This window comes from Falsochrobactrum tianjinense (assembly GCF_019100495.1).
GTDB lineage: Bacteria > Pseudomonadota > Alphaproteobacteria > Rhizobiales > Rhizobiaceae > Brucella > Brucella tianjinense.
Window position 1 is genome coordinate 967,614 of the sequence record NZ_JAHRVA010000001.1, and the last position, 56,038, is coordinate 1,023,651.

The window sequence follows — 56,038 nt, forward strand, 5'->3', positions numbered from 1 at the left end:
TTCCGACGAAGGCAATGCAGTTGTCGAGCAGGCGGTAAAGGAAAAGGTCATCGCGCTGACTGGCCGTTTCCCGATGTATGGCTATCAGGGATAGGCCTGGTTGTGATTATGGACTTGGCCCCACTCAACCCTGTTGAGTGGGGCTTTTTCGTTATCGCCTTTATTAGGGCCGATCATGCAGATGCGCTATGATCTGCGAGAATCAGTTATCGCAGGTCTCGCTCTTGCGTTTCAGGGAGTTGCGACACCACATAAGGTTGCGCTGCAAATATTCGAGTTGAAAGAGTTCCATGCGTTGTCCCTATTGCCAGTCTGAAGATACGCAGGTGAAGGATTCCCGTCCGGCGGAAGATGGCGCGGTCATTCGCAGGCGCCGTGTCTGTTCGGTTTGCGGCGGTCGTTTCACCACTTTTGAGCGGGTGCAGCTTCGCGATATCATGGTCGTCAAGAAGAGCGGTCGGCGCGTGCCTTTCGACCGCGACAAGCTCACCCGATCCATTGATGTTGCGCTGCGCAAGCGCGATGCGGACGCTGAACGCGTCGAGCGCGCTATTTCGGGCATTGTGCGCCAGTTGGAGAGTTCGGGCGAACCAGAAGTGACGTCCGACGAAATCGGTCGTCTGGCCATGGATGCGCTCAAAGGCATTGATGACATCGCCTATATCCGCTTTGCTTCGGTCTATCGTAATTTCAGCAAAGCCCTTGATTTTCATAATGTCATTGATGAACTGACTGTGAGTGAGGTCGGGGACGACCTGGACGAGTGAGAATGAGCGGTTTGGAATTTCCGCAAATAGAACCAACATCGGATGACCGCCGCTATATGGAGGCGGTGATCCGTTATGCCCGCACGAATAAGGGCTTGACCGGAACCAATCCTTCCGTGGGGACAATTATCGTCAAGGACGGTATCATCGTCGGGCGCGGCGTCACCGCGATAGGCGGCAGACCGCATGCCGAGCCGCAGGCGCTGGTGGAGGCGGGTGACGCCGCGTTCGGAGCCACGGCCTATGTCTCGCTGGAACCTTGCGCGCATCATGGCCGCACACCGCCCTGTGCAGAAGCGCTGGTGCGGGCAGGGGTTGCGCGTGTATTCGTCGCCGCGACCGACCCTGATGAGCGGGTGAGCGGAAAAGGCTTCGTCATACTGCGCGAGGCGGGTATTGAGGTCATACCCGGCCTGCTTTCGGCGCTAGCTGCGGATGATCTTGCCGGTTATCTGAATCGATCTACGAAAAAACGCCCCGAAGTGATTCTAAAACTTGCACTTTCCGCCGATGGCATGATTGGCAAAAAGGGCGAGGGACAGGTTGCGATTACCGGCTCCATATCACGTTCGCAGTCGCATCTGCTGCGGGCGCAAAGCGACATTATCCTGATCGGCATCGAAACTGCGCTGGCCGATGACCCGCTGCTCGACTGCCGTCTGCCGGGGCTGGAACAACGCTCGCCGGTCCGTGTCGTTCTCGATAGCGCCCTACGGCTACCGCTTGCCTCAAAACTTGTGCAGACGGTGCAAGCAGCCCCGCTTTGGCTGGCCTGTCTGGAGGGGGCGGCGGAGGAACGGCGTGACGAAATGCAGGCGGCGGGTTGCCGGTTGCTTGCTGCGGAAAGCGATCATGGCAGGATTGCCCTGCCGGAACTGATGGATGATCTTGCTGCGCAGGGCATTTCGTCAGTGCTGGTCGAGGGTGGGGCTGGAGTTGCGAAGAGCTTCTTGAACGAAAAGCTGGTCGACCGTCTCGTTATTTTCCGCTCGCCAATGCGGATCGGAGAAACTGGGCTTGCTGTAGCCGGACTTGAAACCCATATCGCAGAAGAATTCGCATTGTTGCGTGAAGCGCATTACGGCGATGACGCCTGTTCCGAATATGTAAGGAAGACTTGATGTTTACAGGGATTGTTACCGACATTGGCAAGATCGACCGCATCAAGCCATTGAATGAAGGTGTACTGTTGCGCATCGAAACCACCTACGATCCTGAAACCATTGATCTAGGTGCCTCGATTGCCTGTTCCGGCGTCTGCCTTACAGTCGTTGCCCTGCCGGAGAAAGGCACGAATGCACGCTGGTTTGAGGTCGAGGCGTGGGAAGAAGCTTTACGTCTGACTACGATTTCCAACTGGCAGAACGGGACGCGGATCAATCTCGAACGTTCTCTCAAGCTGGGCGATGAAATGGGCGGCCATCTGGTTTCCGGCCATGTCGACGGACAGGCGGAGATCGTCGAACGCAAGGACGAGGGCGATGCCGTGCGGTTTACCTTGCGCGCGCCGCAGGAACTTGCACCATTCATTGCGCAGAAAGGTTCGGTCGCGCTGGATGGCACGTCATTGACTGTCAACGGCGTAAACGGCAATGAATTTGACGTTCTGCTTATCCGCCATTCGCTGGAGGTGACCACCTGGGGCGACCGTAAGGCGGGCGATAAAGTCAATATTGAGATCGATCAGCTGGCACGTTACGCGGCAAGGCTTGCGCAATACCGGAAATAGGCTTAGAGCCTACAGTCCCTAAGCGTATTTTCTATTTTAGCGTTGACCGCTATTTGCGGTCCGCGAAATCTGTCATGGAGTCTCTCATGTCGAAACACGAGCCGCATTTGCTCATTATTGAAGCGCGTTTTTACGACGGTTTGGCTGACGCACTTCTGGACGGCGCAAAGGCTGCTCTCGATGCTGCAGACGCGACCTATGATATCGTGACGGTTCCGGGCGCGCTGGAGGTTCCGGCGGTTATTTCATTCGCGCTGGATGGCGCTGAGAATGGTGGCACGGATTATGACGGTTTTGTCGCGCTTGGCACCGTTATTCGTGGTGAAACCTACCATTTCGACATTGTTTCCAATGAATCCTGCCGTGCGCTGACCGATCTTGCCGTCGAAGAAAGCCTCGCTATCGGCAATGGCATCCTCACCGTCGAAAATGAGGAACAGGCTTGGGTACGCGCTCGCCGCGAGGATAGCGACAAGGGCGGTTTTGCAGCTCGCGCAGCGCTGACCATGATTGATCTGCGCAAGAAATTCGGAGCCTGATAATATGAGTTCGTCTTCAGAAGGCCGCTCCACGCCCAATGCTCCTCGCACTGCAAACAAGCGTGGCGTTGCCCGTCTGGCCGCGGTGCAGGCGCTTTACCAGATGGACGTCGCGGGCACGGGCGTCATGGAAGTGGTGGCCGAGTATGAAGCTCATCGGCTTGGCAAGGAAGTGGATGGCACGCAATTTCTCGACGCTGATCCGCAATGGTTCCGCGCCATTGTCGCGGGCGTGGTGGATAGCCAGCTCACGCTCGACCCGATGATCCATCTGGCGCTGACCGAAGACTGGCCGCTGTCGCGCCTAGATTCGACACTGCGCGCCATCCTGCGTGCGGGTACGTGGGAATTGAAAACGCGTAAAGACGTGCCGACGGCGGTGATTGTTTCGGAATATGTTGATATCGCCAAGGCATTCTACACGGAAGAAGAGCCCAAACTGGTCAATGCCGTGCTGGATCGCCTTGCCTTTGAAATTCGTGGCGAAAGCCGTGGCGCCAAGCCGCGCAACAGGCATTGATTGCTCACATCATGAAATCCAAAGGGCTGCGAGAGATCGCGGCCCTTTTATTTTGCGGTTCTTTTATGCGGACCCCCTCTATTATGCTGGCAAAGAACAGCTTGACCTTTGTCAAAGCGTTCCGCATCTTGAGCGCGCGGCATAGAGAATGCTGAAATACAGGAAAACTCGCCAATGTCTTGATTTCCGGCGAATGTTTCCAGAACAAGAATAGACCGACGAAGCCCGGTCAAGGCGATTGGCTTCAGGCACTTCCATGCCGCTAATTCTGGTCCGGGGAGGGGTTTTCGGGCCTTTCAAGCGCTATGCGTGCTGGCAATCGCGTTGCGGTCTGCTGGTGGCTGGCGCAAGCTCAATGGGAGTTCGCCTTAATGAAAACTGGAATGGCAGTTCTTCTTCTCGTCATTGCCTGCGGTCTGCTTTCTGTCCTTTACGCCATCTGGGCGACCCGCTCGGTCCTCGCGGCCGATCAGGGGACGCAGCGTATGCAGGAAATCGCCAGCGCTATCCGTGAAGGCGCGTCAGCCTATCTCACACGACAATATTCCACGATCGCCATTGTCGGCATCGTCGTGTTTCTGGCAGTCTGGTATCTGCTGTCGATCACGGCTGCAATCGGGTTTCTGATCGGCGCAGTCCTATCCGGCCTGACAGGCTTTATCGGCATGCACGTCTCGGTGCGCGCCAATGTGCGCACAGCGCAGGCTGCGACACTCAGCCTGGCAGGAGGGCTTGAACTGGCCTTCAGGTCCGGTGCGATCACCGGCATGCTTGTGGCGGGTCTCGCTCTGCTTGGCGTATCCGTCTATTATCTGGTGCTCACTGTCTGGTTCGGCTACGCGCCGTCTGACCGCACGGTGATTGATGCGCTGGTTGCGCTCGGGTTTGGCGCTTCGCTCATTTCCATTTTTGCCCGGCTGGGTGGCGGCATTTTCACCAAAGGCGCGGATGTCGGCGGCGATCTGGTCGGCAAGGTCGAGGCAGGCATTCCGGAAGATGATCCGCGCAATCCGGCAACTATTGCCGATAATGTCGGTGACAATGTCGGCGACTGTGCGGGCATGGCGGCGGATCTGTTCGAGACTTATGCAGTCACTGTGGTCGCCACAATGGTTCTGGCTGCGATCTTCTTCAACGGATCGGATGTGCTTTCCAGCGTCATGCTCTATCCGCTGACCATTTGCGCAGCCTGCGTCATCACGTCGATTGCGGGCACGTTCTTCGTGAAGCTGGGCGTCAATGGCTCGATCATGGGCGCGCTTTACAAGGGACTGATTGCAACCGGTGTTCTGTCTATCGCGGGTCTTGCCATCGCCAATACACTGACCATTGGTTGGGGAGAGATCGGCACTGTCGCGGGAATGCTGATCACCGGGACCAATCTTTTCATCTGTGGAATAATCGGTCTGATCGTCACCGGATTGATCGTGGTGATTACCGAATATTACACCGGCACTAACAAGCGCCCGGTCAATTCCATCGCGCAGGCTTCGGTGACGGGACATGGCACCAATGTCATTCAGGGACTGGCGGTATCGCTCGAATCGACGGCTCTGCCTGCCATTGTCATCATTGGCGGTATCATTGGCACCTATCAGCTTGCGGGTCTGTTTGGCACGGCAATTGCTGTCACCGCCATGCTGGGCATCGCCGGCATGATTGTAGCGCTCGACGCCTTCGGTCCGGTTACGGACAATGCAGGCGGCATTGCCGAAATGGCCGGGCTCGATCCGGAAGTGCGCAAGGCGACCGATGCGCTGGATGCGGTGGGCAATACGACCAAGGCCGTTACCAAGGGCTATGCGATTGGTTCGGCGGGACTGGGCGCTCTGGTCCTGTTTGCGGCCTATTCCAACGATTTGGCCTATTTTGCAGCCAACGGCCAGACCTATCCCTATTTTGCTGATATGGGACCGGTTTCGTTTGAACTGTCCAATCCCTATGTGGTTGCGGGTCTGATTTTTGGCGGCCTGATCCCCTATCTTTTCGGCGGCATGGCTATGACCGCTGTGGGGCGCGCGGGCGGAGCCGTAGTGCAGGAAGTGCGGCGGCAGTTTCGCGAAAAGCCGGGCATAATGGCCGGAACGGAACGCCCCGATTACGCGCGTGCGGTCGATCTTCTGACCAAGGCGGCCATTCGCGAGATGATTATCCCCTCGCTTTTGCCGGTACTGGCGCCGCTTGTTGTCTATTTCGGCGTGCTACTGCTTTCCGGCTCAAAAGCTGCGGCTTTCGCAGCACTTGGCGCTTCGCTTCTTGGCGTCATCGTCAACGGGTTGTTCGTGGCCATTTCCATGACGTCGGGCGGCGGCGCATGGGATAATGCCAAGAAGAGTTTCGAGGACGGTTTTACTGACACTGACGGCGTGAAGCATTTGAAGGGATCGGACGCGCACAAGGCTTCCGTGACCGGCGATACCGTAGGCGATCCCTACAAGGATACTGCTGGTCCTGCTGTCAACCCGGCAATCAAGATCACAAATATCGTGGCCCTTCTGCTGCTGGCTGTGCTCGCACACATGGCTTGACACAAGTTCAGCCCGAAATAAAAAAGCCCGCCATTTTGGCGGGCTTTTGTCAAATATGTAGTTAGGCTCCCTGTTTGATCAGCCGCCTGTTCCCGGTAACGAGGTCGGGGTCTTGGAAGCACCCTGAATGACTTGGCCCAGGAAGGTCTGGTCCTTGCCGCCTGTCGGCGTGGTGCGCGATACGAAATCGAACAGCTTGCCGTCTTTCAGGCCGTAATTGGCGATATTCTCGACTTGACCGTCCTTGTTGAAATAAATGGCGAGGATATGCCGGTCGATAATCTTCGGTTTCATGAACTGCATGGCGCGGTAACGCTTCTGCGAAATGTAATAAAACACTTCATTATCGAAGGTTGCCGTGGTGGATGGTGTGCCGAGCGACAGAAGCACTTGCTCGCGGCTGGAGCCGACCGGTACCGAATCCAATGCTTCCTGATCGAGCACATAACCCTCTGTAATCGTTTCCGACGGATTTAGCGTGGATACGGTGTTGCATCCGGCAAGAGCCGCCAAAAAGAGAATTGCCGTGCCGGCGAGAAGAGCACGCTGCTTCGGCGCGCTTGGGAAAATTCGCTGCAACAAAGACCTCTCCATACATTCTATAATCAGCGCGGCACTTTCGCCGTCCGGAGAACTTCGGTAAACCACCTTGCTTCTGGATGCAACAATTACGGTCGTATGGGAATGATTCTTCAACTTTTTCGCCGCAAGTCAAAAACAAATGAGATTATCATACTTCGCGTTTACGAAACGATCGTGGCAGCGGCGCGGCAGAAGCGTTTTTATGCACAATTTCAAGTACCCGATACGCCGCTTGGCCGCTATGAAATGCTATCCGTGCATATTTTCCTCACATTGCATCGAATGAAGGGCAAAAATTCCGCCCTCATGATGCTGGCGCAGGAAGTGGCGGACGAATTCTTCAAGGATGTGGATCATTCGCTGCGAGAATTGGGAATCGGCGATCAAGGCGTGCCGAAGCGTATGAAGAAACTGGCCCGTATGTTCTACGGCCGTGTCAATTCCTACGGCGAAGCGCTTGATGCCGGTGATGTTGAAGCGCTTGCCGCCGCCCTGACACGAAATATTCGCCCGGATCTCGAAATATGGCCGCAGGCCCACTATCTGGGAGCATATATGTTTGCCTGCCGCGACCGACTGGCGCAACTCGGAGACGATGTTCTGGCGGCAGGCGGCATATCCTTTATCGATGCGGATGAAATATCTGGCGATAGTGTAAAAGAGGCAGACAGTCATGACGGATAAACCGGCGCTGACCTATCCCGTTCCGGTTCTCAACCTTCCCCAGAAGGGCCTGACGGTGAATATTGGAACCAGCGAGAAGGAAAGAGCGGCATTGGCGGCGGAGCACGGGCTGGAGGCCGTAAATTCGTTCGATGCCGAACTTCTTCTTACACGCTGGAAGAAGAATGGCATACGCCTGCGTGGCCATATCAACGCGCAAATCGTGCAGTCCTGCGTTGTGACGCTGGAGCCGGTCGGCAGCAAAATCGCAGAGGAAATCGACGCAGTTTTCGTGCCGGAAAATTCGCGGCTGGCTCGTATTCAGCTCGATGAAAGCGGCGAATTGCTGCTTGATGCCGAAGATGCGGACATTCCCGAAACTTTCACGGGGGATAAAATCGACCTAGGTGCGATCGTGGAAGAGTTTTTCGAACTGGCTATAGACCCTTATCCGCGCACGCTGGGGCTTGCCCCTGAAACGGAACCGATGGTTTACGGCGGCGGCGAGGAGGAGGAGAACAAGCCTGATTCGCCTTTTGCCAAGCTATCAGAATGGCGCAATAAGCCGTGATTTACCGGGGCTTGAGAGAATCTTGTTGTGCGCGTCCGGAAAAACACTATTTTCGCGCCAAACTCCTCTGTTTTCCAAGACGGGATCGGGGAACAAGAATCGCACAGGAATAATCAATAGTGATTAAAGTTTCGATTGACGCCATGGGCGGTGATTTTGGCCCTGAAGTGGTCATCCCCGGCGCGGCGAAGGCGCTTGAGCGCCATCCTGACATACGCTTTATTTTCTTCGGGTTGGTCGGCCAGGTCGAACCCGTCTTGGCGCGTTATCCCAAGCTTCAGGCGGCTTCCGAATTCCGCGCCAGCGAAATCGCCGTCGGCATGGACGACAAGCCCAGCCAGGCGCTGCGGGCCGGGCGCGGCAAATCATCCATGTGGCAGGCCATCGAGGCGGTCAAGACCGGCGATACGCATGTCTGCGTGTCAGCGGGCAATACTGGCGCACTGATGGCTATGTCCAAATTCTGCCTGCGCATGCTGCCCGATATCGAGCGCCCGGCGATTGCAGGTATCTGGCCTACATTGCGCGGGGACAGTATCGTACTCGACGTCGGCGCGACGATTGGCGCGGATGCGCGCCAACTGGTCGATTATGCGGTGATGGGTGCCGGAATGGCGCGTGCCCTGTTTGAAATTCGCCGTCCCACGGTCGGGCTGCTTAATGTCGGAACCGAAGAGGTCAAAGGCCTCGGCGAGATCAAGGAAGCCGGGCAGATTCTGCGCGACACGGAGCTCGCCGGCCTTGAATATGCTGGTTTCGTCGAAGGCAACGACATCGGCAAGGGTACGGTTGACGTGGTGGTGACGGAAGGCTTCACCGGCAATGTCGCACTCAAGACGGCGGAAGGCACTGCGAGTCAGATGGCCACTCTTTTGCGCGAGGCCATGAACCGTACATTGATGGCTCGGATCGGCTACGTCTTTGCTAAAGGCGCTTTCGACCGCCTGCGCGAAAAAATGGACCCCAACAAAGTCAATGGTGGTGTGTTTCTGGGCCTGAGCGGCATCGTCATCAAAAGCCATGGCAGCGCTACGGCGGAAGGTTTTTGCTCGGCGGTCGAAGTCGGCTATGACATGGTACGCAACCGGCTTCTGGAAAAGATTGAAGCCGACCTGGCGCATTTCCACCATAGTCATTCGCATGCTGCATTCGATGATGGCGGCGAGGCAGCCAAATAATAATTGACCCTGTATAATAGGGTATGAAGTTTGACGGTGGGGCATGCGCTTCGCGGCGGTCAGTTCAGGACAGGAATAAATGATGATAAGATCTGTCGTAAGAGGCATTGGTTCGGCGCTACCCAAGCGGATCATGAAGAATACCGATTTTGAAGGTGTCGTTGAAACCTCCGACGAGTGGATCGTTCAGCGCACCGGTATCCGTCAGCGCCATATCGCGGGCGAAGGCGAGACGACAGTCTCGCTGGGCGCGCAGGCCGCTCGTGCGGCGTTGGAAAATGCCGGTCTGCAAGCTTCCGATATCGACCTCATTCTCGTCGCGACCTCGACGCCGAATAATACGTTTCCCGCAAGCGCTGTCGAAATCCAGCATGAACTTGGCATAACGAGCGGCTTTGCCTTCGATATGCAGGCGGTTTGCAGTGGTTTCATCTATGGCGTGACGACTGCCGATCTTTATATTCGCGGCGGCATGGCCGAACGCGTTCTGGTCATCGGAGCGGAAACCTTCTCCCGTATTCTTGACTGGAACGACCGCACGACCTGCGTGCTGTTCGGCGATGGTGCGGGTGCTTTGATTCTCGAAGCCGCGGAAGGCAAGGGCCTGACCTCCGATCGTGGCGTTCTTGCTGCCAATCTTCGCTCGGACGGTAGCCATAAGCAAAAGCTCTATGTGGATGGCGGTCCGTCCACGACCCAGACTGTCGGGTACCTGCGCATGGAAGGCCGTGAAGTTTTCAAACATGCGGTGGGCATGATTACCGACGTGATTGAGGCGTCCTTCGCTGAGACTGGCCTGACCGCTGGCGATATCGACTGGTTTGTGCCGCATCAGGCCAATAAGCGCATTATTGACGCCTCGGCCAAGAAGCTCAATATCCCCGAAGATAAGGTCGTCATCACCGTCGACCGGCACGGCAATACTTCCGCTGCGTCAGTTCCCCTGGCCCTGGCGACAGCCGTAGCTGACGGGCGCATCAAAAAAGGCGACCTCGTTCTTCTGGAAGCCATGGGCGGCGGATTCACCTGGGGCGCGGTTTTGCTACGCTGGTAATCGGAAAATTTGATCTGCTGCGATGGAACTCGCAGCTTGACCGAACCGCGTTTATTTGTGTAACGTCCTGTCACGTAAGGATATTATCTGTTCAAACGCTAACCAGGCAGGTTCGGTTATGGGAGGTAAGACGGTCACACGCGCTGATCTGGCAGAGGCTGTTTACCGAAAGGTGGGCCTATCCAGAACGGAATCGGCGGCTTTGGTCGAGATGATTCTCGATGAAGTCTGTGACGCCATCGTCAACGGTGAAACAGTGAAGCTGTCGTCGTTTGCGACATTTCAGGTCCGAGACAAGAATGAGCGCATCGGCCGTAACCCCAAGACCGGCGAGGAGGTGCCAATCCTTCCACGCCGTGTCATGACCTTCAAGGCCTCTAACGTTCTGAAGCAGCGCATTCTGCAAGAGCATCAGAAACGCAAGGCCAAAGGCGGCCAATAAGGCTTTCGATTTCGCGCAGGAGGCGTCCCGGCCTCCAGTTTGATCGCACATTCCTGGTGCGCACGCGCATTCCTATCCGTCTTTTCAAAAACTTGTCAGCATCACTCTTCCTGTCATGCATGAAGGGGTGCTTATAAGGTGCTGATATTATATACTGAGCCGAAAAGTGAGTCGTAAGCGCTAATATATGCTTCCGCAAAGCTGGAGCTTTTTTGGCAAATATTTTGTGCTACATGCCTTTTGCCGAAATGATGCGCATTGCGGTTTCCAAAGAGGGACGGTCGTCGATTGAACGATCTGGGCTGGCGGAGCTGCGCTGCATGGCGAAACCGAACCACTGGAAAGGGCAGGCGGATGGAAAAAAGCCCTGATGCATTCAGGACGATTAGCGAGGTGGCAGAGGACCTCGATCTTCCGCAACATGTGTTGCGTTTCTGGGAAACCCGGTTTACCCAGATCAGGCCCATGAAGCGGGGCGGCGGGCGCCGCTATTACCGCCCGCTCGACGTGGAATTGCTCAAGGGTATCCGCCATCTGCTTTACGATCAGGGCTATACGATCAAGGGCGTACAGCGGCTGCTTCGTGAACATAATGCACAATTTATCATCGCGCTTGGCAACGGTGACGTGCAGGCTATTGAGGCCATTACGCGCCAGAAACAAGCGGTGGCGGAAAAGCAGGCTGCGGAAAGTGCGTCCGATTACGATATGGCACTGCCAAGCGGCATTAAGGCGCCGCAACCGGCGCGCAAGCTGTTCGGGCTGCTCAAGGGTGAAGAAGACGGCCCCATCGGGGCGGATGGAAAGCGTCCTTCCAAAGACAATCGTGCTTTATTGCAGGAAGCGCTTTTCGATCTTCTGGAATGCAAGCGCCTGCTGGATCAGGTACGTTAGTTAGATACTTCCGGCAGAAGCCGTGCCGCGCCTGCCGGAATGCTAGCCGATTTACGTCGATGAGATTTTCAGGCCGATGATGCCGGCTAGAATGAGTGCCACGCTGGCGACACGGAAAAATGTCGCGGCCTCACCGAGAATAAATATTCCGACAATAAAAGCACCGACGGCTCCGATGCCGGTCCAGATCGCGTAAGCAGTGCCAAGCGGCAGGCTGCGCATGGCCACCGAAAGCAGGATGAAGCTTCCCACCATCGTGATGAGAGTGATAATGCTGGGCGTCAGAACCGAGAAGCCTTCCGATTTTTTCATGTAGTAGGCCCAGATGACTTCAAGAATGCCCGCTACCCCAAGATAAATCCATGCCATTTTATGCTCCGTAGTCTTGGGTCGTCCCAGTCGGTGTGAACAAAGCGAAAGGCCGTCCTTTCGCGGTAGGGCTGTTTTTTGGAATGGAATTAATGAGCTGGATGCAACGCGTCGTTGAGATACATGCAGGTCAACATGGCGAAGACATAGGCCTGAATGACCCCCATCAATATCTCAAGCCCTGTCAGCGCTACCACCATTGCGAGAGGCAGGACGGCGGATACCAGCCCCAGCGTTCCCAAGCTTCCCAGTCCAATCACAAATCCGGCAAAAACTTTCAACGTGATATGGCCCGCAAGCATTACCGAGAACAAACGTACAGAGTGGCTGACGGGCCGTGAAAGAAAGGACATGATTTCGATGGGGACAATCAGCGGTGCGAGCGCTATTGGAACACCGGAAGGCATGAACAAGCGAAAGAATTTCAAACCGTGCTGTACGAGCCCATAAATAATAACCGTGAAAAAGACCAGCATTGCCAGCGCAAATGTCACAATGATCTGGCTCGTTATTGTAAAGGCATAAGGGAGCATGCCGATCAGATTTGCCGCGAGAATGAACATGAACAGCGAGAATACCAGCGGGAAGAACTTCATCCCCTGCTCGCCGGCATTGTCTCGCAATGTCTTGGACACGAATTCGTAAAGCATTTCGGCAGATGATTGCCATCGGTTAGGTACAAGCGCACCGCGCCGTGATGATAGCAAAAGAAAGCCAGCTGCGACGCAAATCGTCAGCAGCATGTACATCGCAGAGTTGGTGAAAACAATTTGCTGGCCAGCAATTTCGCCGAGCTCGACGATAGGCCTGATCTCAAATTGTTCTATAGGTCCAGCCATATAATAGCCCTTTTATGGGGCCGTCCCCTATGCGAACACAGACGCGAGTCGTCCCGCGCATATTCCAGATAATCGGATTTTTCCGCCGAAGCAAGAGTTGGGCGCGCATTACAGCAATGCGGATTCGTCGTCTTTTCTGGATTGAGCCGCATTTTGCGCTATTTTTGCCTCCATTCGAGAGTTCGGAAGCAAGTGTAGTCGTGCAGATGGCAGAAGTCGGGTAGATGGATTATCATCGCTTCCAGCTCGGCAGTTTTGAGAACACGACGCTTTCTGATGGGCGCACAGCACGCGTAACCCGCCACTGATTTCAACTGCTGGCGCGAGCGCGGATGGCGGCCAATCACGCCCCACCTTCACCAAGAATATTTGTATTGATTATAGAAAAAGCTGCAGTACGCGCTGCTTTCTCTAAGGTTTGATCTTTTTTATTTTTTAGGTAATTGTTTATTTTATTTGCTGCGCATAATAATGGATAAGGAGCAGGCATGGATAAGTTAGCGTGCGTAAGCTTCTACAATATCCATTTACCAGTATTATATCGTGTTTTCTCCGGTGTGGCTGGCTTGGCTCTTGTGTCTGCTGCAATGTACTGCAATCCCCTGTCAGCTGCGGCGCATAATGCGATTTGGAATGGCTCCCAGTCTGCAGACTGGGACCAGGATTCCAACTGGAATGGAAACACGGCGCCTCAAAACGGAGCGAACAACAACGTCACGATTAATGATTCTGCCTCGAACCCTGTCTTAGTAAACGGCATCGCTTTTACGGGTGGAACATTTAATATCGGCTCAAACGCTGGTGCGAGCGGATCATTAATCCTGTCCGGCAATTCAGCTTTTCAATTACGTGCTGCTAATATTGGTACTTCAGGATCGGGAACACTGACGATTACCGATTCCACTCTCACAACTACCAGTACTGTTAGCATCGGTTCTTCCCAACAGGGGCATTTGATAATTTCAGGCCAGCACGCCAAGCTGGCCGTGACCGGATCAAGCTCGCATCTTAATATCGGTAATAGCAACGGTGGTTATGGCCGTGTGGACATTTTGGACGGCGCAAAGATAGAGGCGCACAATGTTTCATTAGGTAATCTGAATGGTTCGGGAGACTTGGTTGTCAGCGGCGGGGGTTCTGCGTTGATAATCGAGGGTCGCGATCTCTCCGCTGGAGGCAGGTCCGGAAACGTCTCCATAGAAGTAAGCGGCGGCGGCCTTATCGCCATCAATGGCGATTTCGCCCGTCCACCAGATTCCTATGGCCTGCTCCAACTGGTCAGCAATCCAGGAACCTCAACCAAACTGCTGATCACTGGTTCAGGCTCGGAAATTTCTACCACTGGCGATGGGCTGATTGGAGAGTTTGGTACTGTCTCCGCTCGTGTCGAGAAGCACGGACTGCTCGATATCGGAAATAACCTTATCGTCGGTATCGGTGCTGGTAATTTGACATTAAGCGAAAACAGCATTGTCAAGACTCGGGGGGATACGGTCATTGGCATCGGACAGGGGCGGGGCACCGTAACCATAAGCGGCGGCAGCATGCTAAGCAGTGGCGGAGAAGTATATATTGCCATAGGCGACAATGCGAAAGGTGAACTGAACATCGGCTCGGCCGCTGACGGCGAAGCGGCCCCGGCTGGTCTTCTGAACGTTTCCAAGATCAATTTTGGCTTGGGTGATAGCAGGCTTGTCTTCAACCACACATCCGACGGTGAAACCGGTCCCTACGAGTTTGCTCAGCAGATCGAAGGGCCTGGAACGATTGAGCATTATGCAGGCTTAACGCGCTTTTCCGCCCTGGATAATACCGCCTTTACCGGAACGACTACAGTTTTTGGCGGAACGATGCGTGTTGACGGCACGCTTGGCGGCACAATCAACGTAGAAGCGAATAGCCGCCTGCAAGGCATCGGAACTGTCGGCTCCGTTATTAATCGGGGCATTATAGCACCGGGAAACTCCATCGGCATGCTTACAAGCGAAGGCATCAGGATCGTAGAAGTCGGCGGAAGTTCGGACGGCACCTTCAACCTGTTGAGCGATTATATCCATAATGGTGAAAAGGCCGTCGTTGCCGGTGCGCACGCCTATAAGCTCTATCAGGGTGCAACCAGTGCGCCAGCAGATGGGCATTGGTATCTGCGTTCGAGATTGCAGCCGGGAAGCCCGGTTGGCCCTACGGATCCGAGCGATCCTACTGATCCTGTTGTGCCCCGGCCAGAGTCGCAGCGAAAGCCTGCAGGGACGCCTTGGTATGACGCTCGATCACGAAAATTCATGGCAGAATGCCGACGGCATGCTAAACCGTGCGCACGTTTACGGTATTGCGAATCTTTACTATGAGTTCCTTGAGGGAATGAAGGTTGATGTTGCCGGTATAAGCTTTGCCCGCCGTAACGATCGTCTCTGGGGCGGGCTGGGTATTGGCGGTTCCTACAACTGGAACGACGACAAATATTCGATCTATGGCGAAGGCCTCGTCAACGCCAGCCTCAACAACTTCGGTGACAGCAATTCCATCAAGGGGCAGGCAGGATTCAAGGTAAAGTGGTGATCGCCATAGGTAGGCCTTGCCTGTTCTGGAAGAGATGCCTGTCAAGATTCTTTCGATGACATGGCGTTAGGAAAAGGACCGCCTGATAAGGCAAATTGTTATTGACGAAGGCTTGCCTCTCTGCCTCGCGTGGTTCATTTCGTGAACACCCTAGGCTTCCAGCTGCGCGCAAAGCCGAACGATATGGCAAGGTTTCCGTGGCGCTTTTGATGCTGAGACATGCCATAGCTTGCATATGTGTGCATTTTGTTCTTATTTCTTGTTTTTAGGCTTGCAGAAAAACTCTTTGCATTCTAAGGCTTTCCCCGGTTCGGAGCGTAGCGCAGCCCGGTAGCGCACTTGACTGGGGGTCAAGGGGTCGTGGGTTCGAATCCCGCCGCTCCGACCATTTTCAATTATTCAATCGCGATCAATACTGCCCCGGTTACGTACGCGGGGCGAAGAGGATGATGCATGTGCCGATAAAGGCGGTTGCGGCACCCATCATATCCCACCTGTCCGGACGCATACCTTCCATAGCCCAGATCCAGACAATTGATGCAATGATGTAAATACCACCATAGGCAGCATAGGTGCGCCCGGCAGCATCGCTTTCGATTAATGTGAGCAAATAGGCGAACAGCGCCAAGAATATCAGGCCGGGAATGAGCCACAATGGCGATTTATCGAGTTTGAGCCACGCCCAGAATGTGAAGCAACCGGCGATCTCGCAGAGCGCCGCCGCAGCATAGATCAACAACTGCAAGGTTGTTTCTCCTGTGGTTGTGTCTTGTCGTTTGGGGAACTCTGCGCCAGGTCAGCGACACTACGCTGGTATTTATATTCCAGTCCCGCACACCCCCAGATAATGCCGAAAAGCAGATAGAAATGCCGCCAGTGATCCGTATCGATCACATTGCCTATGAGTACATGGCCAAGGTAAGCAGTATAAGCACATAAAAGAAAAGGCTGCCATGTACGCCTGCGGAATAGCAGTCTTAAACCGATGGCGATTGTCAGGCAGGTCAGGATCATGAAGGCGGCAAAGCCTATCCAGCCATAATCGAGTGCGGCCTTGAGCCAGATGTTATGTGTGTCTTCACCGAAGAGAGGACCGAATTCGAGCGGCCCGATCCCTAGCGGATGTTCCATGGCGAGTAACATACCGAGCCAGTGGCGCGCAAACCGTCCCAGACGAGCGCTGTCATAGCTTTGCTCAAGGCGTGCACGCTCGAAAAAGAATTCCCGCATATCGGGGATTTGCAACAGCAACACGATAGCCAGAAGAATGGCCAGGATGGTCAATAGGCCCATTGTGATGAGGCGAAGGCGAAACCTGTTGCTTCCGCTTTGGAGAAACACAACTCCGGAAATGCAAAGAAAGGCAAGCGGCACCATGATCCATGCGGCACGGGAAAAGGAAACCAGAATGCCGAGCGCCAGCAGGCAGCACAAAGGCAAATGGACGAGTAGATCGCGCCCGCGGCCTGTCATGCTCTGATACAGACTCCACGTAAAAGGCAATATGAGAAATGGTCCATAGACATTCGGATCTTGGAAGCCGCCTTGCGCACGCCCATAGCGGGTAAAAATATCCGCACCGGGAAAAAGATTGAAATAGCCTGCTATCCCCAGAATGGCTGAAATCGCGCCGATGAGAAGATAGGCGTTGAATATTATTCCAAGGCGCCGGTAATCTGCTTCGATGATCGCGGCATAAAATACGGCAGTGAAAGCAAGAAACAGCGAAACGGCAATATAAAGCGGTGCATCTTTCGTATCGGCCATCTGCATGACGGAAATCATGCCGCCAAAGTTGAAGATGGCGAACAGCGCCAGCAAGACCGCGCTGGTCCGTGTCATGCGCAGCCCAAAAAGCAGGGCAAGAGCAATAAGCCCGGCCATGTACAGCTCATACGGGGCTGGTTCATTCATGACTAAACCCAGCAGGAAAACACCAAGACCAATGGCGAAATTTGCGATGATCTGGTTCAGGGCGCGTTTGCCTGCGGCATTTGCCGGAGGCAAGGCTCGCGCACAATCCGCCGCATCGGCCTTATGCGCAAAAGCGCTCAATAGGCATTTTCCGTATTGAGCAGCCGGATAGGTGTCAGGAACAGAATCTTGAGATCGAACCAGAGTGACCAGTTTTCGATGTAGTACAAGTCATATTCCGTGCGCATGCGTATCTTTTCCTTATTGTCGATTTCTCCGCGCCACCCATTGATCTGCGCCCAGCCGGTTACACCCGGCTTCACGCGGTGGCGGGCGAAATAGCCATCGACAACCTCATTATAGAGCACATTATGGGAGTGTGCCGCCACGGCATGCGGGCGTGGCCCAACAAGTGAGAGCGTACCCGCAAGGGAATTGAAAAATTGCGGCAGCTCGTCGATGGATGTCTTGCGGATAAAACGACCAACACGCGTGACACGCGGGTCGTTTTTAGTGACAGTCTTGCGCGCGGTCGGGTCGCACTGCTCAGCATACATCGAGCGGAATTTCCAGACATTGATGATTTCATTGTTGAAGCCGTGCCGCTTCTGCTTGAAGATGACAGGTCCCTTGCTGTCGAGCTTGATCGCGATGACCGCAGCCAGCATAATCGGCGAAAGCAGGATAATGCCCAATAGGCTGAAAACAATATCGAAAATCCGTTTCGCGACTGAGTCCCAATCATTGATGGGCTTGTCAAAAATATCGAGCATCGGCACCGCGCCGATATAGGAATAGGCGCGCGGACGAAACCGCAAATGATTATTGAGCGCTGACAGGCGAATATCGACGGGGAGAACCCAAAGCTTCTTGAGAAGCGAAAGCACCCGTGCTTCCGCGCTGATCGGCAAGGACACGATCAGCATGTCAATATGCGCGATGCGGGCGAACTCGATCAATTCGTCAATATTGCCGAGTTTCGGATAACCCGCGACGATTGGCGGCGAGCGGCGGTTGTCCCTGTCATCGAAAATGCCGCAGATGCGAATGTCATTATCGGCTTGCTGCTCAAGCGAGCGGATAAGGATTTCGGCATTCGTGCCACCGCCGACAATGACCGCCCTGCGTTCCATGGTGCCGTTTCGCGCCCAACGCAGGATTTTTCGTGAGACGAAAATGCGTGCCACTATAAGCAGGATGAATGCGCTTGCCGCCCAGATCAGGAACCAGCCGCGTGAGAAATCGGACGATGTTTTGAATAGAAAACCTGCCACCGCAAGCGTACCAAGCACTGCTGCCCAGCTGATTATCAGTCGCCTGAGATGACGAAGAGGGCCGCGCAGAATATTGATTTGATAGCCATCATTGAGCTCCATCATCAGCACGAACAGGGTGCCGCCCGCAGTGGTAATGAGTGGGTAATAAATGTCCAGATGGCCCCCGATCCCTACATAAAATGCGAAGCTGAGAATGCCGGTGAGGAAGATAAGGCCGAATTCGGCCAAGCGCATTACCCCGCTCAGCATGACCGGTGAAAAGGTGTCGCGCTTATATTGCGCGGCCATCTGGTACGCCATTTCATTGAGTTTCACAGGTTCTTTGGAACCCGAATTATTGCTGCCAGCTGCTTTCAAGGATTCATGATCAAATTGAGAAGCTGTATCTTTATCCTGCACGATTTTGCCCCTGCTGATCTAATTGCGGGATCATACCTAACGGCAAATCCTAAGGAAATGCTGTTCAGTGGATCGCCGCAGCCGCAAGTTTTTCAGGAAAGTGCTTCACGGTAAACTATTTCTATAGAATGCGCCATGGTTTGCAGATTGAAGCGCTCATGCAAGCGGGAACTATCGGGCATGGAAGAGCGGAAGGTGCCTTCATCGATTGCCACCGCAAGAAGTTTTTCAGCCAGCGCTCCGATATCCGGCTCCACCAGTGCAGGGGAATCGGAGCCGAAAATTTCCGCAATGCCGCCGATATTGCTGGCTATCACGCTTTTCCCGGCAGCAAGAGCCTCCAGCACGATATAGGGAAGCGCTTCCGCACGAGATGGAATGACCATGATCCGGCCAAGAGGTAACGCTTCCCGAGCAGCCATTCCCGGTAGGAAACGGATTTGTTTTGTAATGCCGAGTTCATTGGCTAGCGCCACGAACTCCGGTTTGTCCGCGCCATCGCCGACTATGGTCGCGGTGAGGGCTTGTCCCTGTTTGTTGCGAATATTGGCAATCGCGCGGATGAGCAAATCCGGGCCCTTCAATTCGCGCATTGCGCCGATAAAAAGAAAGTCGCTGGCGTCGGCGTTCGTCCCAGCCGGAGAAAACTCCTCGTCCGACAGACCATTATAGATGACCGCATGAAGGTCATAGGGCCGACCAACCTTTTCTTCATAGATGCGCTTCTCATGGTTGGAAACGAACAGAATGGCTTCGGTCAGCGGGGCCAACAACTTCTCGATCAAAAAGACCGCGCCGCCGTGCCGCGTCCTTGTGTCGAAATGCAGGCTGCCGCCATGCGGTGAATAGATACGGGCTACGCGAGACCTGAAAACCCGTAAAGCTGAGCCGGACAGGCGGCCATAGACGCCACCTTTGGCGCCATGGCCGTGCAATATGTCCGGCTGCAATTTCTTGATGGTGCGGTAGGCCATGAGCGCCGCGCCGAGATCACCGATCCCGATTTGCCGCCGCATGGCGATGCGATGAAGGCCAAGCGCAAGCGTTGGCCGTATTTGCTCCAGCTCCCCGTCTTCGCGCGCCCCGCCGGTCGTTGCATCGCAAATGATGGCCACCTGATGGCCGTTCGCGGCTTGCCTGCGGGCAAGATCGCACACATGACGAAACAGCCCGCCGGTCGGCTCGCGGAAACAATGGACGATTCGAAGCGGGGGAACATTCGTTTCATCGAACATTGATCGCCATCAGAACAGGCGTTCGCGCACATAAATCGTGTCGCCGGGCAAAATCGGATCCGAGATGAGAACCCGCCCTGTCATCACCTCTCCGTTGATCTGACGTGTAATGTCGACATTTTCCTGATTGGCGCGGGGGGTAAAGCCACCCGCCGCTGCGATAGCTTTTTGAACCGTCATGCCGGGTACATAGGAATATTGCCCCGCAGCGCCGACCTCGCCCATGATGAAAAGCGGACGGTAGCGGTCTACTTCGATGCTGACATCGGGATCGCGCAGATAGCCGCCGCGCAGTTTCGATGCGACGATGCCCTCAAGTTGCTTGACGGTCTTGCCGCTCGCCGGAACGCTGCCGATAAGGGGGAAGGCAATATAGCCAGACTGGTCGACGCTGTAATTGTTGGTGAGGCTTGCTTGTTCAAAAACGGTAATGCGAACCCGGTCACCGGAATTTAGCCGGTAAGGCTCGTTTAATGTGGCGTGAAAGGCGGGTGGGGCAGGGCGATAGCCCGAACATGCGGAAAGCATCATCGCCGTAAGGCCAAGCGCGGCAAGTACCACATGCCTTCTGCGCCTGTTATGAGTTTTCTGCATCGTCATTTCTGCCTCGGTCACTTCCGAAAACCATTCCCGCTCATGGTGCTTCGTTTCCTTGGCATCATCAAAATGCCGTGAAATCCGAATGCTGTTAACAAGCGTTATCGTTTGATTATGGTTAATGGCTGGTAAAGAACCGTGCCGCGAGCGGAAAATCTTTGTACCAACGATAGTTTATCGTCGCGATCCAACTTAACCCTCTAGTTACCTTGTTCGTTTACGTTTGATAACAAAATGGATCTGGTCCAGAAGCGGGAGCCGGTTTCGGGAGAGGCGAGGGTGGTTATATCAAGCCGCGCCTGCGGAGTATCATAATGTCGAGAACCGACGATTTGTCGAAAGACGCGGATATTGATATCGGTGCGCTTTTTGAAGGCTTGCGCCGCAGCTGGCTTTTGATCCTCGGCGGCGCGGCTCTTATGGCTGTGTTGGCGTGGGTATTCTGCCTGCTTCTGACCCCCGACTACCGCGCGGAAACCCGCATCCTTATCGAAGTGGGCGAATCTATCTATACCCGCCCTGATGGGGAAACAGCGGCGGAACGGCCCTTTCTCGATCCTGAAGGCGTGAAAAGCCAGGTGGAGGTGGTTGCGTCCGCTGATCTGCTCAAGCAGGTTTCAGACCGGCTCAGACTTACCGAGAAAGAAGGCTTTGTATCAGCAAATACAAAGCCTTGGGCCCACATCCTGATTCTTCTTGGCATGCGCACCAACCCCGCCGATCTGTCGGAAGAAGAACGGGTTCTCCAAAAGCTTCGCAAAAATCTGGAAGTCTTCAATATCGCCGGCTCGCGGGTGATCGTTATTCAATATATGTCGTCCGACGCGCGGGAAGCTGCCGATATCGCGAATACGGTTGCCGATGCTTATATCGCCCTTCAGCGCGCAGCAAAGCTTCAGTCGACAGATGATGCGACCGGCTGGCTGGCCCCAGAAATCGAGGACCTGCGCAACAAGGTGCGCAATTCTGAAAGGAAGGTCGCCAATTATCGCGCCGCCCATGGTCTTCTAACCGGGCAAGCCAACAGCACAATTGCCTCGCAACAGCTTTCTGAAGTATCGAGTGAGTTGACACGCATCCGCTCCGAGCGCGCCAGCGCCGAGGCCAAGGCGACAAGCGTCCGCACCGCGCTTGAGGCAGGTATAGCGGTTGATACATTACCTGATGTGATCGCATCTCCCATGATGCAGCGCTTGGCCGAACGGCGTGTTCAGCTTAATACGCAGATCGCCGACCTTTCGGTGACGCTGCTTGACGGCCATCCGCGTATCCGCTCTCTGCGTTCACAGTTTGCCGATCTGGATCGCCAGATAGCGGCGGAAGCGCGCAAATTGCTGGCGAGCCTCGAAAACGAGGTGACGGCGGCGAAGCTGCGTGAGGATGAATTGAATCGCGAGCTTAACCGCGTTAAGGCACAGGCCGCACAGGCCGATACGCAAGAGGTGGAACTGCGTGCACTTGAACGGGAGGCGGCCGCACAGCGCCAGCTCCTCGAAACTTATCTGACACGCTATCGCGAGGCGGCGTCGCGCACTGACCGCAATTATGTACCTGCCGATGCACGCATTTTCTCGCGTGCTGATGCACCTGGGGTGCCTTACTATCCAAAAACCTTGCCCATCGTCAGCTCGACTTTCGTGGCGGGGCTTCTACTTTTGTCGATCTTCGTATTGCTGCGCGAAATGTTTAGCGGTCGGGCTTTTATTCCGCTGGATAGAGACGGTGTCGAAGCCGTCGAAGAAATTGAAATGCCTGTGATCGCAGCCGCCACTGACATGGCTTCGGTCCCACCGTCGGAAAACGAGTTTGTTTACGAGAAGCCGACGCCACAACGCCCATTAAGCGCTGCTGAGCCGCACAGCCCCAATAGCGTTGGAAGCGTCGCTGACCGCCTGCTTGAAGGAGAGTTGAAGCGTGTCATCATTGTCTCGCCTGAAGGCGATCAGGCGGCCCTCGGTTCGATGCGTCTGGTGCGCGAACTGGCAGATCGGGGCAAGCGTGTCATCCTTATCGACATGACAGCTTATGGGGTCCTGGGGACGGCGATGCTGGACGGCAAGAACCTGCCGGGCATTACCGAATTGCTCGGGGGGCAGAAGCGCCTTAACGATGTGATCCATAACGACCATTTTTCGCAGGCTCATATCATGCCGCTCGGGCTGGCGGACCCGGAAGATGCCATGCGTTCGGTTGAGCGGCTGCCGTTCATTCTCGATGCGCTGGAAACGGTCTATGATTTCGTTCTGGTTGAATGTGGAACATCGACCTCGCGGCAGATTCACCGAATTGCCGATGGCCCGGTAGAGGTCATCATGAATATAGTCGATCCGGACGACGATGAGGTCGTAAGATCCGCACTGGATATGGATCAGGGGGGCTACGAGGACGTCATTATTCTGATGGATGTGGCCGCAGAAGGGGAAGCCTAGCGCCGTGCGAATTTGCGGCGCAGGTCTTTCGTGGCCTGCCAAAGGCGAGGATTGCTTTTGATTGACGCAACCGCGTGGGTCTTTATCGAATCGAGCACAGTGAATATTTTCCCGGTTGTGCTAAGTGGCATGATCGTATCGTAGATCACTGTTTCGATATCGCACCATTCACGCTTGTATGGTTCGTCGCCAATGCCGAAATTATAGATTTCATATCCGGTGCCGCAACTGTTCTTGATGTCTTCATAGAACAGGAATTCGCCGGGACTGGCGCTGACCAGTTCATCATTGGCAATGGCGCTGAATTCAACGGAAGGACCGGGCTTGGCAATCGTTTTTCCCATGAGTGAACGGATTATGCCGCCGACTTCAAGGACTTGCAGTTGAGTGGCTGCATTCTGTCTGCCTGCGTCTTTCCCGAAGAGGTCCTTGAAAAAAGCCCGCACATCTGTGCCTGCAAAAGGATCGCTGATACCCATCTGCTCAAATCGGTGCGCTTTGAGGGCGAAGAAAACATCAAGCGTCTGCTCCGCTTCCTTGCGGGTTTGCGGCGAATAGATGCGCCAGCCGCCTGCATCTTCATAACGCCGCCCATGCTGGCGATGTTTTTTAAGTTTGCGCTTGGCATTGCTGCGTTCAAGCACCGTCTCGAAACCCGAATAGAGCGATGCCGCCAAAACAGGATTGGGATTGGGTCGGCTGCGCAAGCGTAAAAGTGGGTTGTCCACGCCCGCAAGCTGCGGCAATTGGCGTGTCAGCGACAGGGTGTCGATATCCGGTCTTGCCTGGCGGATGGCCGCGACAAGTTTCTCCAACCCTGCGCGATCCACAGACACTGTCTGTGAGAAGTTCAGCCATGGAAAATTGCAGTTCGCATGAGAGCCGCCGGGATAGCGCGCGACGCGTAAACGATCGCTGCCGACGACTTCGAAGGGAAGCATCATCGCTGGTTGACCGCCTGCAAAAAGCGCGGCTATAAAACTGTCCTTATTGACATGCTTGCGCCAGCATTCCACCCAGCTCAGCGATTGCGCATTGCCATGGATGGCGTCTTCAATCGCTCGGAAACTCTGCAATTGCGCATAATCGGTAATAATGCGCGGCTCCAGCAGGGCAAGCGCTTGATCGGCTATCCGTCTTTGCCCCGTCCGGTTCATCGATTGCGCTTTTGTCGCGGAGGTTGGGCCATCCACCAGATGATAGCCATCGCTGGCAGAATCCAGAGAATGCCGGTCAAGAAGAAATAGAGCAGATGCACCCATGCACTTGAATTGGCAAGGAGAGCCACCGCGATCATCGTGGCGAAAATCGCATAGATGATTACAAGCGCAACCAGCAGAAATGTACCTATGAGTTTTTTCAGCCGAACGGGCATGTCATTCTCCTTCTGCGTGCCATCACTATCCCTTGACTACGCATAAAGGAAGCAAAAACGCGGCGGCATGTCGCGTGACGCCAACTTGTAACCGCTTCGCCTATGCGGCATGTATCCTCCAGCGTACTAGTAAAAGGTGAATGGCATGACGGCAGCATCATTGCAGCGTATGGGACAAGAGTCGGGAACATCAAAGGATGATCGCGACCGTCGCCTCGTGCGCTATTGGCTCTATGCGGTCTTTGTCGTTCTCGTTGCAATCGTGATGGTGGGCGGCGCCACCCGCATGACGGGTTCGGGCCTGTCTATCACCGAATGGAAGCCGATCCACGGCGTTATTCCCCCGCTCAACCATGCCGAATGGCTGGAAGAATTCGACAAGTATCGCCAGATCCCGCAATATCAGCAGATCAACAAGGGCATGTCCCTTTCGGAATTCCAGTATATCTTCTGGTGGGAATGGGCGCATCGCATGCTGGCGCGGTTCGTCGGCTTTCTGGTCGCCATTCCGCTCGTCTTCTTCTGGCTGAGCGGACGCCTCAACACGGGCCTGAAATACAGAATGCTCGGCCTGCTGGCGCTTGGCGGCTTGCAGGGCGCCATCGGCTGGTGGATGGTTGCGTCTGGCCTCAGCGAGCTTACCAGTGTCAGCCAATACCGACTTGCGATCCACCTGACGACGGCCTGTGTCATCATCACGGCGGTGTTTTATATTGCGCGAGGGCTTGCCAGTTATAGCGAGCGACCGGCGGCGCGCCCGATCCAGCGCTTCGCCGGCTGGCTGGTGCTTGCGGTTCTGGTTCAGATTTATCTGGGCGGGCTTGTCGCAGGGCTGCATGCGGGCCTCTCCTACAACACCTGGCCGCTCATGGATGGCGCGATCATTCCATCCGATCTGTTCATCCAGTCGCCATGGTGGCGCAATCTGTTCGAGAATCCGAAGACCGTGCAGTTCGTACACCGCATGTTCGCCTATACGGTTCTGGTGATGGCCGTGCTTCATGCGGTTCAGGTCTGGCGGAGTGCGCCGGACACCACCCATGCGCGCCGCACGGTCGTGCTGCTTGGCCTCGTTCTTGTTCAGGCAGTTATCGGCATTGCCACGCTTTTGATGAGTGTGCCGCTGCATCTTGGGCTGACGCACCAGTTTGTTGCGCTGATCGTCCTGGCCTTCGCCGTCGCGCACTGGCGCGCGACCAAAGGTGCTTACGAGGAATAGGCGGTCTGACGCAGATGTCGCAGCGCGGAAGCGATCTTCAGTTCCCGTGCTTCGCCCTGATCATTCCCGTCCTCGCGATGCCATGCGGCTGAAAGACAGCCATAAGCGAAAGCATGGTCGAGAATATGGGCAGGCGGGCAACCGATGACCGGCGCGAAGTGCTCCGCCATGCGCTGGGCGCGCTGAAGATCGAGACAAAGATCGTCACGGTCCAACGGATTGTAGAATATGTTGGCCGCATCGAAGGCTGCATCGCCCACGAGTCCATGCGGGTCGATGGCAAGCCAGCCGCGTGGCCCCCGGATGATGTTTTCGTGGTGAATATCGCCATGCAGCGGAACGGCCTTGTATGGCATTGCCAGCAGGCGTTTCGCAAGCCTGGCTGCTTCCGCATAGATCGGCTTCTTGTCTGTCACGGCAAAGAGGCCGGAGAAATGCTTGTCCAGCGGTTGCAGGTCGGCGGGTATCGGAGCGGGAGCGGGTGTATGCAGCGCGGCAAGTACGCCTCCGAAAATCTCCAGACATTCGGCATCGCGACCGCTCTTCAAATGTTCATCGAGATGATAGCTGCCCGCATATTCGAGCAGCATCGATGTTCCTTCAAGGCCGTAAAGGCGTGCAGAGCCATGACCATTCTGCCAGCCAAGATAATGCGCGCCGCGCAACTCCTCCATGCCGGCAGGCTTCAGCTGCTTGACGACGAAAGCCTCGCCCGGATGGTTCTTGCGTTCAACTTTCCAGACGAGGCTTGAATGCGTATCGGCCAGCGGCGCAAATGCGCCGATATTCCATTCGACGGGAAATACTGGCCTGGCTGCCATCAGGCCTTGCCAAGCATAAGGTTCATGTTTTGCACCGCAGCGCCCGATGCGCCCTTGCCGAGATTGTCGAGCAGGGCCACCAGATTGACCTCGCCATCGCCTTGCGTGCCGAAAACGTACAGCTTCATGCCGTCCTTGCCTGCAAGCTCTTCCGCTTCGACACGCGGCAGCTTGCCGCTTGCTTCAAGCGGAACCACTTCGACAATATTCTGTCCCGCATAGTGCTCCGTCAGAACCGCGTGAACCTTTTCAAGCGAAGGCGAGCCGTCGAGTGCGTCAAGGAACAGTGGAACTTGTACGATCATGCCCTGCGGGAAGCGCCCGACGCTGGGGCTGAAGATCGGGCGGCGGTCCAGGCGGCCATGCAATTGCAATTCCGGCACATGCTTGTGCCGCAGGGGCAGGCCGTAGACGAAGTTGCTGGTTGCAAGATGCTCCGGATGGTTCTTGTCTTCCATCTGCGCAATCATCTGCTTGCCGCCGCCGGTATAGCCGGAAACCGCATTGACGCTGATCGGGTAATCGGCAGGCAGAACCCCGGCATCACGGAGCGGGCGGACAAGCGCAATCGCGCCCGTCGGATAGCAGCCGGGATTGGCGACAAGACGTGCTTCCGCAATCCGTTCGCGCTGGCCCTTGGCAAGCTCCGCAAAACCATAGGCCCAGTCCGGGTTCACGCGATGTGCGGTAGACGTATCGATGACGCGGGTCGAGTTATGACCTTCGAGCAGTGAAACGGCTTCCCTGGAGGCGTCGTCCGGCAGGCACAGGATCGCAATGTCGGCAGCGCGCAGATAGTCGGCGCGCAAATCCTTGTTGCGGCGCTCGGCTTGCGGAATGGAAATTACTTCAAGGTCGTCCCGCTCGGCAAGGCGGCTGCGAATCTGCAAGCCAGTGGTGCCGTGTTCGCCATCGATGAAGATTTTCGGTTTCATGCGTTTTGCCTTTGAATTCAGTAATTTACGTCGGTGTCCGGAATCAGTCTTGTAGCGTGTTGAATCGGTTTCTCAACTGTAAGAATAGTCGCGCCTCATCGTCGCGCCTTCTTTTCGGCGAGCAGGCCCAGATAGTACATCGCGATTGTAGCGCCCGCTATCGCCGTTATATCGGCATGATCATAGGCCGGTGCAACCTCGACCACATCCGCACCCACGAAATCAAGCGTTGCCAGCTTGCGTAGCACCGACAGCATCTTGGCCGACGAAGGGCCTCCGGCAACAGGTGTACCTGTGCCCGGTGCGAAAGCGGGGTCCAGACAATCGATGTCGAACGTCAGGTAGGTCTTCTTGCCACCAGTACGTTTCAGGATTTCCTCGGCAATAACCGCCGCCGGCATATCCTCGACTTCGTGGCCATGGATGATCTTGATGCCGCAATCTTCCGGCGCATGGGTGCGGATGCCGACCTGGATCGAGTGATCGGGATCGATGATGCCATCGCGCACGGCGCGGGCCACAAACGAACCGTGGTCGATGCGCTTGCCATCGTCAAACCATGTGTCCTGATGCGCATCGAACTGCACCAGCGCCAGCGGGCCATATTTGGCGGCGTGGGCCTTTAAAAGCGGCCAGGTAACAAAATGATCGCCGCCAAGCGTCAGCAGAAACGCATCCGATTTCAGGATTTTCGCGGCTTCGCGTTCGATGGTCGCGGGCGTTTTGTAATGATTGCCATAGTCGAGCAGGCAGTCGCCGTAATCGATGACTGCGAGGTTTTCGAACAGATCGCGCTCGAATGGATACTGCGGATCATTGTCGAAGATCGCCGATGCACGCCGGATGGCTTGCGGGCCGAACCGCGCGCCCGGGCGGTTGGAAACGGCTGCATCGAACGGAATGCCCCAGACGACAGCTTCGGCCCCCTTCAGCGACTTGGTGTAGATCCGCCGCATGAAGGACAGGATCCCCGCATGGGTCGGGTCTGTGGCGGCGCCGGTCAGGCTGCGGGCTGTGATCGCGTGATCGATGGTTTTCGAGGGCATCTGTGGCTCCGGGAAGCATGAAACAGATTTTATATAGCGGAAGAGTGGATAACAAAAAAGCGGACCCGAAGGCCCGCTTTTCTGTAAGCTCTGAAGCGATAGATACTAGCGCTTGGAGAACTGGCCCCAAGCGCGCTAGCGCCTGGAGAACTGGCCCTAAGCGCGTTAGCGCTTGGAGAACTGGAACGAACGGCGGGCCTTGGCCTTACCGTACTTCTTACGTTCAACGACGCGGCTATCGCGGGTCAGGAAGCCACCCTTCTTGAGAATCGTGCGCAGGCCCGGTTCGTAGTAGGTGAGGGCCTTGGAGATACCGTGACGAACGGCACCGGCCTGACCGGAGAGGCCGCCGCCGGCAACAGTGGCGACGATGTCGAACTGACCGGCGCGGTTCGATGCGATGATCGGCTGCTGGAGGATCATCTGCAGGACCGGACGTGCGAAATACTTTTCGAATTCCTTGTCGTTGACGGTGATCTTGCCGGAGCCCGGCTTGACCCAAACGCGTGCAACGGCGTCCTTACGCTTGCCGGTGGCATAGGCACGGCCCTGTGCATCCAGCTTCTGGACGTGAACCGGAGCGGCGGCTTCGGTCGTGGCAACGCTGCCGAGTTCTTCGAGCGAGTTGAGCTGCTCAGCCATGATTATGCATTCCCTTTGTTCTTGCGGTTCAGCGCTGCGACGTCAAGGACTTCGGGCTGCTGAGCTTCATGCTGATGGTTCGAGCCTGCATAAACGCGCAGGTTCTTCATCTGGCGACGTCCGAGCGGGCCGCGCGGGACCATGCGCTCGATAGCCTTCTCAACAACGCGTTCCGGGAAACGGCCTTCGAGAATCTGGCGCGCGGTGCGCTCCTTGATTCCACCCGGGTGGCCGGTGTGCCAGTAATATTTCTTGTCGGTGTATTTCTTGCCGGTCAGAACAACCTTGTCGGCATTGATGATGATGACATTGTCGCCATCGTCAACATGCGGGGTGAAGGTTGCTTTGTGCTTGCCACGCAGGCGATTGGCGACGATGGTGGCCAGACGACCGAGGACAATGCCTTCTGCGTCGATCAGAATCCACTTCTTCACCACTTCAGCCGGCTTCTGAGAGAAAGTTGCCATAGAAGTCTTCCTTAGATTGATCCGAGATCTTACGATCAGGGCTTTTCTTGTTGCTTGTGTTGAGCTTACTCAACTGCGGGCGCGCGAAAGCTAGCTTTCATGCACTGCCGGCGGGTAAATACACAAACTTGGCGTTCTCGTCAAGCGCCATTTTCTAATTGCAATATGAAAAGAACAATAGAAACAGAGTGTTATATGTTAGGTATTATAATACCGTATATTTTTAATGCGGTGGAATGGAGTAAGTTGCAGTTGCATGGGCAATCAGGTTGTTTTCCTCGCCGCTGGTCAGGCTTATGTCGATGACGGCCAGGCGTTTTCCAAGCTTGAGAATCCGGGCCATTGCCTGCACCGTGCCGGGAGTTGTCTTGCGCAGGAAATTGATATTGAGATTGGTCGTTACCGCAAGAGCCACCGGCCCGATATGGGCCAGAATCGCGGCGTAAGCGGCGACATCGGCCAGCGCAAACAGCGATGGTCCCGACACTGTGCCGCCGGGGCGCAGATGCTGTTCGCCTGCACGAAGCTGCATGGCGGAAAATCCGTCGCCGATATCGATGATCTCGAAATCGCTATTGAGCTGAGGAAATTCCTGCTTCATGAAAGAGCCAAGCTCTTCTATCTGCATCACAGGTTTCATATCGGCCATGCTTTTCCTCCGGTTTTGCAAAGGATAGAATAAACACGCTTGAAGGGAGTAGCGATATGCCCATTTCCACCGATCAAGATATTCGCGACATTCTTTTGTCTGTAAAGACGATTGCCCTTCTGGGCGCATCGCCGCGGGCGGAACGCCCGAGCAACGGCGTGATGCGCTTTCTTTTGGCCAAGGGATATCATGCCATTCCGGTCAATCCCGGTCAGGCCGGTAAGGAAATCAATGGCCAGCGCGTTTATGCTACATTGGCCGATATCAATGAGCCGGTGGACATGGTCGATGTATTTCGTGCATCCAGCTACCTTCCGTCCATCGTTGATGAAATTCTGGCGATGGACCGCAGACCTGATATTTTATGGACCCAGCTTGGTGTGGTTCATGCCGGGGCGGTCGAGCGAGCTGAAGAAGCAGGGCTGAAAGTGGTTATGAACCGCTGCCCGGCTATAGAATTTCCACGTTTGATCGGCAGGGCATAGAAGAGGGATTAATTTTTTATATTATCGTATTTTTACGCAATTTTCTTCTTTGCTTTATCAGGGGCGCAGCCTAACGTCCGGCCAGATTATTGATATTTCTGATGTAATGAGGAGGAAAATATGACGAAACGTTCACCCGGCATCGATACGCTGGCGATCCATGCCGGTGCGAAACCCGATCCGACCACCGGCGCGCGCGTAACGCCCATCTATCAGACGACTTCCTTTGTGTTTGAAGATGCGGACCACGCTGCATCGCTTTTTGGCCTTCAGGCTTTCGGCAATATCTATACGCGCATCACCAATCCTACCACGGCTGTTCTGGAAGAGCGTATTGCGGCTCTGGAAGGCGGTACGGCGGCGGTAGCGACCGCGTCCGGCCATGCGGCACAGCTTCTGATTTTCCACACGCTCATGCAGTCGGGTGATAACTTCATCGCCGCCAACAAGCTTTACGGCGGTTCGATGAACCAGTTCGGGCAGGCCTTTAAATCCTTCGGCTGGGAAGTGCGCTGGGCAGAGGCAACAGACCCTGCGGATTTCGAACATCTCATCGATGACCGCACCCGCGCAATTTTCATCGAAAGCTTCGCCAATCCGGGTGGTATCGTTACAGATATTGCGGCCATTGCCGAGATTGCCCACAAGCACGGCCTGCCGCTGATCGTCGACAATACGCTTGCTTCGCCTTATCTCGTGCGTCCAATCGAACACGGCGCGGATATCGTGGTCCATTCGCTCACCAAGTTCATAGGCGGACACGGCAATTCCATGGGCGGCATTCTGGTCGACGGGGGGACCTTCGACTGGGCAAAGTCCGGCAATTATCCGCTTCTGACCGAACCGCGTCCGGATTATGCGGGTCTGGAGTTGCACAAGACATTCGGCAATATTTCCTTTGCTATCGCCGCTCGCGTGTTGGGTCTGCGCGATTTCGGTCCCGCTATCTCGCCGTTCAATGCCTTCCAGATTTTGACCGGGACGGAAACACTGCCATTGCGCATGCAGCGCCACTGCGACAACGCCTTGAAGGTTGCTTCGTGGCTGCATGGACATGAAAAAGTGTCCTGGGTCAGCTATTCGGGTCTGCCGCACGACAAATTTCATAAGCTCCAGCAGAAATATGCGCCGAAGGGCGCAGGGGCCGTTTTCACATTCGGCATCAAGGGCGGCTATGATGCGGGCGTGAAGTTTGTCAACAGTCTGGAACTGTTCTCGCTGCTGGCAAATCTTGGCGACACGCGCTCGCTGGTCATCCACCCGGCCTCGACCACCCATCGTCAGCTGAACGACGAGCAGAAAGTTGCTGCCGGAGCTGGACCGGACGTCGTTCGCCTGTCGATCGGCATAGAAGACGCAGACGACATTATCGCAGACCTCGAACAGGCATTGGCAAAGGCTTGACGGTTCTGCACCGGTTTTTAAACAAGGGCGTGTTCTCACCAGAATGCGCCCTGTTTCATTATTGCAGTATCAAATAGCAAACCCGTTCGTATCAGACGATTGCAATACTGCTGCTGCCCGTTGTAGCATTCTTCGTGCTTGATCTTTGAGGAGGGCAGCATGAACCGGTTTACGGGCAGTTGTCTGTGTGGAGATGTCCAGATTGTGGCTTCAGGTCCTCCAAATCGGGTCGGTCTTTGTCACTGTCTGGACTGCCGTAAGCATCATGGAGCTCTTTTTCACGCTTCCGCGATATTTCCTCAGGAGGCGGTGACAATCGAAGGAGAAACTCGCGACTATGCCGGACGTTTTTTCTGTCCCCGCTGCGGCTCCCCGGTTTTTGCACGCACTGCCGACGAGATTGAAATAAGCCTGGGCTCCTTGGATGAAACCGGCCAACTGATGCCAACCTATGAACTTTGGACTGTTCGCCGCGAGTCCTGGTTGCCGCCCTTTCCGCTTGTAAGGCGATACGAGCGCGACCGTGACGCCACGAGTCGTTTTGAGAAATAAAATCACCCTACTGTCGCCGACAATGACAATGATTTTGTGCTTTTAGCGAGCATTTGTAGATAAGCGTGGCACGCGGTACGAGCTGAATAACGTCACGCGTTGTGAAGGCTCTAAAGTTTTAAAGGAAAACTGGTGGGCGATGAGAGACTCGAACTCCCGACATCTTCGGTGTAAACGAAGCGCTCTACCAACTGAGCTAATCGCCCGACTGATTTGTCAGTCGTTGTGAGAGCCGTTTAGGCAATTCATACGCAGAGTGCAAGCGTAAAATTATGAATCGCACATCCTTCTTTTATCTCATTGATAAAAATCGGCAGGCCTGTCTGTTTCTGTCTTAATCTAGGCACTTCAGAGTTGCTCCCGATTCAGGTTCGTCATTTTGCATAACGATTCTATTTTTCGCAGGAGTCCAAATTTTTTCAGCCATCTGGAAAGGGCTGTGGAAAAGAGAGGTAGGCCAAAAAAGCTAATAAAAGCGGGACTTTTCGGGTAAAAGTGAAAATTTTATTTTTTCTTCAAGTCACTCGCTTGACAGTAGTGAGAGAACCCCTTAAACGACCGCTCACACCGGACGGAAACGCCGGTTGCGACGCAGCCGCAAGGCTGATCGAGAAATGCGCGGGTGTAGCTCAGTTGGTTAGAGTGCCGGCCTGTCACGCCGGAGGTCGCGGGTTCGAGCCCCGTCACTCGCGCCACTTTTCAATAATTTAGAAAAGTGGCGCCCCGCAAAAATTGAAGCGCCAGACCGGCAATTCCTAGCTTTATCATAATTCTTTCCCTTGATCTTATTTCGGCTGAGTTCTTGTGCCGCATCCACTGCGCGAATAATTTCGATCTGGACCGGAAGGTAGATCTGCTTCAATTTCATTGGTTGGCTGATCGAATTCGCAAGCTTTGCAGACAAAACGGTATATGCCGCCATCTCCTGAATCAGAGTCGCCGGTGGCTATCATCACGCAGTTGACTGCGTGATGATTTCCGGGAACCCAAAGACGAGACCAAGGAGGCCCGGCAGGAAATGAAGAAGACGAACAAGCGTCTTGACCAAGTGCTGGCAGCGTTGGTGCAGGAGAAGAAGGGGAGCGCTCGCGTTTACGCGAGCTGCCCTCATAGTAACATCAGAATTTGACGGTCAGATCGACCTTGAACCCGTTGTCGCTGGTGCGGCTCGTAAGCTGGCCGCGATAGGAAAGACCGAGTGTAGCGGATGATGTGATGGCGACATCAAGCCCGGCTTCAATGACGGCGGCATCCCTGCCGATTGGTATGCCGGCAACTTTGAATGCAAAGGCAAGGCGCGCCTCGGGCGTGACATCGCTGAAGGCATGACGCCAGCTCAGCATACCACGCACCGTTGCTGGCGCATTGCCAAGCGTGAAACCGGTTTGTACGCGGCTGCCAAGCGTGACGAATGTCGCATCTGTGGTTGGACTATCAGCGTGTAATGCAGCCGCGCCACCTTGCTCCGTAAATGAGTTGGTGACCGTTCTCGATGGTTACATCACCTGTTCCCAAGGCTGCTGCATTTTCAATGGTCAGCGTGCCGCCCGAGATTTTTGTGCCGCCGGGGTAAGTGTTGATACCCGTCAGAACAGTGGTACCCGTGCCGACTTGGCGGACCTCACCGCTGCCGGAGATCGTTCCCGTGAACGTCATCGTATTATTGCGGTTAAAACTAAGCGCGCCATTGGTGACGACATTTCCGGGGAGAGATCCGGTCGCTCCACCGTTGCCGATCTGTAAAACACCTGCGCTGATGGTAGTTCCACCAGTAAAGCTATTATGGTCGCCTGAAAGTGTAAGCGTACCAGTGCCCACTTTTCTGATTGCCCCCAGTATCAATGATATTACCTGAGAAATCGGTATCTGTATTAAGGCTCCCTATGGACAATTCAGATGTGACGCCGCCTATGAAGCGGACAGTCCCGCCACCTTCAATCGACCCGATTGCAGTTGCACCGGTGGTGGCGACAGTGAGAGAGCCCCGTCACCACCGATAAAGCGCCCGCTGCCTGCCGTTGCAGTGCCGTTCAAGTATAATGTGCCGCCCGCCGACGTATCGAAGATTGTCTTCCCTGGACCGGTTAGGCCGTCGCCCGAAAGCTCCAGCGCTTCCCCTTGAGACAGATTGAGAGTTTGGACGTTCGCTGACTGGTTATCGATGGTTCCGACCTGAAGGATGGTCGCGGGGGCGGTCGTGATTTGATACGCGTCAGCTCCCGCCGTGAAATTTAGAGCTGCTAAGCCAGCAGTGGATACTACATTGACAGACCTAACCGGTGCTCTATCAAAGATCGCGGTATCCCCGCTTCCTGGAACAGTTCCTGTGCTCCAGTTTGCAGTGTTATAAAAATCACCATCAACGACACCGAGCCAGTCCTGCGCTTGTGCTTGATCGTTCCACAGCGTCGCGGCACCGAAACCCACGGCAGCCCCCGCACCAACAAGCGCGGTTGTCAGCCTCAAGCCCTGAACTGCACGGCTGATTGCACTGGCGCGTAGAAGTGATGTTCTGCAAATAATTGCCATGTTCCCCAGCCACTAGATTTAGTCGCGTAACGCAGCAAAATCGGTCACGTAAAAGCCAATTATATTTATAAAACCAAATAAAATAGTATGGCTGCAATAATTACAAGACTGTTCCCGCACGTCGCCATTGTAATTGGCGAGCACCTGATTGACGTAATAGGTGGGTTTTGTCCACGGATGGAGAATGTTGTTGCAAGCTTGGAACCGATTAATGTGGACACAGTTCTTTTCGGCCTGTCATGCTGGAGGCCGCGGGTCCGAGCTCACATCACTCGATCGGTCATTCAGGTCAGGCAGGGTTGTCCAGCCTGATGTTATTTTTCTCGCCGCGTCCATGAAAGATAGGTGACAGAAATGATTCCTATCACAATGATGAAGATATCTCCGCTGGCAAGCAGGTAGGTGCTCAATATAATCTCCTTGCGATTCGATTTGCGCCTTCAATCCCGAACGGATGAATCGTAAAGACGTCTCCGGGTTTTTGAAGGCAAGCGATCTCGCAGGAAGCTGTCTGACAGCCATTTCTTTCCCTTATCGCGAATGCGACAGGTATGATTTTCTCTCTTTCACAATGATGTGACCGTAGCCGTCGCAGTTCACTCTTTGACGGAAGGGGAAGCAGGGTAGGGTATCTGGGATACGGCGCTCTATTAACCGTCACTGGTAGTCATGCGCTGCTCTCGGAGTATTGATTCTTTCACTGCGACTGCAACGGCGGAACGTTTTTCGCGATTTCCTCACGAAATTATGATGTTTTCATGTTATAGGGTGTTTGGGTGGGAAATATGGGCTTGATACCGTCTGCTCTCGGACATCTGGCCGCACTATCCCCACCTGTTGGGGCGAAGGGCTTGCGCTTGGGTGCCTGCTGCGCTAACCGTCCCCACGAAATGAGCTGAGTTCGCACGGCATGCCTTTTGAAGCTGCTTGGGGCGACGAGGTTGCAGCAGATGCAATGTGTCGCATGGCCGTAGGCTCCAAAAAGCTTATGACAGGCGGCGCAGCCTCGTATTCAAGCCGGATAAGGATCATGAACGAGCTTTTGAATTCCTATTTGCCGATAGTCATCTTTCTGGGTATCGCAATGATAATTGGTGTAGCCCTGCTGGTTGCGCCGTTTCTTGTCGCTTACAGGCAGCCGGACCCGGAAAAGCTTTCCGCTTACGAGTGCGGCTTCAATGCCTTTGACGATGCGCGCATGAAGTTCGACGTCCGTTTCTATCTGGTGTCGATTCTTTTCATCATTTTCGATCTGGAAGTCGCCTTCCTGTTCCCATGGGCTGTGTCATTCGGCGCAATCGGCTGGTTTGGTTTCCTGTCGATGATGGTCTTCCTTGGCGTTTTGACCATCGGCTTCATATATGAATGGAAGAAAGGAGCGCTGGAATGGGATTGAGCAATACCAACTCTACACTTGTGGCTCCGCAGCCAAAAGGCATTCTGGATCCACGCACGGGCAAGCCTGTCGGCTCTGACGATGCGTTCTTTAACGATCTCAATGGCGAACTGTCCGACAAGGGTTTCATCGTCACGTCGGCTGACGCGCTGATCACCTGGGCGCGTACCGGCTCTCTGATGTGGATGACCTTCGGTCTTGCATGCTGCGCCGTGGAAATGATGCATATTTCCATGCCGCGCTATGACGCCGAGCGTTTCGGCATTGCGCCGCGTGCTTCTCCGCGTCAGTCCGACGTGATGATCGTCGCGGGTACGCTGACCAACAAGATGGCTCCGGCGCTGCGCAAGGTCTACGACCAGATGCCGGAGCCACGCTACGTGATTTCGATGGGCTCCTGCGCCAATGGTGGCGGCTATTACCACTATTCCTATTCGGTGGTGCGCGGCTGCGATCGTGTGGTTCCGGTCGATATTTACGTGCCCGGCTGCCCGCCCACCGCAGAGGCGCTGCTTTACGGCATTCTTCTGTTGCAGAAGAAAATCCGCCGCACCGGCACGATCGAGCGTTAATTATGGCTTCGGCCCAAAAGCGCGGCAAGGTTCGTTGGGGCTCGGCTGCTACCTCCCAAGGGCAGGGCGAGTTCTAAAAAAGGAAGTTAAGGATATGAGCGAAGAAGCTCTCGGTGAACTTTCCGGTTATATCAAGGAACGTCTCGGCGATTCTATCGAAGAGACGAAGCTGGCCTATGGCGAGCTGACGCTCAGTGTTCCGGTGGCGAGCCTCATCAGCGTTCTGACTTTCCTGCGTGACGATGTGCAGTGCCAGTTCATCAATCTGACGGACATTTCTGGCGTTGACTATCCGCAGCGCGCAAAGCGCTTTGAAGTGGTCTATCAGCTTCTGTCTCCGCGCCAGAACCAGCGCATTCGCGTTAAGGTCGAGGCGGACGAGGATACGTTGGTGCCTTCGGCAACCGCCGTCTTCATCGGCGCCGACTGGTTTGAGCGGGAAGCCTACGATATGTATGGTGTCCTTTTCTCCGGCCATCCGGACCTGCGCCGCATCCTGACCGATTACGGCTTTGAAGGCCATCCGCTGCGCAAGGATTTTCCGCTGACGGGCTTTGTGGAGGTGCGCTACAGCGACGAGCTGAAACGCGTTGTCTACCAGCCGGTGGAACTGCGTCAGGAGTTCCGCAATTTCGATTTTCTCTCGCCATGGGAAGGGACGGATTACGTCTTGCCGGGCGATGAGAAAGCAAAGACGAACTGAGCGACAGGAAGCTGAACATGGCTGAGACTCAGGTCCGCAATTTTAATATCAACTTCGGTCCGCAGCACCCTGCGGCGCACGGCGTGCTGCGTCTGGTGCTTGAACTCGACGGTGAAGTCGTCGAGCGCGTCGATCCGCATATCGGTCTGCTGCATCGCGGCACCGAGAAGCTGATGGAGGCCAAGACTTACCTCCAGGCTTTGCCTTATCTCGATCGCCTCGATTACGTGGCGCCGATGAATCAGGAACACGCCTATGCGCTCGCTGTCGAACGCCTTCTGGGTATCGACGTGCCGAAGCGCGGCCAGCTTATCCGCGTTCTGTTTTCGGAAATCGGCCGTATCCTCAATCATTTGCTGAACGTGACCACGCAGGCCATGGACGTTGGCGCGCTGACGCCGCCGCTCTGGGGCTTCGAGGAGCGCGAAAAGCTGATGGTGTTCTATGAACGCGCCTGCGGCGCGCGCATGCACGCGGCTTACTTCCGTCCGGGCGGCGTTCACCAGGACCTGCCTGACCAGCTTATCGAAGATATCGGCAAGTGGATCGACCCGTTCCACACCACACTGAAGAATCTTGACGATCTCATCACGCCGAACCGCATTTTCAAGCAGCGCAACGTCGATATCGGCGTAGTTTCGCTGGAAGATGCGTGGGCATGGGGCTTCTCGGGCGTCATGGTTCGCGGCTCTGGCGCTGCATGGGATCTGCGCAAGTCGCAGCCTTATGAGTGCTATAGCGAGATGGAATTCGATATTCCGATCGGCAAGAACGGCGATTGCTACGACCGTTACCTGATCCGCATGGAAGAAATGCGCCAGTCGGCGCACATCATGCGTCAGTGCGTTGACCAGCTTCTCGGCAAGGAACGCGTCGGCCCGGTCTCCAACACCGACAACAAGATTGTGCCGCCGAAGCGCGGCGAGATGAAGCGCTCGATGGAAGCGCTCATCCATCACTTCAAGCTTTACACGGAAGGCTACCATGTGCCTGCCGGTGAAGTTTATGCAGCAGTCGAAGCCCCGAAGGGTGAATTTGGCGTCTTCCTCGTTTCGGACGGCTCCAACAAGCCTTATCGCTGCAAGCTGCGCGCCCCGGGCTTTGCCCATCTTCAGGCTATGGATTTCCTGTGCCGCGGCCACATGCTGGCCGACGTGTCGGCAATCCTTGGCTCGCTTGATATTGTGTTTGGTGAGGTTGACCGCTGATGTCCGTTCGCCGTCTCGCAGATGATGCCGTCCAGCCGGCTGGTTTCGCGTTCAACGCGGAAAATGAGGCCTGGGCGCACAAGACGATTGCAAAATACCCGGAAGGCCGCCAGCAGTCGGCCGTCATTCCGCTGCTCATGCGTGCGCAGGAGCAGGATGGCTGGGTCACGAAGGCTGCCATCGAGCATGTTGCTGCAATGCTCGACATGCCGCTGATCCGCGTTTTGGAAGTCGCAACCTTCTATACGCAGTTCCAGCTCAAGCCGGTCGGTACGCGTGCCCACATTCAGGTTTGCGGAACCACGCCGTGCATGCTGCGCGGCTCGGAAGCGCTGATGGACGTCTGCCGCCACAAGATCCACCACGATCCTTTCGAACTGAATGCCGAAGGCACGCTGTCGTGGGAAGAGGTGGAATGTCAGGGCGCGTGCGTCAACGCACCGATGGTCATGATCTTCAAGGATGCTTATGAAGACCTGACGCCGGAACGCCTTGCCGAAATCATCGACGCTTTCGAAGCAGGGAAGGGTGATGCGGTTAAGCCGGGTCCGCAGAACGACCGGGTGACGTCCGAGCCGATCAACGGCCTGACGTCGCTGACGGAAGATCTGGACTACAAGAAGATCGGCCTGGAAACCCGCAAGGCATCCGACGCCGCCGCTGCCAAGGCCAAGGCCGAGGCGGAAGCCAAAGCGAAGGCTGAGGCCGAAACCGTCGCGCCGTCCAATGCCGCCAAGCCTGTAACCAACGCGCCTGAAACCGCGCCGGCCCTCAAGACGCCGTCTGACGTCAAGGTGTCGAATGCGAAGGAAAAGGCTGCGTCGGTCGAGGCAAAGCAGGACTTCAAGCTCGATGACAAGAACCGCCCGGCTGCCATGGAACGCCCGGAAGCGGCTGACGATCTGAAGCTTATTTCAGGCGTCGGCCCGAAGATCGAAGCCACCTTGCACGAGCTTGGTATCTTCACTTTCAGACAAGTCGCTTCCTGGAAGAAGGCCGAGCGCGAATGGGTTGACGGTTATCTGAGTTTCCACGGTCGCATCGACCGTGAAGACTGGGTGAAGCAAGCCAAAGCTTTGGCCAAGGGCGGTGTCGAGGAATACATCAAGGTATTCGGAAAGAAGCCGGTATGATGAGCCTCCCGCCAAGGTCGGATATTGTGACTAACACGAACGGAAACAGGTGAGACATGCTGGCTGATAAAGATCGCATCTTCACCAATATTTATGGCTTCAAGGACCAGTCCTTGAAGGGCGCGATGTCGCGCGGCCATTGGGACAACACCAAGGGCTTCATCGACAACGGCCGTGACTGGATCATCGACGAGATGAAGGCGTCCGGTTTGCGTGGCCGCGGCGGCGCTGGCTTCCCGACCGGCCTCAAGTGGTCGTTCATGCCCAAACAGAGCGACGGACGTCCGCATTATCTCGTCGTCAATGCCGACGAATCCGAGCCGGGCACCTGTAAGGACCGCGAAATTCTGCGCCACGATCCGCACACGCTGATCGAAGGCTGCGTGATCGCCGGTTGCGCCATGGGTGCGCATACCGCTTACATCTATCTGCGCGGCGAATTCATGCGCGAGCGTGAAGCGCTTCAGGCGGCGATTGATGAATGCTACGATGCCGGCCTTCTCGGCAAGGACAACAAGTGCGGCTGGGATATGGACATATTCCTGCATCACGGCGCGGGCGCTTACATCTGCGGCGAGGAAACAGCGCTGCTGGAAAGCCTTGAAGGCAAGAAGGGCCAGCCGCGTCTGAAGCCGCCGTTCCCCGCGAACATGGGCCTCTATGGCTGCCCGACCACGGTCAACAACGTTGAATCGATCGCGGTTGCGCCGACAATTCTGCGTCGCGGCGGAGCATGGTTCTCGTCCATTGGCCGTCCGAACAATGTCGGCACCAAGCTGTTCCAGATTTCCGGTCATGTGAATACGCCATGCACCGTGGAAGAAGGTCTGGGCATTACCTTCCGCGAACTGATCGAGAAGCACGCTGGCGGCATCCGCGGCGGCTGGGATAATCTTCTCGGGGTCATTCCCGGCGGCGCATCCTGCCCTGTCGTCAAGGCAGAGGACATGATGGATGCCGTGATGGATTTCGACGGCATGCGCGAAGTTAAATCTTCGTTCGGTACCGGCGGCGTGATCGTCATGGACAAGTCCACCGACATCATCAAGGCGATTGCGCGTCTTGCGGCGTTCTTCAAGCACGAAAGCTGCGGTCAGTGCACACCATGCCGTGAAGGTACGGGCTGGATGTGGCGCGTGATGGAACGCATGGTCAAGGGCAACGCGCAGAAGCGTGAGATCGACATGCTGTTCGACGTCACCAAGCAGATTGAAGGTCACACGATCTGCGCGCTTGGTGATGCGGCTGCATGGCCTATTCAGGGCCTGATCCGCAATTTCCGTCCGGAAATTGAAAAGCGTATCGATGAATATACACGCAACGCCGTTCAGAGCCGCAACATTCGTCTGGAAGCAGCGGAATAAGCGGGCTGAACAAGTTGTGAGACTTGCCTGGCAGGCAGGTCTGGAAGTCTGACATCTAGAATATGCGGCATGAGCCGCAGGTTTGGAAAAGCGATGGCAAAGATCAAGGTTGACGGCACAGAGATCGAAATTCCCGATCACTATACGCTCCTTCAGGCTGCCGAAGCCGCAGGCGCGGAAGTGCCGCGTTTTTGTTTCCACGAACGGCTTTCCATCGCCGGAAACTGCCGTATGTGTCTGGTTGAAGTAAAAGGCGGACCGCCGAAGCCGGCGGCATCCTGCGCCATGGGCGTGCGCGACCTGCGTCCCGGTCCGAACGGCGAAGCGCCCGAAATCTTCACCAACACGCCGATGGTCAAGAAGGCCCGCGAAGGCGTGATGGAATTCCTGCTTATCAACCACCCGCTGGATTGCCCGATCTGCGATCAGGGCGGCGAGTGCGACTTGCAGGATCAGGCGATGGCCTTCGGCACGGACGGTTCGCGCTATCGCGAGAACAAGCGCGCTGTCGAGAACAAATATATCGGTCCGCTCGTCAAGACGGTCATGACGCGCTGCATCCACTGCACGCGCTGCGTCCGCTTCACGACCGAAGTGGCCGGCATTTCCGAGCTGGGTCTGATCGGTCGCGGCGAAGACGCCGAGATCACCACCTATCTCGAACGCGCCATGACCTCGGAACTTCAGGGCAATGTCATCGACCTGTGCCCGGTCGGCGCTCTGACCTCGCGTCCTTACGCTTTCCAGGCGCGTCCGTGGGAATTGAACAAGACCGAAACCATCGACGTGATGGATGCGGTCGGTTCCAACATCCGCGTTGACACCCGTGGCCGTGAAGTGATGCGCGTCATGCCGCGCATCAATGAACACGTCAACGAAGAGTGGATTTCCGACAAGACCCGCTTCATCTGGGACGGTCTGCGCACGCAGCGCCTCGACCGTCCATATGTGCGCAAGGATGGCCGCCTGGTCGCGGCGTCGTGGCCTGAAGCTTTCGCAGCAATCGCTGCCAGGGTTTCGGCAACATCGGCCGACAGAATAGGCGCTGTTGCCGGCGATCTGGCTTCGGTCGAAGAAATCTATGCGCTGAAGACCCTGATGGGCTCGCTCGGCTCCACCAATATCGACAGCCGTCAGGATGGCGTGAGCCTCGATCCGGCGCTCGGTCGTGCAACCTACCTTTTCAACACTTCGATCGAAGGCATTGAAAACGCTGATGCTTTGCTCATCATCGGTTCCAATCCGCGGATCGAAGCCGCAGTTCTGAATGCACGCATTCGCAAGCGCCAGCGCATGGGGCCGTTCCCGGTCGCGCTGATTGGCGAACAGACTGAGCTGCGTTACGACTACGAGTATCTGGGCGCAGGCGCAGACACGCTCGCAGCCGTTGCCGCTGGCAAACACGCATTCCGCGACGTGCTGGCCAAGGCCGAACGTCCGCTGATCATCATCGGTCAGGGCGCGCTCACCGGCGATAATGGCCGTGCGGTTCTTTCGACCGCCGCCAAGCTTGCGCAGGATGTCGGTGCGATCAAGGACGAATGGAACGGCTTCTCCGTTCTGCATACCGCAGCTTCGCGCGTCGGCGCTCTGGACCTCGGCTTCGTGCCGGGCGAGGGCGGCAAGCCGGCCCGTGATATGCTGGGCAAGCTTGATGTCGTGTTCCTGCTCGGTGCAGACGAACTCGACATGACCGCCAAGGGTTCGAGCTTCGTGGTGTACATCGGCACGCACGGCGATGCCGGTGCGCATGTCGCAGACGTCATTCTGCCGGGCGCAGCCTATACGGAAAAGTCGGGCACATGGCTCAACACCGAAGGCCGCGTGCAGCTCGGCAACCGCGCCGGTTTCGCACCGGGCGAGGCTAAGGAAGACTGGGCGATCCTGCGCGCTCTTTCCGACAGCCTGGGCAAGCGCCTGCCGTTCGACTCGCTGTCGCAGCTTCGCGCGAAGCTCTATGCGGACTACCCGCATATGATGGCTATCGACACCATTACACCTGCTTCCGCCGACGATCTCGTCGCGCTGGCAGGCAAGGCTTCCAATCCGGGCAGCGACGCGTTCGTTTCCCCGGTCAAGGATTTTTACCTCACGAACCCGATCGCCCGCGCTTCCGCCGTCATGGCAGAGTGCTCGGCGCTTGCGGCAGGCAGCTTCAGCCAGGCAGCCGAGTAAGGCGAGAGAGAGACGGAAAAATGGACGGAATTTTTGCAGCTTACGTCTTGCCCGCGCTGATCATAGCGCTGAAGTCGGTCGTTCTGCTCGTCGTATTGCTGATTGTCGTGGCATACCTGCTTTATGCGGATCGCAAGATCTGGGCGGCGGTACAGCTTCGCCGCGGCCCGAACGTGGTCGGCCCCTGGGGTCTGTTCCAGGCTTTTGCCGACTTGTTCAAATTCGTTTTCAAGGAACCGATCATCCCGTCGGGCGCCAACAAGGGCGTGTTCCTGCTGGCTCCGTTCGTTTCGGCGGTTCTGGCACTGGCGACATGGGCGGTCATTCCGGTCAGCGAAGGCTGGGCGATCGCCAATATCAACGTCGGCATTCTCTACATCTTCGCCATTTCTTCGCTTGAAGTTTATGGCGTCATCATGGGCGGCTGGGCGTCCAACTCGAAGTATCCGTTCCTCGGCGCGCTTCGTTCTGCCGCCCAGATGGTTTCCTATGAAGTGTCCATCGGCTTCGTGATCGTCACGGTGCTGCTGACGGTTGGCTCGCTCAATCTCACCGACATCGTTCTGTCGCAGAATACCGGACTTGGCACCATGCTGGGCCTGCCGGGTTCGTTCCTCGACTGGAACTGGCTCAGCCTGTTTCCGATGTTCGTGATCTTCTATATCTCGGCTCTTGCTGAAACGAACCGCCCGCCTTTCGATCTGGTCGAAGCGGAATCGGAACTCGTGGCCGGTCACATGATCGAATATTCGTCCACGCCGTTTCTGCTGTTCTTCCTTGGTGAATATGTGGCGATTACGCTGATGTGCGCCCTGATGACCATCCTGTTCCTCGGCGGCTGGCTGCCTCCGGTTGATGTGTGGTTCCTCAGCTGGGTGCCGGGCATCATCTGGTTCATGCTGAAGCTGTGCTTCTGCTTCTTCCTCTTCGCCATGGCGAAGGCAATCGTCCCGCGCTACCGTTACGACCAGCTGATGCGTCTGGGCTGGAAAGTGTTCCTGCCGATCTCGCTGTTCATGGTTGTCGCCACGGCAACCTTCCTCAAAGTCTTCGGTCTGGCGTAAGGAGTAATAAGAATGGCTTCAATCGCACAAGCGGCCAAATCGCTCCTTCTCAAGGAATTCGTCGCGGCTTTCTTCCTTTCCATGCGTCAGTTCTTTGCGCCCAAGGCGACACTGAACTACCCGCATGAAAAAGGCCCGGTTTCGCCGCGCTTCCGTGGCGAGCATGCGCTGCGCCGTTATCCCAACGGTGAAGAACGCTGCATCGCCTGCAAGCTTTGCGAGGCGATTTGCCCGGCGCAGGCCATCACCATCGAGGCTGGTCCGCGCCGCAACGACGGCACGCGCCGCACGGTGCGTTACGACATCGACATGGTGAAGTGCATCTATTGCGGCTTCTGTCAGGAAGCCTGCCCGGTGGATGCCATCGTTGAAGGTCCGAACTTCGAGTTCGCGACCGAAACGCGTGAAGAGCTTTACTACGACAAGGAAAAGCTCCTTGCTAATGGCGACCGCTGGGAACGCGAAATCGCGCGCAATATTGCGTTGGATGCGCCGTATCGCTGATCGGTAACAGCCGGAATTTTGTTCCGGCTGCCGAGGTTTTGAAATTGGCGGCAAGGTGGGGAGACCCGGCTTGCCGCTGGAATTCGGGTTTCGCGAGTTTCTCGCGGCAAACAAAGAATAAAGCGGGCAAGGCAATAAGGCTTTGCTCACGGAAAGGTGTTGGGGGTTCCCCATGCTAACAGGTATTGCGGCAGCGTTCTTCTATCTGTTCGCCTTTATCATGATCGCCAGTGCGTTCATGGTGATTGCGGCGCGCAACCCCGTGCATTCGGTGCTGTTTCTGATCCTCACATTCTTCAATGCGGCGGCTTTGTTCCTGCTGACGGGGGCCGAGTTCCTCGCCATGATCCTGCTCGTCGTTTATGTCGGCGCTGTGGCGGTGCTCTTCCTCTTCGTCGTCATGATGCTTGATGTGGATTTTGCGGAACTGAAGCGCGGCGCACTGCAATATGCGCCGGTCGGCGCTCTGGTGGGGCTCATCCTGCTGGGCGAACTGATCGTTGTTTTTGCAGGCCCGATGTTCGCGCCGAAGCTGGGCGAGGGTACGGTTCCGATCCCGGATCTTGCCGTGCGCCCCAACACGGCTGCATTGGGCGACATTATTTATACTGACTTTGTCTTTCAGTTTCAGATTGCCGGATTGATCCTTCTGGTGGCCATGATCGGCGCGATTGTTCTGACCTTGCGACACAAGCCCAATATTAAGCGCCAGTCTATCCCGGTCCAGGTTGCGCGTACGCCTGAAACGGCGATCGAGATCAAACAGGTGGAAACAGGCAAAGGCATCAGAGGATAAGCATATGGAAATCGATATTGCTCACTATCTGACCGTTTCGGCCATTCTTTTCACGCTTGGCGTTTTCGGGATTTTCTTGAACCGCAAGAACGTCATCATCATCCTGATGTCGGTCGAATTGATCCTGCTGTCGGTCAATCTCAATTTTGTGGCGTTTTCCTCTGTTCTCGGCGATATGGTCGGGCAGGTCTTCGCGCTCTTCGTTCTGACTGTTGCTGCTGCTGAAGCGGCAATCGGTCTGGCAATTCTCGTTGTTTTCTTCCGTAACCGCGGCTCCATCGCGGTGGAAGACGTCAATGTTATGAAAGGTTGACGGGCAAATGCTCTATTACGCGATCGTCTTCCTTCCGCTTATTGGTTTTCTTGTTGCCGGGCTTTTCGGCAACAAGATCGGAGCCAAAGCGAGCGAATACATCACTTCCGGCCTCATGGTCATCGTTGCGGTCTGCTCATGGGTCGCATTCTTCCAGATTCCGCTGGGCGAAACGCAGACCGTCCGTATCCCCGTTCTGGAATGGGTAACTTCGGGCGCGCTTTCTTTCGATTGGGCTTTGCGCATCGATACGCTGACCGGCGTCATGCTCGTTGTCATCAACTCGGTATCGGCACTGGTGCATATTTATTCCATCGGATACATGCACCACGATCCGCATCGTCCGCGTTTCTTTGCATATCTGTCACTCTTCACCTTCGCCATGCTTACGCTGGTAACGTCTGACAATCTCGTTCAGATGTTCTTCGGCTGGGAAGGCGTGGGGCTGGCTTCCTATCTTCTGATTGGTTTCTGGTTCCAGAAGCCGTCCGCAAATGCCGCCGCCATGAAGGCGTTCGTGGTCAACCGCGTAGGCGACTTCGGCTTCCTGCTTGGTATTTTCGGCGTGTTCGCGCTGTTCCAGTCGGTCGATTACAATACGATCTTCGCCGCTGCCGCGAATTACCTGCCTGCCGAAGGCGCTGCCGATGCAAATTCAGTCGTGCTGAATTTCCTCGGCTATGAATTGCATAAGGAAACGGCGCTGACGATTGTTTGCCTCCTGCTTTTCATGGGTGCCATGGGCAAGTCGGCGCAGTTCCTGCTCCACACCTGGCTGCCGGACGCGATGGAAGGCCCGACGCCTGTTTCGGCGCTCATTCACGCCGCAACCATGGTGACGGCGGGCGTGTTCATGGTCGCACGCATGTCGCCGCTGTTTGAACTGTCGCAGGATGCCTTGCTGATCGTCACTATTATCGGCGCAACCACGGCATTCTTTGCCGCAACGGTCGCTCTGGTTCAGAACGATATCAAGCGTGTCATCGCTTATTCAACCTGTTCGCAGCTTGGTTATATGTTCGTGGCCCTGGGCGTTGGCGCTTATGGCGCAGCCGTGTTCCACCTGTTTACGCACGCTTTCTTCAAGGCGCTGCTGTTTCTTGGTGCGGGTTCGGTCATTCATGCCGTTTCCGATGAGCAGGACATGCGCCGCATGGGTGGTCTGCGCAAGCTGATCCCGACGACCTACTGGATGATGCTGATCGGAACGATTGCGATTACCGGCGTCGGCATTCCGGGAACGGTCATCGGCACCGCCGGCTTCTTTTCAAAGGATGCGATTATCGAATCTGTTTTTGCATCGCATAGTGCTGCAAGCGGTTACGCCTTCTGGCTTCTGGTGATCGCGGCCCTGTTTACGAGCTTCTATTCATGGCGTCTGATTTTCATGACTTTCCACGGCAAGCCGCGTGCTTCTGCCGAAGTCATGCATCATGTTCATGACTCGCCTCCTGTCATGCTCGTGCCGCTGTTTCTCCTGGGTGCAGGCGCCTTGTTTGCAGGCGTTCTCTTCAAGGAACATTTCTTCGGCCATGATTATGTGGAGTTCTGGAAGGGCGCGTTGTTCACCCTGCCGGGTAACCAGATTGTCGAGGAATATCACCATGTTCCGCTGCTGGTGAAGCTGTCGCCATTCATTTCGATGGTAATCGGTTTCGTCATTGCCTGGATATTCTACATTCGCTCGCCGGAAATTCCGAAGGATCTCGCAGTCCGCCATCGCGGTCTCTACCAGTTCCTCCTGAACAAGTGGTACTTCGACGAACTGTACGACTTCATCTTCGTTCGTCCGGCGCGCTGGCTTGGCCGCGTGTTCTGGAAGGGCGGCGATGGCTGGCTCATTGACGGTTTCGGCCCGGACGGCGTGTCGGCCCGTGTGCTCGATGTCACCAACCGCGTCGTCAAGATGCAGTCCGGATACCTTTATCATTACGCATTCGCGATGCTGATCGGCGTCGCCGCGCTCGTCACCTGGATGATGCTCGGGAGCTCTTTCTGATGACCGACTGGCCAATTCTTTCTACGGTCACATTTCTGCCGCTCGTCGGCGCCTTGTTGATCCTTCTCATCAAGGATGACAGCGAAGCTGCGCGCCGCAACATCAAGAATGTTGCGCTGCTCACGACTGTTTTCGCTTTCATTCTTTCGCTGGTCGTCTGGGCGGGGTTCGATAATTCGAATCCCGGCTTCCAGATGGTCGAACAGGTCGACTGGCTCGGCGGCGGCATTTCATACCATATGGGTGTTGACGGCATTTCGATGCTTTTCGTCGTGCTTTCGGCTTTCCTCATGCCATTCTGTATTCTGGCGAGCTGGGAAGCGATCGATAAGCGCGTCAAGGAATACATGATCGCGTTCCTTATTCTGGAAACGCTTCTGATTGGCGTGTTCTGCGCGCTTGATCTGTTCCTGTTCTATGTGTTCTTTGAAGCAAGCCTTATTCCGATGTTCATCATCATCGGTGTGTGGGGTGGCAAGCGCCGCGTTTATGCGAGCCTTAAATTCTTCCTCTATACGCTGCTCGGTTCCGTGCTGATGCTGATCGCTGTCATGGCGATGTACTGGCAGGCCGGCACGCTGAATATCGTAGAACTGCTCCAGCACGAATTCCCGGCAAGCATGCAGACATGGTTATGGCTGGCCTTCTTCGCGTCTTTTGCCGTGAAGATGCCGATGTGGCCGGTACATACATGGTTGCCTGACGCCCACGTTGAAGCACCAACTGCCGGTTCGGTCATTCTGGCCGGCATTCTGCTCAAGCTCGGCGGCTATGGCTTCCTGCGTTTTTCGCTGCCGATGTTCCCGCTGGCTTCCGCCGATTTTGCTCCTTTGATCTTCGCTTTGTCCGTTATTGCGATCATCTACACATCGCTTGTTGCCTTCGTGCAGGACGATATGAAGAAGCTGATTGCCTATTCGTCGGTCGCCCATATGGGGTATGTGACAATGGGTATTTTTGCCGCCAACGAGCAGGGCGTGCAGGGCGCGATCTTCCAGATGCTCTCGCATGGTATCGTCTCCAGCGCATTATTCCTTTGCGTGGGCGTGATCTACGACCGCATGCATACACGCGAGATCGCTGCCTTTGGTGGACTCGTCAACAATATGCCCAAATATGCCGTCGCATTCATGGTTTTCACCATGGCGAATGTCGGCCTTCCGGGTACGTCGGGTTTCGTTGGCGAATTCCTCACTTTGTTCGGTATTTTCCGCGTGAATACATGGGTAGCGGTGTTTGCTACGAGCGGTGTGATCCTGTCGGCCTGCTATGCCCTGTGGCTCTATCGCAAGGTGGTGTTCGGCGCGTTGACCAAGGAAAGCCTCAAAGTGCTTCTTGACCTCAGCCCGCGTGAAAAGCTGATCCTCTATCCGATTGTGGTCCTCACTATTTTCTTCGGCGTGTATCCGATGCCGGTCTTCGATGCGACCGCAGGTGCCGTGCATGCTCTGGTTAATCAATACGAAGCAGCGCTGGCCAATGCAGCCAGCGCTATGCTGGCGCAATAAGTAAAGGCGAAGGCCCGATGCAAACCGACCTGATTGCTTCCCTGTCTCTCGCAGCTCCCGAGATTCTCCTCGCGCTGAGCGGGCTGGCATTGCTTATGATCGGCGTGTTCTCCGGAGAGCGCGCCTCCACCCTCGTTAATGGACTTGCCGTCGCTGTTCTGATTGCTGCGCTGGCTCTTGTCATTATTTTCCCGCACGATGGCACCGCCTTTGCCGATGGCTTCGTCAACGATGCCTTTGCACGCTTCATGAAAGTGCTGACGCTGATCGGTTCTATTGTGACGCTCGTCATGTCTGTCGGCTTTGCGCGTGAAGAAAAATTCGACAAGTTCGAGTTTCCTGTACTGATCGTCCTTTCGACGCTCGGCATGCTCATCATGGTGTCCGCTTCCAATATGCTGACGCTTTATCTGGGCCTCGAATTGCAGTCTCTGGCGCTCTATGTGCTTGCAGCATTCAATCGCGAGAACCTGCGTTCCACGGAAGCCGGTCTGAAATATTTCGTCCTTGGCTCACTATCATCAGGTATGCTGCTCTACGGTATCACCCTTGTTTATGGCTATACCGGGCATATCGGCTTCAATGAAATCGCCAGCGTAGTCTCGGGTGGAGAGCGCCAGCTGGGGCTGGTCTTTGGTCTGGTATTCATCCTTGCCGGCCTTTGCTTCAAGATTTCTGTTGTCCCGTTCCATATGTGGACGCCCGACGTTTATGAAGGTGCGCCGACGCCTGTGACGGCTTTCTTCGCGGCGGCTCCGAAAATGGCGGCAATGGCATTGATCGTGCGTGTGGTTTCGGATGCTTTTGCTCCGGTCACGCATGACTGGCAGCAGATCATCACCTTCGTTGCTATCGCTTCGATGGTGCTGGGTGCCTTTGCCGCCATCGGCCAGCGCAATATCAAGCGTCTGATGGCTTATTCATCGATCAGCCATATGGGCTACGCACTTGTCGGCCTTGCCGCTGGTACGGTTATCGGCGTGCGCGGGGTCGCCCTTTACATGCTGATCTATCTTGTCATGACGCTCGGCAGCTTTGCTTTTATTTTGTGCATGCGTACCAAGGACGGCAATGTCGAGCAGATCGACGATCTGGCTGGCCTGTCGCGCACCAATCCGGTGATTGCGACCATCATGACCGTGATACTGTTCTCGCTTGCCGGCATTCCACCTCTGGCTGGCTTCTTCGGTAAGTGGTATACTTTTATGGCCGCCGTTGAGGTCGGGCTTTATCCGCTCGCGATCATCGGTATTGTCGCGTCTGTCGTGGGTGCCTTCTATTATCTGCGCATTATCAAGCTCATGTGGTTCGATGAACCGGCAGGCGGCTTTGTTCCGGCTGCAATCGAACTGCGCCTGATTTTGGCGATATCGGGAGCATTCATCCTGTTCTATGCGCTAATCGGCGGCTGGCTTGGCGGACTTGCCGAAACCGCAGCCAAGACGTTCTTCTAATATGAGCATGACGGAAGCTGCGGGCAAAGCCATGCATTTTGCGCTTGCGCCCGTGGCTGTGATGCAAGGATATCGGCTGGAGGTCTTTCCTGTAGTCGGTTCCACCAACGCTGAGGCGCTGGCTCGCGCCAATGCTGGCGATGATGGCCTTATCTGGTTTGTGTCTCCGCGACAGGAGAGCGGGCGGGGACGGCGCGGCCGGACATGGACGACCCCTGAAGGCAACCTTGCCGCCACACTGCTTCTGGTCGATCGCTTCGATCCCGCAATCGCCGCTACTCTGGGTTTTGTCGCCGGTCTCGCTCTGACCGATGCGGTGGAGGCGGTTCTGCCGTCCGCTATCGCCGCGCGTGTAAAGCTGGCCCTGAAATGGCCGAACGACGTTTTGGTCGACAACGCCAAGCTCTCGGGCATTTTGCTCGAGACCACCTTGTTGGCGGATGGACGCTTTGGTCTTGCGGTCGGCATGGGAACCAATGTTGTAGCGACGCCAGAAGGATTGCCTTATCCTGCAGCCTCGCTTCATGGCTTGGGTAGCAATGCGGATGCGGCTACCCTCTTTCTGGCTTTGGCAGATGCCTGGTGCAACTATTACCGGATTTGGGATGGCGGACGCGGTCTGTCTGCTATCCGCGCCGAATGGCTCAAGCGCGCGCATGGTCTGGGCGAGCCCGTCGCCATGCAGCTCAACAAGCGTATCGTCGAAGGCCTGTTTGAAACCATCGATTCGGATTGCCGCCTTGTCATTCGTGAAGATGACGGGACGCGCACTACGGTGACGGCGGGTGATGTCTATTTTGGAACCGCTGCATCCATTAAAGCAGATTCCTGACTGAATATTGTGCACAAATCGTCGTTATGCGTGTTCTGGCAGGCTTGCAAACTATCGGCAGCCGGTTCAACAGAGGCATAATTACATTTTAAAATAAATAGGGAGGCATAATGCCCCGCTCACCATTGACGCAATTTGTTTTCCTGCCCCTCGGCGGCGTCGGCGAAATCGGCATGAATCTCGCCATGTATGGCTACGGGCCGGAACACAGCCGCGAATGGGTGGTCGTCGATATGGGCGTAAGCTTTGCCGGCCCTGAACATCCCGGCGCAGATCTTATTCTGCCCGACATTCGTTTCCTTGAGGCCGAAAAGCATAATTTGCGCGCGATAGTTATCACCCACGCGCACGAAGACCATTATGGCGCATTGCTCGACTTGTGGCCGAGATTGAAAGTGCCGGTCTATGCAACGCCCTTTACCGCAGGACTACTTGAGGCTAAGCGCCAGTCGGAATTCGGTGCGCCGGAAATCCCGATCACGATCTTCAAGGCTGGTGAAAGTTTTGAAGTCGGCCCTTTCAAGTTTCAGGCCCTTGCCGTCACCCATTCAATTCCGGAACCGGTTTCTCTCGCAATTACGACAGCACTCGGTACCGTTGTTCATACGGGCGACTGGAAAATGGACCCAGACCCTTCCATGGGACCGCTCATCGATGAGGCTGGCTTCCGCGCGCTCGGCGATCAGGGCGTTCTGGCGCTCATCTGCGATTCAACCAATGCAATGCGGGATGGGGAATCACCTTCTGAACGCGAAGTTGGCGAAAGCCTGCGCGATTTGATCGAAAATGCGCGCGGCCGCGTGGCGATTACAACTTTTTCTTCCAATGTTGGACGTATTCGCTCCATCACTGAAGCTGCGCGAGACGCGGGGCGGCAGGTTCTGGTTGTCGGACGCTCAATGAAGCGCACCATCGCCGTCGCCACCGAGCTTGGCTATATGGAAGGCCTGCCGGAGTTTCTGAACGAAGACGATTACGGTTATATACCGCGTGAAAACGTCGTGATGATCCTCACAGGCAGTCAGGGCGAACCGCGCGCGGCGCTCGCCAAAGTGGCGCGTGATGAGATGCGCAGCCTAGCGCTTTCTCCGGGGGATACGGTGATTTTCTCATCGCGTCCCATTCCCGGCAATGAAAAAGCCATCCTTGATATCAAGAATAAGCTGATCGATCGCGGCATCAAGCTGATTAGCGACGACGAAGCGCTTGTTCATGTTTCCGGTCATCCGCGCCGGAATGAGTTGAAGCACATGTATTCCTGGGTTCGCCCGAAAATTCTGGTGCCGGTGCATGGCGAGGCCGCTCATCTGGTGGCGCAAGGTTCGCTGGGAGCGATGGAAGGCATCGAGGAAGTCGTGCAGATACGCGATGGTGATATGCTGCGACTGGCTCCGGGCAAGGCCGAAATCATCGATGAAGCCCCAGTGGGCCGTATTTACAAAGACGGCAAGCTTATCGGCGATGAGGACGAAATCGGCATGGTCGAGCGCCGCAAGCTGGCCTATGTCGGCCATGTGGCGGTTTCCGTACTGCTCGACCGCGATCTCAAGCTGGTGGAAGAGCCCGATCTGGTCGCTTTCGGCCTTCCGGAAGAAGACAGGCAGGGTGATCTGCTGGAAGATATTCTGCTTGATGCCGCAGTCGAGGCCATCGACAGTATTCCGCGTGCACGCCGCAAGGATCTGGAAGTCGTGCGCGAATCCGTGCGCCGGGCCGTTCGGGCCGCGGCAAATGAAGTGTGGGGCAAAAAGCCGGTAGTGACGGTGTTCCTCAACCGGATAAGGTAAGCAAAACTTCGGGAGGGAAATACTGATGCTTGGACGTCTCAACCATGTCGCGATTGCAGTTCCGGATATTGAGGCCGCATCTACACTCTACCGCGACATGCTCGGCGCGAAGTTGACCCAGCCGCAGGCTTTGCCTGAACACGGTGTGACGGTCGTTTTCATTGATGTTGGCAATACCAAGATCGAACTGCTCGAACCCTTGGGCGAGGGGTCGCCCATCGCATCCTTCCTTGAAAAGAATCCTTCCGGCGGGATGCACCATCTCTGTTACGAAGTCGTGGACATTGTTGCCGCCCGCGACCGCCTAAAGGCGGAAGGGGCGCGTATCCTTGGTGATGGCGAACCGAAACTTGGCGCGCATGGAAAACTCGTACTATTCCTGCACCCCAAAGACTTTAATGGTACACTCATCGAATTGGAGGAGGTGTAAGCATGTCTCTGGTTTCCGGCATAGCGATCTATTTCATTATCTGGTGGACGACGTTGTTTGCGCTTCTGCCTGTCGGTCTGCGCACCCAGGCCGAAGAAAACGATGTGACACTAGGAACGGTGGCTAGCGCCCCGGCAAAGCCGCGTATCGGCCTCGCTTTCCTGCGTACGACCGTGGTTGCGTGCCTGATTTTCGGCCTTTATTATTATCTTACGCAGGTTAAAGGGCTGGGACTGGACGACATCCCGCATTTCTTCCCCGACCTCACCTAAAGTCGTTCCAGTGGGGCACGGAGGTTGGTGCCTATTATTTAAAGCATGCCGCGGAAAAGTGGGAACCGGTTTTTCGATAAAGACATGCGTAAAAACAAAAAGTTAAAGTGCGTCGTATAAGTATGATTAAATGCGATACGCTTTAGGTGCAAGATCGGCCATGACTGGATGATTGGTTGGATGCATGGCGTTCTGAATCAAAATCTCAGTTTGTTTGCATAAATCATTGAATAATAATAGATTTACACCGTTTCCAGCCATATTTTCGGAAGTGCTGCTAGGTGCAAATGCACCGAGTAAATGGATAAGGTTTCTTCAAGGCAAAAAAAAGCAAGGCTTCCGCCTTGCTAATTGAATACGCGTTCGACCCATTTCCATTTTACCGGCGGCAGCGTAAAATCGCGCCTGGATCCATCCTCCCAAGACTTGACCGCGTGAACCAACGGTTTTGTTCCGTTGTTAGGCTTATTGATGAAAAAAATAGCGGACTGCACAGCTTTTGTCACCAAAAATCTTTCACTGCGTCATATTTCCTTCGCAATTTTTTTCAATTTTATATTGCCTATTTGTAATATATTGAAATTTAATGTGAATTCTTTTGCCTCTTGCCCTGAGCCTTACTCCCGGTTGTGCGTATGATGGTTGTGGACGGCAAATCTCCTCTTCGGTAAAGCATGGTCGGGCGGGTTTTCAATGGCTGCATAACCCGATAAGAAGCCAATGAGTTTGCTTAATTTTTGCCTGATTCTATGCGCACTCACTGCGAGCATTCAGGTAGTTTCTCTTGATCGGTGGTCACGATGCGTCTGTCGCAATATTTTTTGCCCATTCTGAAGGAAAATCCCAAGGAGGCGGAAATTGTCTCTCACAGATTAATGCTGCGCGCGGGTATGATCCGGCAGCAGTCTGCGGGAATCTATTCGTGGCTGCCAATGGGCCTGAAGGTTCTCAACAAGGTTTGCGATATAATTCGCGAAGAGCAGAACCGCGCCGGCGCGAATGAAATATTGATGCCAACCATCCAGTCAGCGGAACTGTGGCGCGAAAGCGGCCGTTATGACGCTTATGGCAAAGAGATGTTGCGCATTCAGGACCGGCAGGAACGCGATATGCTCTTTGGCCCGACGAATGAAGAAATGGTGACGGATATTTTCCGTTCCTATGTACGCTCCTATAAGGATCTGCCGCTCAATCTTTATCATATTCAGTGGAAATTCCGCGACGAGGTGCGTCCGCGTTTTGGCGTGATGCGCTCGCGTGAATTTCTGATGAAGGATGCCTATTCGTTTGACCTTGATTTCGAGGGCGCGAAAATGGCC

General features: G+C 55.5%; 55 protein-coding genes, 3 tRNA genes and 3 pseudogenes (2 of these 61 only partly in view). 40 read left to right on the forward strand and 21 right to left on the reverse strand.

The genetic code is table 11. The features are described from left to right. From glyA to KUG47_RS04625, 7 genes are all read left to right on the forward strand, one after another. On the forward strand, nt 1-94 hold the end of the coding sequence (gene glyA, locus KUG47_RS04595) for a serine hydroxymethyltransferase (protein WP_217676740.1). 1,223 nt of this gene lie to the left of the window's left edge; only the last 94 of its 1,317 coding nucleotides appear in the window; its start codon lies off the left edge, out of view; the stop codon is at nt 92-94. 196 nt (nt 95-290) lie between these two features. Continuing rightward, the gene (nrdR, locus tag KUG47_RS04600) at nt 291-767 is read left to right on the forward strand and encodes a transcriptional regulator NrdR (protein ID WP_217676741.1); all 477 of its coding nucleotides are present in this window, start codon (nt 291-293) and stop codon (nt 765-767) included. A gap of 2 nt (nt 768-769) precedes the next feature. After that, nucleotides 770-1,888, forward strand: a complete 1,119-nt coding sequence (gene ribD, locus KUG47_RS04605; protein WP_217676742.1) for a bifunctional diaminohydroxyphosphoribosylaminopyrimidine deaminase/5-amino-6-(5-phosphoribosylamino)uracil reductase RibD — start codon at nt 770-772, stop codon at nt 1,886-1,888. Next, a complete protein-coding gene (locus KUG47_RS04610) occupies nt 1,888-2,496 on the forward strand; it encodes a riboflavin synthase (RefSeq protein ID WP_217676743.1) in 609 nt (202 codons plus the stop codon). Before ribD ends, KUG47_RS04610 begins: the two co-directional genes overlap by 1 nt. An 86-nt stretch (nt 2,497-2,582) precedes the next feature. Next, on the forward strand, nt 2,583-3,035 hold the full coding sequence (gene ribH / locus KUG47_RS04615; protein ID WP_217676744.1) for a 6,7-dimethyl-8-ribityllumazine synthase: 453 nt from the start codon (nt 2,583-2,585) through the stop codon (nt 3,033-3,035). 4 nt (nt 3,036-3,039) lie between these two features. Further along, on the forward strand, nt 3,040-3,555 hold the full coding sequence (gene nusB, locus KUG47_RS04620) for a transcription antitermination factor NusB (RefSeq protein ID WP_217676745.1): 516 nt from the start codon (nt 3,040-3,042) through the stop codon (nt 3,553-3,555). A 371-nt stretch (nt 3,556-3,926) separates the two neighbouring features. Beyond that, entirely contained in the window at nt 3,927-6,083 is a 2,157-nt protein-coding gene (locus tag KUG47_RS04625) for a sodium-translocating pyrophosphatase (RefSeq protein WP_217676746.1), read from the forward strand. A gap of 78 nt (nt 6,084-6,161) precedes the next feature. Here KUG47_RS04625 and KUG47_RS04630 read toward each other — a convergent pair whose 3' ends face one another. After that, entirely contained in the window at nt 6,162-6,665 is a 504-nt protein-coding gene (locus tag KUG47_RS04630; RefSeq protein WP_217676747.1) for an outer membrane protein assembly factor BamE, read from the reverse strand. 102 nt (nt 6,666-6,767) lie between these two features. Here KUG47_RS04630 and KUG47_RS04635 point away from each other — a divergent pair, with 102 nt between their 5' ends. The 6 genes from KUG47_RS04635 to KUG47_RS04660 all read left to right on the forward strand — a co-directional run bounded on the left by KUG47_RS04635 (nt 6,768) and on the right by KUG47_RS04660 (nt 11,467). Beyond that, nucleotides 6,768-7,349 (forward strand): ubiquinol-cytochrome C chaperone family protein, encoded by a 582-nt coding sequence (locus KUG47_RS04635; protein ID WP_217676748.1) that lies wholly within the window; start codon nt 6,768-6,770, stop codon nt 7,347-7,349. Continuing rightward, nucleotides 7,339-7,899 (forward strand): YceD family protein, encoded by a 561-nt coding sequence (locus tag KUG47_RS04640; protein ID WP_217676749.1) that lies wholly within the window; start codon nt 7,339-7,341, stop codon nt 7,897-7,899. The genes KUG47_RS04635 and KUG47_RS04640 overlap by 11 nt, the downstream gene beginning before the upstream one ends. Before the next feature lie 119 nt (nt 7,900-8,018). Continuing rightward, nucleotides 8,019-9,077, forward strand: a complete 1,059-nt coding sequence (gene plsX / locus KUG47_RS04645) for a phosphate acyltransferase PlsX (protein WP_217676750.1) — start codon at nt 8,019-8,021, stop codon at nt 9,075-9,077. Nucleotides 9,078-9,159: 82 nt separating this feature from the next. After that, nucleotides 9,160-10,131, forward strand: coding sequence for a beta-ketoacyl-ACP synthase III (locus KUG47_RS04650; protein ID WP_217676983.1), 972 nt, complete (start codon nt 9,160-9,162; stop codon nt 10,129-10,131). 118 nt (nt 10,132-10,249) lie between these two features. Next, a complete protein-coding gene (locus KUG47_RS04655; RefSeq protein ID WP_217676751.1) occupies nt 10,250-10,573 on the forward strand; it encodes an integration host factor subunit alpha in 324 nt (107 codons plus the stop codon). Between the two features lie 354 nt (nt 10,574-10,927). Beyond that, on the forward strand, nt 10,928-11,467 hold the full coding sequence (locus tag KUG47_RS04660) for a MerR family transcriptional regulator (protein ID WP_217676752.1): 540 nt from the start codon (nt 10,928-10,930) through the stop codon (nt 11,465-11,467). 51 nt (nt 11,468-11,518) lie between these two features. Here the strand turns inward: KUG47_RS04660 and sugE are convergent, their stop codons facing one another. Beyond that, nucleotides 11,519-11,836, reverse strand: coding sequence for a quaternary ammonium compound efflux SMR transporter SugE (sugE, locus tag KUG47_RS04665; RefSeq protein ID WP_217676753.1), 318 nt, complete (start codon nt 11,834-11,836; stop codon nt 11,519-11,521). Nucleotides 11,837-11,925: 89 nt separating this feature from the next. Then, nucleotides 11,926-12,675: a F0F1 ATP synthase subunit A gene (locus KUG47_RS04670; protein WP_217676754.1), complete on the reverse strand. Its 750-nt coding sequence runs from the start codon at nt 12,673-12,675 to the stop codon at nt 11,926-11,928. A 1,904-nt stretch (nt 12,676-14,579) separates the two neighbouring features. Here KUG47_RS04670 and KUG47_RS16885 point away from each other — a divergent pair. Further along, nucleotides 14,580-15,234 (forward strand): annotated as a pseudogene (locus tag KUG47_RS16885) (autotransporter outer membrane beta-barrel domain-containing protein); the annotation flags it as partial. Nucleotides 15,235-15,545: 311 nt separating this feature from the next. Then, a tRNA-Pro gene (locus KUG47_RS04685) sits at nt 15,546-15,622 on the forward strand. Between the two features lie 36 nt (nt 15,623-15,658). Here KUG47_RS04685 and KUG47_RS04690 read toward each other — a convergent pair. From KUG47_RS04690 to KUG47_RS04710, 5 genes are all read right to left on the reverse strand, one after another. Next, entirely contained in the window at nt 15,659-15,979 is a 321-nt protein-coding gene (locus KUG47_RS04690; RefSeq protein WP_217676757.1) for a YnfA family protein, read from the reverse strand. Beyond that, nucleotides 15,967-17,289 (reverse strand): O-antigen ligase family protein, encoded by a 1,323-nt coding sequence (locus tag KUG47_RS04695; RefSeq protein ID WP_254799272.1) that lies wholly within the window; start codon nt 17,287-17,289, stop codon nt 15,967-15,969. The genes KUG47_RS04690 and KUG47_RS04695 overlap by 13 nt, the downstream gene beginning before the upstream one ends. Beyond that, a complete protein-coding gene (locus KUG47_RS04700; protein ID WP_217676758.1) occupies nt 17,286-18,824 on the reverse strand; it encodes an undecaprenyl-phosphate glucose phosphotransferase in 1,539 nt (512 codons plus the stop codon). The genes KUG47_RS04695 and KUG47_RS04700 overlap by 4 nt, the downstream gene beginning before the upstream one ends. Nucleotides 18,825-18,916: 92 nt before the next feature. After that, nucleotides 18,917-20,059, reverse strand: coding sequence for a glycosyltransferase (locus tag KUG47_RS04705; protein ID WP_217676759.1), 1,143 nt, complete (start codon nt 20,057-20,059; stop codon nt 18,917-18,919). 9 nt (nt 20,060-20,068) lie between these two features. Next, nucleotides 20,069-20,653 carry a polysaccharide biosynthesis/export family protein gene (locus tag KUG47_RS04710; protein ID WP_422718058.1) on the reverse strand — a complete coding sequence of 195 codons (585 nt, stop codon included), beginning with the start codon at nt 20,651-20,653 and terminating at the stop codon, nt 20,069-20,071. Nucleotides 20,654-20,970: 317 nt separating this feature from the next. Here KUG47_RS04710 and KUG47_RS04715 point away from each other — a divergent pair, with 317 nt between their 5' ends. Further along, nucleotides 20,971-23,085 (forward strand): GumC family protein, encoded by a 2,115-nt coding sequence (locus KUG47_RS04715; RefSeq protein ID WP_217676761.1) that lies wholly within the window; start codon nt 20,971-20,973, stop codon nt 23,083-23,085. On the opposite strand, the gene KUG47_RS04720 is transcribed toward KUG47_RS04715, so the two are convergent. Both KUG47_RS04720 and KUG47_RS04725 read right to left on the reverse strand, forming a co-directional pair. After that, the gene (locus tag KUG47_RS04720; RefSeq protein ID WP_217676762.1) at nt 23,082-24,242 is read right to left on the reverse strand and encodes a GNAT family N-acetyltransferase; all 1,161 of its coding nucleotides are present in this window, start codon (nt 24,240-24,242) and stop codon (nt 23,082-23,084) included. The genes KUG47_RS04715 and KUG47_RS04720 overlap by 4 nt on opposite strands. Then, nucleotides 24,239-24,460, reverse strand: coding sequence for a DUF2842 domain-containing protein (locus KUG47_RS04725; RefSeq protein WP_217676763.1), 222 nt, complete (start codon nt 24,458-24,460; stop codon nt 24,239-24,241). Before KUG47_RS04725 ends, KUG47_RS04720 begins: the two co-directional genes overlap by 4 nt. Nucleotides 24,461-24,605: 145 nt before the next feature. On the opposite strand from KUG47_RS04725, the gene KUG47_RS04730 reads away from it, so the two are divergent. Then, nucleotides 24,606-25,679, forward strand: coding sequence for a COX15/CtaA family protein (locus KUG47_RS04730; RefSeq protein WP_217676764.1), 1,074 nt, complete (start codon nt 24,606-24,608; stop codon nt 25,677-25,679). Here KUG47_RS04730 and KUG47_RS04735 read toward each other — a convergent pair. The 6 genes from KUG47_RS04735 to KUG47_RS04760 form a co-directional block, all read right to left on the reverse strand. After that, a complete protein-coding gene (locus KUG47_RS04735; RefSeq protein WP_217676765.1) occupies nt 25,667-26,500 on the reverse strand; it encodes an aminoglycoside phosphotransferase family protein in 834 nt (277 codons plus the stop codon). The two genes, KUG47_RS04730 and KUG47_RS04735, sit on opposite strands and share 13 nt — an antisense overlap. Beyond that, on the reverse strand, nt 26,500-27,435 hold the full coding sequence (gene argC / locus KUG47_RS04740) for an N-acetyl-gamma-glutamyl-phosphate reductase (protein WP_185917901.1): 936 nt from the start codon (nt 27,433-27,435) through the stop codon (nt 26,500-26,502). Before argC ends, KUG47_RS04735 begins: the two co-directional genes overlap by 1 nt. 95 nt (nt 27,436-27,530) lie before the next feature. Further along, nucleotides 27,531-28,481, reverse strand: a complete 951-nt coding sequence (gene speB / locus KUG47_RS04745; protein WP_185917902.1) for an agmatinase — start codon at nt 28,479-28,481, stop codon at nt 27,531-27,533. 165 nt (nt 28,482-28,646) lie between these two features. Next, nucleotides 28,647-29,123 carry a 30S ribosomal protein S9 gene (gene rpsI / locus KUG47_RS04750; protein WP_185917903.1) on the reverse strand — a complete coding sequence of 159 codons (477 nt, stop codon included), beginning with the start codon at nt 29,121-29,123 and terminating at the stop codon, nt 28,647-28,649. A 2-nt stretch (nt 29,124-29,125) separates the two neighbouring features. Beyond that, nucleotides 29,126-29,590 carry a 50S ribosomal protein L13 gene (gene rplM, locus KUG47_RS04755; protein ID WP_185917904.1) on the reverse strand — a complete coding sequence of 155 codons (465 nt, stop codon included), beginning with the start codon at nt 29,588-29,590 and terminating at the stop codon, nt 29,126-29,128. A 223-nt stretch (nt 29,591-29,813) separates the two neighbouring features. Next, nucleotides 29,814-30,239, reverse strand: coding sequence for a PaaI family thioesterase (locus KUG47_RS04760; protein ID WP_254799273.1), 426 nt, complete (start codon nt 30,237-30,239; stop codon nt 29,814-29,816). A 56-nt stretch (nt 30,240-30,295) separates the two neighbouring features. Here KUG47_RS04760 and KUG47_RS04765 point away from each other — a divergent pair, with 56 nt between their 5' ends. The 3 genes from KUG47_RS04765 to KUG47_RS04775 all read left to right on the forward strand — a co-directional run bounded on the left by KUG47_RS04765 (nt 30,296) and on the right by KUG47_RS04775 (nt 32,680). Continuing rightward, on the forward strand, nt 30,296-30,724 hold the full coding sequence (locus KUG47_RS04765; RefSeq protein WP_217676766.1) for a CoA-binding protein: 429 nt from the start codon (nt 30,296-30,298) through the stop codon (nt 30,722-30,724). A 120-nt stretch (nt 30,725-30,844) separates the two neighbouring features. Beyond that, a complete protein-coding gene (locus KUG47_RS04770) occupies nt 30,845-32,128 on the forward strand; it encodes an O-acetylhomoserine aminocarboxypropyltransferase (protein ID WP_217676767.1) in 1,284 nt (427 codons plus the stop codon). 159 nt (nt 32,129-32,287) lie between these two features. Next, a complete protein-coding gene (locus KUG47_RS04775) occupies nt 32,288-32,680 on the forward strand; it encodes a GFA family protein (protein ID WP_217676768.1) in 393 nt (130 codons plus the stop codon). 130 nt (nt 32,681-32,810) lie between these two features. Here the strand turns inward: KUG47_RS04775 and KUG47_RS04780 are convergent. Then, a tRNA-Val gene (locus KUG47_RS04780) sits at nt 32,811-32,886 on the reverse strand. Between the two features lie 412 nt (nt 32,887-33,298). On the opposite strand from KUG47_RS04780, the gene KUG47_RS04785 reads away from it, so the two are divergent. Further along, a tRNA-Asp gene (locus tag KUG47_RS04785) sits at nt 33,299-33,375 on the forward strand. Between the two features lie 423 nt (nt 33,376-33,798). Here the strand turns inward: KUG47_RS04785 and KUG47_RS04790 are convergent. From KUG47_RS04790 to KUG47_RS04800, 4 genes and pseudogenes are all read right to left on the reverse strand, one after another. Beyond that, nucleotides 33,799-34,104: pseudogene (locus KUG47_RS04790) on the reverse strand (autotransporter outer membrane beta-barrel domain-containing protein); the annotation flags it as partial. A 10-nt stretch (nt 34,105-34,114) separates the two neighbouring features. After that, a complete protein-coding gene (locus KUG47_RS16890) occupies nt 34,115-34,318 on the reverse strand; it encodes an autotransporter-associated beta strand repeat-containing protein (protein ID WP_479691057.1) in 204 nt (67 codons plus the stop codon). Further along, nucleotides 34,304-34,513, reverse strand: a pseudogene (locus tag KUG47_RS16895) (autotransporter-associated beta strand repeat-containing protein); the annotation flags it as partial. The gene KUG47_RS16890 and the pseudogene KUG47_RS16895, both read right to left, overlap by 15 nt. 75 nt (nt 34,514-34,588) lie before the next feature. Next, nucleotides 34,589-35,209 (reverse strand): hypothetical protein, encoded by a 621-nt coding sequence (locus tag KUG47_RS04800; protein ID WP_217676770.1) that lies wholly within the window; start codon nt 35,207-35,209, stop codon nt 34,589-34,591. A 1,030-nt stretch (nt 35,210-36,239) separates the two neighbouring features. Between KUG47_RS04800 and KUG47_RS04805 the strand changes: the two genes are divergently transcribed. The 19 genes from KUG47_RS04805 to proS all read left to right on the forward strand — a co-directional run. Further along, the gene (locus KUG47_RS04805) at nt 36,240-36,605 is read left to right on the forward strand and encodes an NADH-quinone oxidoreductase subunit A (RefSeq protein ID WP_217676771.1); all 366 of its coding nucleotides are present in this window, start codon (nt 36,240-36,242) and stop codon (nt 36,603-36,605) included. Further along, entirely contained in the window at nt 36,596-37,177 is a 582-nt protein-coding gene (locus KUG47_RS04810; RefSeq protein ID WP_217676772.1) for a NuoB/complex I 20 kDa subunit family protein, read from the forward strand. Before KUG47_RS04805 ends, KUG47_RS04810 begins: the two co-directional genes overlap by 10 nt. Nucleotides 37,178-37,271: 94 nt before the next feature. Continuing rightward, a complete protein-coding gene (locus tag KUG47_RS04815) occupies nt 37,272-37,880 on the forward strand; it encodes an NADH-quinone oxidoreductase subunit C (RefSeq protein WP_217676773.1) in 609 nt (202 codons plus the stop codon). 17 nt (nt 37,881-37,897) lie between these two features. Then, nucleotides 37,898-39,088, forward strand: coding sequence for an NADH-quinone oxidoreductase subunit D (locus tag KUG47_RS04820; RefSeq protein ID WP_217676774.1), 1,191 nt, complete (start codon nt 37,898-37,900; stop codon nt 39,086-39,088). Then, complete coding sequence (locus KUG47_RS04825) at nt 39,088-40,221, forward strand: NADH-quinone oxidoreductase subunit E (RefSeq protein ID WP_185917925.1); 1,134 nt, start codon at nt 39,088-39,090, stop codon at nt 40,219-40,221. The genes KUG47_RS04820 and KUG47_RS04825 overlap by 1 nt, the downstream gene beginning before the upstream one ends. A 56-nt stretch (nt 40,222-40,277) precedes the next feature. Further along, complete coding sequence (gene nuoF / locus KUG47_RS04830; RefSeq protein ID WP_217676775.1) at nt 40,278-41,585, forward strand: NADH-quinone oxidoreductase subunit NuoF; 1,308 nt, start codon at nt 40,278-40,280, stop codon at nt 41,583-41,585. 93 nt (nt 41,586-41,678) lie between these two features. After that, nucleotides 41,679-43,760, forward strand: a complete 2,082-nt coding sequence (gene nuoG, locus KUG47_RS04835) for an NADH-quinone oxidoreductase subunit NuoG (RefSeq protein WP_217676776.1) — start codon at nt 41,679-41,681, stop codon at nt 43,758-43,760. Between the two features lie 20 nt (nt 43,761-43,780). After that, nucleotides 43,781-44,824: an NADH-quinone oxidoreductase subunit NuoH gene (gene nuoH / locus KUG47_RS04840; protein WP_185917928.1), complete on the forward strand. Its 1,044-nt coding sequence runs from the start codon at nt 43,781-43,783 to the stop codon at nt 44,822-44,824. Between the two features lie 12 nt (nt 44,825-44,836). Further along, nucleotides 44,837-45,328, forward strand: coding sequence for an NADH-quinone oxidoreductase subunit NuoI (gene nuoI / locus KUG47_RS04845; protein ID WP_185917929.1), 492 nt, complete (start codon nt 44,837-44,839; stop codon nt 45,326-45,328). Between the two features lie 172 nt (nt 45,329-45,500). Next, the gene (locus KUG47_RS04850; protein WP_217676777.1) at nt 45,501-46,124 is read left to right on the forward strand and encodes an NADH-quinone oxidoreductase subunit J; all 624 of its coding nucleotides are present in this window, start codon (nt 45,501-45,503) and stop codon (nt 46,122-46,124) included. A gap of 4 nt (nt 46,125-46,128) precedes the next feature. Beyond that, nucleotides 46,129-46,437 (forward strand): NADH-quinone oxidoreductase subunit NuoK, encoded by a 309-nt coding sequence (gene nuoK / locus KUG47_RS04855; RefSeq protein WP_217676778.1) that lies wholly within the window; start codon nt 46,129-46,131, stop codon nt 46,435-46,437. Between the two features lie 7 nt (nt 46,438-46,444). Beyond that, nucleotides 46,445-48,436, forward strand: a complete 1,992-nt coding sequence (gene nuoL, locus KUG47_RS04860; protein ID WP_217676779.1) for an NADH-quinone oxidoreductase subunit L — start codon at nt 46,445-46,447, stop codon at nt 48,434-48,436. Further along, nucleotides 48,436-49,944, forward strand: a complete 1,509-nt coding sequence (locus KUG47_RS04865) for an NADH-quinone oxidoreductase subunit M (protein ID WP_217676780.1) — start codon at nt 48,436-48,438, stop codon at nt 49,942-49,944. Before nuoL ends, KUG47_RS04865 begins: the two co-directional genes overlap by 1 nt. Nucleotides 49,945-49,961: 17 nt before the next feature. Further along, nucleotides 49,962-51,398 carry an NADH-quinone oxidoreductase subunit NuoN gene (gene nuoN, locus KUG47_RS04870; protein WP_217676781.1) on the forward strand — a complete coding sequence of 479 codons (1,437 nt, stop codon included), beginning with the start codon at nt 49,962-49,964 and terminating at the stop codon, nt 51,396-51,398. 31 nt (nt 51,399-51,429) lie between these two features. Continuing rightward, the gene (locus tag KUG47_RS04875) at nt 51,430-52,230 is read left to right on the forward strand and encodes a biotin--[acetyl-CoA-carboxylase] ligase (protein WP_217676985.1); all 801 of its coding nucleotides are present in this window, start codon (nt 51,430-51,432) and stop codon (nt 52,228-52,230) included. Between the two features lie 110 nt (nt 52,231-52,340). Continuing rightward, entirely contained in the window at nt 52,341-54,017 is a 1,677-nt protein-coding gene (locus KUG47_RS04880; RefSeq protein ID WP_217676782.1) for a ribonuclease J, read from the forward strand. Nucleotides 54,018-54,042: 25 nt separating this feature from the next. After that, nucleotides 54,043-54,447: a methylmalonyl-CoA epimerase gene (gene mce / locus KUG47_RS04885; protein WP_217676783.1), complete on the forward strand. Its 405-nt coding sequence runs from the start codon at nt 54,043-54,045 to the stop codon at nt 54,445-54,447. 2 nt (nt 54,448-54,449) lie between these two features. After that, the gene (locus tag KUG47_RS04890) at nt 54,450-54,719 is read left to right on the forward strand and encodes a DUF1467 family protein (RefSeq protein WP_217676784.1); all 270 of its coding nucleotides are present in this window, start codon (nt 54,450-54,452) and stop codon (nt 54,717-54,719) included. Nucleotides 54,720-55,519: 800 nt separating this feature from the next. After that, nucleotides 55,520-56,038, forward strand: partial view of a proline--tRNA ligase gene (proS, locus tag KUG47_RS04895; RefSeq protein ID WP_217676785.1) — the 5' portion only. It continues 804 nt past the right edge of the window; the window shows 519 of its 1,323 coding nt (coding positions 1-519); its start codon is at nt 55,520-55,522; the stop codon falls past the right edge of the window.

Excerpts from the sequence above, each read along its gene's own strand:
- nrdR (WP_217676741.1), top strand. The coding sequence starts at position 291 with ATGCGTTGTCCCTATTGCCAGTCTGAAGATACGCAGGTGAAGGATTCC.
- ribD (WP_217676742.1), top strand. The coding sequence starts at position 770 with ATGAGCGGTTTGGAATTTCCGCAAATAGAACCAACATCGGATGACCGC.
- KUG47_RS04610 (WP_217676743.1), top strand. The coding sequence starts at position 1,888 with ATGTTTACAGGGATTGTTACCGACATTGGCAAGATCGACCGCATCAAG.
- ribH (WP_217676744.1), top strand. The coding sequence starts at position 2,583 with ATGTCGAAACACGAGCCGCATTTGCTCATTATTGAAGCGCGTTTTTAC.
- nusB (WP_217676745.1), top strand. The coding sequence starts at position 3,040 with ATGAGTTCGTCTTCAGAAGGCCGCTCCACGCCCAATGCTCCTCGCACT.
- KUG47_RS04625 (WP_217676746.1), top strand. The coding sequence starts at position 3,927 with ATGAAAACTGGAATGGCAGTTCTTCTTCTCGTCATTGCCTGCGGTCTG.
- KUG47_RS04635 (WP_217676748.1), top strand. The coding sequence starts at position 6,768 with ATGATTCTTCAACTTTTTCGCCGCAAGTCAAAAACAAATGAGATTATC.
- KUG47_RS04640 (WP_217676749.1), top strand. The coding sequence starts at position 7,339 with ATGACGGATAAACCGGCGCTGACCTATCCCGTTCCGGTTCTCAACCTT.
- KUG47_RS04650 (WP_217676983.1), top strand. The coding sequence starts at position 9,160 with ATGATAAGATCTGTCGTAAGAGGCATTGGTTCGGCGCTACCCAAGCGG.
- KUG47_RS04655 (WP_217676751.1), top strand. The coding sequence starts at position 10,250 with ATGGGAGGTAAGACGGTCACACGCGCTGATCTGGCAGAGGCTGTTTAC.
- KUG47_RS04660 (WP_217676752.1), top strand. The coding sequence starts at position 10,928 with ATGGAAAAAAGCCCTGATGCATTCAGGACGATTAGCGAGGTGGCAGAG.
- sugE (WP_217676753.1), bottom strand. The coding sequence starts at position 11,836 with ATGGCATGGATTTATCTTGGGGTAGCGGGCATTCTTGAAGTCATCTGG.
- KUG47_RS04670 (WP_217676754.1), bottom strand. The coding sequence starts at position 12,675 with ATGGCTGGACCTATAGAACAATTTGAGATCAGGCCTATCGTCGAGCTC.
- KUG47_RS04705 (WP_217676759.1), bottom strand. The coding sequence starts at position 20,059 with ATGTTCGATGAAACGAATGTTCCCCCGCTTCGAATCGTCCATTGTTTC.
- KUG47_RS04710 (WP_422718058.1), bottom strand. The coding sequence starts at position 20,653 with ATGCAGAAAACTCATAACAGGCGCAGAAGGCATGTGGTACTTGCCGCG.
- KUG47_RS04715 (WP_217676761.1), top strand. The coding sequence starts at position 20,971 with ATGTCGAGAACCGACGATTTGTCGAAAGACGCGGATATTGATATCGGT.
- KUG47_RS04720 (WP_217676762.1), bottom strand. The coding sequence starts at position 24,242 with ATGAACCGGACGGGGCAAAGACGGATAGCCGATCAAGCGCTTGCCCTG.
- KUG47_RS04725 (WP_217676763.1), bottom strand. The coding sequence starts at position 24,460 with ATGCCCGTTCGGCTGAAAAAACTCATAGGTACATTTCTGCTGGTTGCG.
- KUG47_RS04730 (WP_217676764.1), top strand. The coding sequence starts at position 24,606 with ATGACGGCAGCATCATTGCAGCGTATGGGACAAGAGTCGGGAACATCA.
- KUG47_RS04735 (WP_217676765.1), bottom strand. The coding sequence starts at position 26,500 with ATGGCAGCCAGGCCAGTATTTCCCGTCGAATGGAATATCGGCGCATTT.
- argC (WP_185917901.1), bottom strand. The coding sequence starts at position 27,435 with ATGAAACCGAAAATCTTCATCGATGGCGAACACGGCACCACTGGCTTG.
- speB (WP_185917902.1), bottom strand. The coding sequence starts at position 28,481 with ATGCCCTCGAAAACCATCGATCACGCGATCACAGCCCGCAGCCTGACC.
- rpsI (WP_185917903.1), bottom strand. The coding sequence starts at position 29,123 with ATGGCTGAGCAGCTCAACTCGCTCGAAGAACTCGGCAGCGTTGCCACG.
- rplM (WP_185917904.1), bottom strand. The coding sequence starts at position 29,590 with ATGGCAACTTTCTCTCAGAAGCCGGCTGAAGTGGTGAAGAAGTGGATT.
- KUG47_RS04760 (WP_254799273.1), bottom strand. The coding sequence starts at position 30,239 with ATGGCCGATATGAAACCTGTGATGCAGATAGAAGAGCTTGGCTCTTTC.
- KUG47_RS04765 (WP_217676766.1), top strand. The coding sequence starts at position 30,296 with ATGCCCATTTCCACCGATCAAGATATTCGCGACATTCTTTTGTCTGTA.
- KUG47_RS04770 (WP_217676767.1), top strand. The coding sequence starts at position 30,845 with ATGACGAAACGTTCACCCGGCATCGATACGCTGGCGATCCATGCCGGT.
- KUG47_RS04775 (WP_217676768.1), top strand. The coding sequence starts at position 32,288 with ATGAACCGGTTTACGGGCAGTTGTCTGTGTGGAGATGTCCAGATTGTG.
- KUG47_RS04800 (WP_217676770.1), bottom strand. The coding sequence starts at position 35,209 with ATGGCAATTATTTGCAGAACATCACTTCTACGCGCCAGTGCAATCAGC.
- KUG47_RS04805 (WP_217676771.1), top strand. The coding sequence starts at position 36,240 with ATGAACGAGCTTTTGAATTCCTATTTGCCGATAGTCATCTTTCTGGGT.
- KUG47_RS04810 (WP_217676772.1), top strand. The coding sequence starts at position 36,596 with ATGGGATTGAGCAATACCAACTCTACACTTGTGGCTCCGCAGCCAAAA.
- KUG47_RS04815 (WP_217676773.1), top strand. The coding sequence starts at position 37,272 with ATGAGCGAAGAAGCTCTCGGTGAACTTTCCGGTTATATCAAGGAACGT.
- KUG47_RS04820 (WP_217676774.1), top strand. The coding sequence starts at position 37,898 with ATGGCTGAGACTCAGGTCCGCAATTTTAATATCAACTTCGGTCCGCAG.
- KUG47_RS04825 (WP_185917925.1), top strand. The coding sequence starts at position 39,088 with ATGTCCGTTCGCCGTCTCGCAGATGATGCCGTCCAGCCGGCTGGTTTC.
- nuoF (WP_217676775.1), top strand. The coding sequence starts at position 40,278 with ATGCTGGCTGATAAAGATCGCATCTTCACCAATATTTATGGCTTCAAG.
- nuoG (WP_217676776.1), top strand. The coding sequence starts at position 41,679 with ATGGCAAAGATCAAGGTTGACGGCACAGAGATCGAAATTCCCGATCAC.
- nuoH (WP_185917928.1), top strand. The coding sequence starts at position 43,781 with ATGGACGGAATTTTTGCAGCTTACGTCTTGCCCGCGCTGATCATAGCG.
- nuoI (WP_185917929.1), top strand. The coding sequence starts at position 44,837 with ATGGCTTCAATCGCACAAGCGGCCAAATCGCTCCTTCTCAAGGAATTC.
- KUG47_RS04850 (WP_217676777.1), top strand. The coding sequence starts at position 45,501 with ATGCTAACAGGTATTGCGGCAGCGTTCTTCTATCTGTTCGCCTTTATC.
- nuoK (WP_217676778.1), top strand. The coding sequence starts at position 46,129 with ATGGAAATCGATATTGCTCACTATCTGACCGTTTCGGCCATTCTTTTC.
- nuoL (WP_217676779.1), top strand. The coding sequence starts at position 46,445 with ATGCTCTATTACGCGATCGTCTTCCTTCCGCTTATTGGTTTTCTTGTT.
- KUG47_RS04865 (WP_217676780.1), top strand. The coding sequence starts at position 48,436 with ATGACCGACTGGCCAATTCTTTCTACGGTCACATTTCTGCCGCTCGTC.
- nuoN (WP_217676781.1), top strand. The coding sequence starts at position 49,962 with ATGCAAACCGACCTGATTGCTTCCCTGTCTCTCGCAGCTCCCGAGATT.
- KUG47_RS04875 (WP_217676985.1), top strand. The coding sequence starts at position 51,430 with ATGCATTTTGCGCTTGCGCCCGTGGCTGTGATGCAAGGATATCGGCTG.
- KUG47_RS04880 (WP_217676782.1), top strand. The coding sequence starts at position 52,341 with ATGCCCCGCTCACCATTGACGCAATTTGTTTTCCTGCCCCTCGGCGGC.
- mce (WP_217676783.1), top strand. The coding sequence starts at position 54,043 with ATGCTTGGACGTCTCAACCATGTCGCGATTGCAGTTCCGGATATTGAG.
- KUG47_RS04890 (WP_217676784.1), top strand. The coding sequence starts at position 54,450 with ATGTCTCTGGTTTCCGGCATAGCGATCTATTTCATTATCTGGTGGACG.